Source organism: Acidovorax sp. KPB24-07, from assembly GCF_057543315.1.
This window is the reverse complement of the sequence record NZ_BAAJYS010000005.1, coordinates 1-55,878: the sequence shown is the minus strand read 5'-3', so window position 1 is coordinate 55,878 and position 55,878 is coordinate 1. Positions and strand designations below refer to the sequence as shown.

The window sequence follows — 55,878 nt, the reverse complement described above, 5'->3', positions numbered from 1 at the left end:
TGAAAGGTGGCCGTCACGAAGTCGCCCACCAAGTCCCGCGGGTCCAGGCTGAACGTGCCCGGGGAGCCATTGCTCAGTTGCACCGCCGTGACCCACAGGTCATCGAGCCGCCAGGCCGCCAGGGCCCGCGCCCGCACCGGGACGGTCGGCAAGAGGGTCTCCAGCGCCAGGTGGCGCGGGAGGTTCACGCGCGTGATACCGCTCAAGGGCTCGACGGTGCGCAAGGGGGCATAGAGGTTCTGCGCGGCGTACCGGGTCAGAACGACGGGGATCGGCGTCTCGCGCGGCGTGCGGGGCGATGATCCCGGCCCTTCGGCGGCATCCTCGATGGTTGCCGCAGGTTTTGCATCGCCGTAGCGCACGGCGGCGGCATCGGCCTCGACGATGCGGACCGGCTCCAAGGCCGGCTGGCCAACCCCGGCCGTTTCGGCGGCGACATCCAGCAGTATGAGTGCGCCGGTATCGGCGTCCTGCAATTGCAGCCGGGTGGGCTCGATCGGTTCGCTGGCACGCAGATAGATCGCGCCGCCCGCGCTTTGCACCCGCAACCGTCCTTCCAGCGATGCCGGCACGCCTACGCGGATGTTGCGGTCGATGAAGACGACACGCTCCTGATCGACATGCAGCGGCACCGCCAGGGGAAGCCGCTCCCAGCGCATGATTTCCAGCGCTTGTGCCGGGGCGGCCAGATAGGCCGCGGTCAGCAGCAGGCCGATGGACCAACGGTTGTGTCTCATGGTGTCTCTCCCAAGGCGCCACCGAGCACCCCCGAGGGCCGGCCAGGGGCGGGCGCAGGTTCGGGCGTGGCGATGCGTTGTGGCGGTGTGCTGTAGCAATCCAGCGCCAGCCCGAACGGGTTGCGTTCGGGATCGATGTCCGAGCGCGCGACCTTGAGCGGGTAGCGCACCAGCGCGCGCTTGACCTGTTCCGCTCCGAAATACTCGTCGGCCGTCACATCCAGCGTGACGAGCCAGTCCCGTTCGGACATGGTTTTGACGCGCAGCGCGGGATCGCTGCCATAGCCGCGCCCCGGAATCTCGTAGATGCCGCGCACGCGCTGGCGCAACTCGCCCGCCGCGCGGCGCAGTTCGTAGTCGTGCAAAAGGAAGTCCTGGCAGGCCGGCGTGAGGTAGGGCGACAGCGCACGGATATTGCGCGCATAGTCCTCGTCGCCATTGGTCGGCCAGCGCTGGAGCTGCTGCCAGATGTAGAACGTGAACGCGTACACGCTCTCCGGTGGAACCTCCCACCATTTGCGGGTGCTGCCCGACCGGAGGTCCGGTGGCACATGGATGGTCAGGTTGCGCGGCGAGCTCCACCAGCCCGCGCCCATCACCAAGGCGATGAGCAGCAGCGCGCCAGCGCCCAGGCGCAGGGTCTGGATGTGTGCGCGCAACTGCGTGATTTCGTTCTTGAACCGGCTCACGTCGTGGTCCTCCGGGTGCACCACCAGCCCGAGCGGATCACCAGGCCATCTCCCCCGAACAGCCAGGCCAGCGCCGGCTGGTGGCGTGCGATCCACCACTGCATCTGCCGGTACAGCCAGGTATCGGGCCGACCGCGCTTGTGACGACGCAGGACACCGCCGCCGACGAACACGCCGACCGCGATGCCCAGCACGATGGCGGTGGGCACGACGGCGATCGAGGCGGCGAGGAGGGCCAGCGGCACCCCCATCGCAAACCCCGCCGCGCCCGACAGTCCGGCGCAGACCCATAGCTCGTCCGCCGTGAGGCCCCGGACCACCACGGGATGGCGGTTGAGCCGGTGCGGAAGGAATGCGACCGTGCCATCGGGCCGGACATCGTGCTCGGCCATGCCCATGCCCTCACAGAATCCCGGTGGCCTTGGTGAGCAGCCAGATACCGACGACCAAAAGCACCGCACCGACCGCCACGCTCAATCCGAACTGGCCCCAGGTCTTGCGGCCGTTGTGGATCTCGGCGTAGGTGCCGTAGGCGTGGTAGCAGACACCGATGAACATGGAGGCGACGACGAGCAGCGCCACCAGCATCACGATGTCGTAGGCGTAGTTGCGCAGCGTTTCCATGATGCCGCTGCCCGCGCCGCGGGTGGGGTCCTCCAGCGTGGGCAACCCCTGGGCCTGCGCGAGTGAGGACAGCAGCAACGCGGGAATACTGGCCCGCGCCGAAAGGCGCACGGGCCAGCGGAGGAAGGAACGATGGGAGGGGACCGGATGCATGGTGTCCTGCCTTTGCGTCAAGAGAGAAGGAAGAAAGTCAGCACGAGGTACATCGCGACGAAACGCATCGCGACACCGAGGAACTGACGCTGGGAAATTCGTTGCTCCGACCAGCCGACATAGGCCGTGCGCAATGCCCACACGCCCCACAGCAGCAGGATGGCGAACACGGCCCCGACCAGCAGGCCGAGGGATGCGGAGGCATCGAAGCCCCCATTGGCCTGGAATGCGGACAGTTGCTGGGCCGTCATCGCTCGCGCTCCTGCCCGGCGTCCTGGCGGTAGTCGCCGGAGAGAGCAGCCGGGTCGCGCGGCTGGGCGCGCTGCGGGCTGAGGTAATCGCGGATGCCGGCGCGCACGCGCCGCAGATCGGCATTCAGGCGCGGGTAGTCGAAGTGGTATCGGGCAGGAACGCCGGGCGCGGCGGTGGCGGATTGACCGACGAGGCGATCGATCAGGTCCAACTGGCGAACGATGGCGGCGAGGCGCTCGCGCTCGATCTCCGCGTCATCGGCTGCAGCGGCCTGATGTCCCGTGAACAGCAAGCAGGCGAACAGGGCCGCAGCGAAAGCGGGTCGCCATGCCAGCGTCGATCTGTGGGTTCGATCCATCGTGCCATCCCGTCTGATGCGAATGGCTGGATGCTGCGGACTGGCGCGTGAAAAGTCCGCGATCTATCGGGAATGTGCCGTCACCACTTTCTTGTGCGACGACAGACATACGTTTCTGTCGATACCTGGGCGATACCGCCTGTTCCCCCCCGCAAGCGGTCGGGCTTCGCAAATCCTGATGTGAATTCGCCTGCCTTCGATCAAGATTTCCACAGCTTGGAATATCGTTTGTTTCCCAACACAGTCAGTCCACTTGCCTTCGTGTATTGCGTATTCGCAGCGGACTGACGGCCATCAAACGAACCAAAGGAACCTATTTCTCGCGACATCCCACCCCGTCTCGGCAAGGACTCGACAAACTCAGGAGCAATCTCGGATTGCATTCCGGCGTCATCGAGGTAATCGCCCAAAAAAAAAGACGCAAGCCAATCGGGCCTTCCTTGCGTCTTCCGTACCGCAGATCGGTTAGCAATGCCGCGTAGAAACCGCAGCGCTCATGGCCCGTATCGCAGAGCAAACCGCCAAGGCGGATTTCGTCATCCCCTTCCTGCGGGAAAAGAACCGGCGCTTTAATTTTCAGATTGTCATTGAAACGGAGAATTCTCATTGCCAAAAATCAACACGCCCGCCTTACACCCATCTTTTTCATCGAGCATCACATCTCTTGGCGACAAAAAATCTGACCTACCAGAAAGAAAGGAAATTTCACACCACACCCTTCGAGCAAGAACCGGCCCATCCACCTATGAGCATCAAGGCACTGTCGGAAATTTAACATCGCAAGCTCTAAGAAAAATAACACAGGTTCAAGAAAAGAAAATCCAAGTCCAGCAAATTGCCAAATTATGGGAGCACGCAAGGAAAGCGAAAATACAGGGCAATGACATTCACAAATATATCGAACAATCAGCATTCGCTCCGCGGCAAGATGGGAATATCGCGCAAAGATTTGCAGAGGGTCATCCAGCGCTGATACGTACGCTCAGATTTTATAAAGATAACGAAGCGACTAAAGAGTTTGGAGCCTCTGGCAAAACACCAGCAAAACGTGAAGTGGACACACTGACAAACCGGATCACTGGCCGCGATATAGTCATGACCCCTGCTTCGGCAATCGTATCTGGGGCAAAGGCCAACACGATTTCTCTGATGAAAAAGCCTGATCGGCCAAAGTGGAAAGGGCTTCCGTCCATTGTCTCCATGCCCGAAAACAGAACCCCTCCCTCCCTATTCGGACAGATTTCAAAGAGACCGGGATTTGGTGATGTGCATTCTTTCAAGTCTAACGAAGGTTTCGATGCCGAATATGCGCGAAAAAGCGCTTCGATGAGTCATTCCCAGAAGTTAGAAATGCTGGAGCGAAAAGTCAAAAAATACATTAAAACGGACCCACACCGTCAGAATTCTGATTTTTCGCACTCCATTGAAGAATTGGTGCAAAACATGCAGATTTTTCAGTCAAAGCAACCTGAATCTATTTTAAGACACAATGAATATTGCGCCAAATTAGAGGTTTGGGATGCCCGGGCACTGGAAGTCGGAAATTCTCCAAGCGTGGCAATCGCCACCTTGTTGGAGTTCAATTTAGAAATGGCAGCCCTTGCGAGAGATTTGGAACAAGAAGGGCCAGAAGGGAAAAATCTAATCGATTTCCTGAAGCGTCAAGTGTCATGGACCGAATCCGGGCAGGTGCAAGACTTGGCATCTAGCCTAGAAAGCCTGAAGCTGATCTCCAAGGAAATGCGAGAGGCGGTGTTGGCCGATATTACTTCAAATCTCCGCAAAGGGATATCGCTTTGTACTTATGAATTCCAGGAGGAGGGAAGTGCCATACGTGCCTTGAGTTTGCGAGATTTCAAAGCCAGCGAAATATTAACTGGCTTGGAACTTTTTCTTTCATCTAAAATGCAACATCTACCTACGAGAAGTCATTTTCTTTCAAGGCTTTAATTCTCCAAGCCTTTATCATGAAACCTCCAATACCATTGCTCAGCAGTAATTCGACCTTGCTGAGTAACTTTAGCAAATCTCGATCGAATGAGCAGTCGAGTGATCCGCAATCACCCCAATCCCGCGTGCTGCACAGCTCGCATATCGATGTTGTAGGTCGTTCCAGTTCAAGCAGCACTATGGCACCCAGAATACCAATGCCAGAGGTGAAAATGGGTGTTGCCATAGCTTCGCCTAGCCCCGTTAATGACACGTTCAGCAGCGCCACGATAAACAGATCGCCTTATGTCGTGACTGAACAAACGCCATCTGCCATTCGTCAGTTTCTCTCTCGGTCATTGTCGAACAACCGATATTACTCCATTTCCCACTTGCATCGCAGGGCAGAGGTCTATCTCGCGAACATCGGAGCGGAGAAGGCATTGATTGATACCGCTAGCCTCGCCCTGAAAGACCCCGCAACTCCTGCTGCTCAGCAGTCGGCATGGCTTTGTCATTTGGAACGCGGGCTTTGGGAGTCGGAAGAAGCGCTGGAGAGCAGAGATCGTCAGCGGCTCGGGGACGAAGCCCAAGGTCACATCGCTCCCTCCGACGACTCCCCTTACAAGCGTCCTAAAGCGTGGACGCCCTCGCCTGCGTCCAGTGCGGCATTCGCAATGATGCTCAAGGGTGAATCCGGCCCATTCACATGGGCACAAGCTCAAACAGGATTTGAAACGGCACAGGAGGGCCAACTGTTAGCGGGCCGTTTGAAACTTCAAGACCGCGTAACTTTCCGTGCTGAAAATCGCCACGATGCCACTCGCTCTGGGACTCATCCCACGAAAACATTGAATGGAGCCGATCTATCGCATGACACCGGCACGCACTTGAGAGACGCGCTTGGGGTGCCTGTCATGACCGGGACCTCGGGCTCATCGTCAGATGTGGCCATTGCCATGCGATATGGCGCGCAGAAAGCCGAAAGCTCCTGGGCAGCCCCTGGCTTATCTCAGGAAGAGGCAAAGAAAGCCCTGATCGATTTAGCCCTTCATTTCTTTCGCACCGAAGGCTCGAACCCGCCTGCGGTGCTGGCCAAGGGAATGAATGGGGTGCGAGCCCAACTCGGGTTGCCGGACAAGCAGGTAGACGCTGCCGAGGTTTTCGCCCACAGTTACCCTGAAATCCATGCCGCAGTATCGCTGACAGTTGACGGCATCGACCCGCGCGACCCGGTTGCCGTCGAGCAAGCGCTGAGGGAATACACGCTGCAGGCCAAACGACGGCTGGACGGAGTAAAACTCGTGAGCGGTCTGTCGAGCAAGCTCTGAGGGAATACACACGACAGGCCAAACGACAACTTGATGCGGCAAAACTTGCGAACGATCGGTCTTGACGATGCAGTTCGCCGATCAAAATCTTGAGCCTTGACCGACTTTTATCGCTGGCCCGTGTAAAGAAATTTCTCGCATTGGGTAGATGTAAAAAACTCGTCGATGTAGAGCAGACCACTATCTGCCAACTCGGCAGAGAATAGAAGAGGCGATGGTTTTTCGTCCAAGCCTGGGATGGTCGGTTTCTTCAAAGAAGCGCTGAATGGTCCCATTAACTGATACCGTTGATATGGATTGCCAATGCCAAGTTTCTCAATTGATTTAGCCGCAGAACGTATCGTCGAAAAACGATCTCAGAACAATTTCGAGGAAGTTGTCCGATGCTTTGCCACAGGCTGCTATCGCAGCAGCATCGTGATGCTTTGGACCGTAGTCGTCTGCGATCTTGTCTATAAATTGCAAAACTTGCGTGACATGCATGGTGATGTGCAAGCGGACAAGCTGCTGAAGGACGTTGAAAAAAAAGCAGCTTGATAATCCGTCCAATCCGGAGTGGGAGCTCTATCTCCTGAATGAGGTCGTTTCGCGCACCAAGTTGCTGGAAGCGGCCGAGCATATTCAGTTGCAAGGACTACAGAAACTCCGCCACCTATCGGCGCATCCTGTTCTTACTGGAAGCGACCTTTTGTTTCAGCCGAGCAAGGAGACAGCGCGTGCCAACATTCGCACCGCGCTGGAAGCAGTGCTTCTCAAACCGCCGTTGTTTTCTAAGAAAATAGTACCCGCTTTGGTGGCGGATATTGCCACCAACAAGGCGCTTCTGATTTCAACCGGCAAGCTCAAGTCCTATTTGGAGGCCCGTTACTTCCCGAACATGCCCGGGGCAGTGGAGCTGGAATTGTTTCGGTCACTCTGGAAATTCTGCTTCAAACTCAGAAATATTGAGACTGATACACACCGTGATATCAACGTTGTGGCGCTGGGTGTAATTTACGAGCGTAATCCCACCATGTTCCGCGCGGCGATGGACGGCGATCGGATTTATTTCAGCAATGTTGGACCAGATCCAGAACTGCTCGAAGCGTTGATCCATTTCCTGGCGGAGCATCAGTCGCTCTATGGATCACTTAATTCTGCAGCCCATATTCTCCTGCAAGGGCAGGCTGCGGGAGACATCAACCTCAGAATCAAGTCTTGGTTTCAGCACCCGAGCTTCGCTGCGCATCTTGCCGCATTGCATTCAGAAACCGCCGATGCATTCGATGATGCCAGCGAAAAAAAGCTGGGCACTGCTTCTGGATGAATCGGCAAACGAAGGTGTGCTGCAAACTGCATGCGAAATAGCGATAAAAAACTATGGCGCTTGCGTCAATTATGATGATGCGGACAAACGGTTTGGGCGCTTCATCGCGCCAATTCTTGGCAAGGTTGATGCAGCCAGGATGACAGCGCTTTTGAAAGAAATCGACAAAAATTCGCAGATATATGATCGGCGTCGCGCCAAAATTGATCACAGGGAAGTGGTGGCTGCTGCGTCGAATTTGTCCGTTGATACGAGTCCTTATAAGAACTTCTTGGCGAACGTTTGATTGGCGTGTCGTAAGCCGCCACCGAAAAAATCGATGTCGTTACGCCGCCAGCAGGTTCTATAGATATTTCTTGAAGCTGCCCACCGCGATGTTTACCGCCAACCCCAACAGCATCGCGCTGGGCAGCAGGATCAGCAGCGGGCTGACGCTCACGGGCAAGGCCAGATAGACCACCCAAGGCCATACGGCGAGCGGCATCACAGCAGCCTTCGCCCGGTGATAGACGAAACCGGACTCCCGCCCTGCACCGAAGCGCCGGATATCCCGGCGCACCAATCCATCTACCACCCCGACGAAGGCCGCCATCAGAAAGAGCGGCAGGCTGAGCACCAGGACGAGCAGTCGGACGATGAACACCAGCAGCATGAAACCGCTGGCAATCAAATAGCGCTCCGTCCAGACATACACCTGGCTGATGTAGAAGCGGAAATCCCGATGGTTGCCACGGCTGGGCGCGCTGGCCTGCGCCGACGCATCGCGCATCCAGTCCACCAAACCGCTTCGCACGAAGGTCCACTCGTACCCTTGCTCGACCAGCCATCGGCCCGTGCGCCCCGGTTCCTCTACCAGCGCGCTGCGCGTGAAATGCCCCGACAACTGGGCCAGTTCGTCGTTCAGCATGTTCGATGCGTGCCGCCAGCCTTCTTCCGGCCAGAACAGGTGCATGCCCACGCATTCGATGGCGATGCACAGCAACAGCGAGCCGCAGAGGACCCCGACGAAGCGAAACGGCAGCGTGATGACCTGGGCGACCAACCCTTGCTGCTGGTCCTGCTGGCGCCGGGCGGTCGCGGCCGGATCGCTCATGGTGCCGCCACGCTCTCTTGTGCCTCGTCCGCGGCCATGTGGCGAAAACCGTCCAGCAGATCGGCGGGCAGGGGGGTGTCCTGCAATCCTGCAAATCCCTGGTGTTCCCACCAGTCGCCGGCCTCCACGTAGTGCTGGCGCATGTATCCGGCCAGTTGCTGGAGGTCATTGGGCATCGCTTCGTCGGGATCAGGCTCTGGCAACGGCATCCGGATCTTCCAGAGATTGCCCCCTTCCAGCAACGCAAAAGCCTGGCCCTTGGGGAGACCAACCACATGCGCCGGCTCGATCAGCGGCACGCTGGAGGTGGTGATACGGTCCTGCGTGTTGCTGGTGAACGCCGTCTTGCCATGGATGTCTGAGCTGTCCGTGGCACCGCTCATGACGGACGTGGCGTAAACCTCCACCTTGGGCAACTGCTTCGTGAGCAGTTCGGCGGTGGCCGTCTCGCGCACCCGCAGCATGAACAGGTTGTTGAAGTTGCCCACCACCTGGCCGGCCTTGGCACGGTTGCCGATGCGTGCCTCGATGTCGGAGAGCGTCTGCGTGTAGGCGGTGACCTGGATGCCCGCACCACCACCCTTGTTGACCATCGGGATGAACTCGTCGCCCATGAGTTCGTTGAACTCGTCCGCATGCACGTTGATCGGAATCTTCGCGTTCGCGGATGCACCGGGCAGTCCATCGTCCACGCCGAACTTGTACAGATGCCCTGCGACCGACACCAGGTCGGAGAACATCGAATTGCCGACGGCGGCGGCGACCTCCGCATCGGACAGTGCGTCCAGGCCCACATAGACCACCGCGCGCTTTCGGATGATCTGCATCCAGTCGAAGATCGGCCGCGGGTCCGCCAGGTCCGAATAGTTCGGGGCCAGCAACTGCGCGATCTTGCCGGTGGTGAGTTTTTCCAGCAGCGGCAGCAGGCTTGCCACGATCTTGTCGAAATACGTGCGGTCGTAGCGCACGGCGCTGCGCAGGCCGTCGAGTACCGGGTCGTAGGTCCGCACCTGGGACAGGTACTGCTCCAGCGCTACGACACGTTTTTCCCGACCGATCATGTTGCGGGGAATGTTCTTTTCGTTCAACTTCGCTTCGAGCTGGACGATGATTTCCCAGGCCTTCGGCTCGTTCCGGGCGAAGTAGTGCTGGGCATACTCGATGAACAGCGCATCGATGTTCACGACATGCCGCTGGATCAGCAGGTAGTCGGGGCGCTGGCCCAGTTCCACCAGCGCACGCGCGATGATGTTGACGAACCGCCAGGCGAATTCGCGGAAGGCAGCGCTGTTGCCCTCGCCGGACAACTGCCCGGCGATGCGGGTGGCGACCTCCGAGATCCGCCCGAAGCGGCCCACGGCGTTGTAGCGTGCGCTGATGTCGGGCCAGCCGAGATGGAACACATAGAACTCGCCCTCGCGGCCTGCGCGTTTCGCCTCGACGTACATGCGCTTGAGCAGATCGGCATCGCCCTTGGGATCGAAGACGATGACGACCTCGAAATCTCCGTGGGCATTGCGCCGGCGAATGTCCTGCGTGATGAACAGTTCGGCCAGGCGCGTCTTGCCGACCCGCGTGGTGCCCAGCACCAGCGAATGGCCGACCCGTTCACCCAGGGGCAGGGTCACGTCGGTTTCCTGCGGCTCGATCCCGTGCAAGCGCGGCATGCCGCCCACGGGCGGCAACGGGCGCGCGGGATTGAGCGGGTGATCCCATGCGGTCAGGCGTCCGATGGCCGACAGCGGAAACGGCGCGAATTCCAGGCGCGCCTCCGCACGCCGGCCCAAGCGGTACAGGGCCGTGGGCTCGACGTAGCGGCGAAACTCCGGCCGGTAGGTCTGCATCAGGCGGTGGGTGTGCCGCTGGTCCCAGCGAAACCCCCGGCCGATGAAGAGCCGCTGCGAACTCACCGGAACCGCACGGCTGGTCATGACGTAGCGGGGAAGGCGGCGGATGTTGCGGCGGTAGCGCAGGATCGCCAGAGCGTCGCGCAGGCGGATCGCCCCGAAGGCGAGAAAGGCCATCGCGGAACCAGCGCCCAGCCGCGGGCTCAGCGCCAGCGCCCAGGGGGCCATCGCGCACAGCAGCGCGGCTCCCGCGCAGACCGCGACGGTGTAGAGCTCCACGGCGGGCCGGAGCAGGACTTCCACCGCATGGGGCTGGGCCATGGCGACGGACTCACTGCTCGATGCCGGTCGCGGTGATCAGCACGGGATAGTGGCGCAGGCCGAGACGCCCGGCAAGATCGTCCCCGGACACTGGGGAAAGCGTCAGACCTTGGGCCTCCCGACGCAAAGCGGCCAGGGCCCACGCCGATTCGACGTTGACCACCAGACCCGTCGCATTCATCTCGCGCAGGGTTGCGCCGCGTTCGGCCAGCCAGGCCCGCGAGCGGTCGTCGTCGCCGATCACGAACATCGGCATGAGCCCTGGCGCCTGGATCACACGGCGTGGCTCGGTGCCCGGCGACAGGCGCTGCGAACGCACCGGCAGCATGTCCGCTTCGGAAAACAGCCGGGCCGGTGCGGCGGGCACGGCCGCGCTGGATGGTGATGGCGAAGCCTGCTGTTTGGGCGGCGGGCTCAATGCTTCGTAGTAGGGCAGTGCCGAAGCGCCGCCATGGTCCTCCACCACGGTCAACGGGGACTGGGCCAGAACCGGCCACGCACTGCAACATAGCAGGCAGGCCAATCCTGACCGGGCGGTGTATGAGTGTTTCATCGGAGGCTCCTTGTCGCATTCATGGGTCGCTGCGCTCGCAAAGCGCCAGATCGGATTGGCAACCGCCCCCGCCCTGGTCATCGAAGAACATGTCGTACTGCCGACCGCCACGGCTGGTACGGCTCCACTGCACCACGGTGCGGATGCCGGCGTAGGTGCCCGGCCGCTCCACGTCCATGGGGTCTTTCACGGCGGGAAAAAACGTCGCGGCCCGGCGCTTGTTCGCTGCGGCCACGATGGCCTCCCATCGCTCGATGCGGTCGATGTGAGCTGGAAACCGCTCGGCAATGGATCGAAGCTCGCCCTTGCGGCAGTTGACGCAGGGCATGCAGCCCACACGACCCATGCCGTGGGCGTAGAGCGGGTTGGGCTCCAGCCCGTGTCGGCGGTGCAGCGCCCATACGTCATCGACCGACCAACGGAAAATCGGGCGCCACACCATGCATCCGGTCTCATGGCGGTTCCAGCGCGGTTGCTGGGCCCGGTGGGCGCTCTCCTGTGCGCGGATGCCCAGCCACTGCAGGACCGGGCCGTTGCGCAGCATGGGAAACACCACCTGCACAGTGATGGGCTGCGCTTTCAGCTCGAAGGTGCAGAACTGCGCCATCCGGCTCGGAAACCGTCCTTTGGAGATGCAAAGGTCGAGAAACGGGATGCCGGTGGGCTCATGCAATGCCGCGGCTTCCCGGACGATGTGATCGGCCACGCCCATGCGGGGCCATTCCCGCAGCACGAACGCGCGGTGCCGTGCCATTTGCGCCGTGAAGTCGGCGCGCACGATCTCGATTTCCGGGCCACCCGTGCGCGCGGCGAGTTGCTGGATGAAGGCGTAGGTCCACTCGTGCTCGTTGCCCGTGTCGGCGAACACGGCGCGAAACGCGCGGCCCGATTCGAGCGCCAGCAGGTAGGTGGCAGTGCTGTCCTTGCCACCCGAAACGTTGACCAGATGCTGGATGCGGGAGCCGTGGCGGCGGATCATTGGGGCGTCCTTTCCTGCCATCGCGCGCCGTGGTGCCAGCCCGCCAGGGCCGCTTGGGCTTGGGAGGGACCCAGGACGCGCGCCAGGTGCTGGCCGACGCTTCGGCGGTAGCGGGCGGCTGGCGCACCACCGGCCGGGCGGTGATAGCGGCCCATCGCCATCAGCCAGTCCTCGCCGGGGTCGTATTGCTCGCGCAGGATCTCGGCGGCGATCGCCAGATTGCGGTAGGGGTCGAGCAGATCGCAGGGCCGGTCGTAACGGTGCTTCTGGTAGCCGAGGTTGATCTGCCCCAGGCCCGCGTCCACGCGCGTGGACGGAACCTCACGCAGCGCCCTTTGAAGACCGGCGCAGGCGTCGCCGCGATTGTCGAACCGCCGGGCGTCGCCCGCCACGTTCAGGGTCCAGGGCCAGGGCACCACCCGTCCGCCGCGTTGCCACCCGCTTTCCTGCAGCGCGACCGCGTACAGGACCGCGGAGGGAATGTCGGCGCGCCGGGCGGCGATCTGGTAGGCGGGAGGCGGCATCTCCTGCGCCTGCGCCGCAGCGCTGGCAGCCCCCCAACTGGCGAGCAGGATTGCCATGGCAGCGAGCCGGTTCATTGGCGCTGCCATTGGCCGTCCACCTGCCGCACGACGGCGGGCAGATCGCCCGGCAGTCCCAGCGACAGCCAGCGGCCCGTATCGTGGTTGAGGGTGATCGTGCCGGAGCGGACCTTGCCCGGATCGATGCGGGCCTGGCGGGCCCATTCGCGGATGCGGCCATCCTCGGCCCGGCTTCCGACCATGTAGAGGTCGAAGGGCGTCCCGGCCGATTGCAGTTGCTGCACCAGGGGCAAGCAGGGCGCGCAATCGCCCTTGACGAAAACCGCCAGGCGGGCCGCAGCGCCTGATGTGCCGGGATGGGGGTTGGCACCGGGCAGGCTGACCCGCTGCGCCCCGGGATGCCGGCGCTGCCAGGCGGCATCGTAGGCGCGCTGATAGACCAGCATCTTTTCCACGCGGCGTGCTTCCGCCTCGACCTGCAACTCGGCATAGCGGCGGCGCTCTTCTTCCGAGCGGGCCTCGATGCCGAGCGCCGACAGGGGGTCCAGGTGCGGAGAGTAGGTGCCCAGCGGGCCTTGCATCACCTCCCGAAAACGCGCCCAGTCCTCCACGCCAAGACCCCAGGTGCGGGCCTGCTGCTCCTCGCTGAGCGCGGTGGTGGCAGGTTGCTCCCGGTTGGGCACCACGGGAGAGGACCGCAGGCGGGCATCTTGCGAAAACACCGGCAGCACGCTGCCTGCCGACAGCCCGAGGGCCAACGCGATGCGGGTGGTCCAGTGTTTCATTGCATCCTCCTATGGCATGGCCAGGCGACGGACTTCGCCCTGGTGTTCCCACACCGCCGTGCGGTTTTCGATGGTCTCCAGCCGCCAGCCGGACTCGACGTCACCAGGCCGCAGCACACGGGCCTGCGACGGCGCGGAGGCGTTCTGCGGCAGGATGTTCAGGAAGCGTTCGCCGCCACGCACCTCGCTGCCGATGACCTGGAAAGGTGGCGCGGATGCCTTGGGCCGTGGAGGCGGTGCGCCAGGCGATGGGGGCGGTTGTATCGCCACGCGCGCGCTGGTGTTCAGGCGCTCTTCCAATTGTTCGATGCGGCTTTGCAGCGGTGACAGGTCCGGCGCAGGCGGGCGCTCTGCGATGGCCTGATCGACGTCTGCCAGCCGCTGTGCGATGGCGCTGCGCGCCTCCTCGAAATCGGCCTGCGTCAGTGCAGGTGGCTGCTGTTGGACGCTCTCGATCTGCTGCGCCAGTTCCGCCAGACGGTTTTCCAGGGAGGCGATCTGAGAGGCCCGTGGGCCGGCGCTGGTCCGCTCGGAAAGACGGGACAATGCAACGTGATCGATCACGGCGATCACGCTGGTGAGGACGAGCGCGGTGATGGCGGTGGCGCGCAGGAGCATCGAGCGGCTGGGCGGGCGCAGTGCAGGGAGTTTCATGACCGAGCCCCCTGCCGGGCCGTGGGGACCTTGGCCGACGTGCCGGTGCGGTCGGGTGTTTTCGATGCCTTCTCGCCAGCAGGCGCGGGCGGGGACCCGGCACGGGAAAAGCACACGCTGCGGGCAGCATCGTCCACCCGAAGTTCCCAGGTGGGACCCGCGAGTGTCAGCAGGGCGTCGCGCAGCAGCACAGGTCCCAGCCGGTAGTGCGCGGCCGGCAATGGCAGCGTGTCGAAAGCCGTGACCTCTCCCGCCTGGCACAGTCGATAGCCCGAGTGCAGCAGCACATGGCGCAGGCCATCCCCGACCGTGGCCTGGCGCGCATCGGGCACCGACACCTCGATCACCTGTTGCAGCAAGTCCTTCTGCGCGGATTCCGGGGCAAGCTCGACCAGCGTATAGCGTCCCTGGCGCACCACTGGCACGAAGCCGGGCGGTGGCTTGGGTGCTGGCGTTGCAGCGTGCGATGGGGACCGGGTGTTCAGCGGCGTGGCCGATGTGGCAGATGCAGCGGACGTGTTGGGTGGCGGTGCCTTGGCGCAGCCGCCGATCAGGGCCGCGGCGAGCCACAGGCCGCAGCCTGCGAAGAAACGTGGGGAGGGATGAATGGATCGCATGGTGGCGGTTCTCTGGAACATCGAACCCGCACGATTGCCCAACGGGCCGGGTGGATCAGCAAACAAAAGGCACCGGCCAGCACCCGGTTTGGCAGGGCGAGGGCGCGGTGCCCATAAAAAAAGCCGGCAGCCCCCGGAAGGGCTGCCGGCTTAGGAGCGGATCAAGCGGCAACGAGTTGCCTTGCCAGCGCGACCTCGATCGAGTCGCCGTCCTGGTTCAGCGCATCCAACCCGGATTCCGGCACGTCGCCTGACGTGCTTTGCGAAACCAGGATCTTCCTCGCCATCAATGCCAGGCAAGTCATTTGCGACGTGGCCGCATAGCCCAGGTAAATCACTTTCACCGGCAGGTCCTGGCCGATGCGCCAGGAGCGCCGCGCGGCCTGCTGCAGGGTGTACACGTTCCACCCCGACTGCATGAACACGATCGTGGGGAACTCCAGCAGATCAAGGCCCGTCTTGACCAGCTCGGCGTTGGTGAGAAGCACGTCGATGCCCCGGTCCAACTGCTCGGCGATCCAGTCCTCGCGCCGGGAGGTGTCCACGCTCGCGCGCAGCACCGCGACTTTCAGACCTTCCTGCTCCAGCAGCGACTTGAGCCGGGACGTGGTATCCCGCGTGCCGGTATAGACGGTATAGGCCAGCACCTTGCGATGGGCGGCTTTCTCTGCCTTGCAGATGTCGATCAGTTCGCGCTCTTTCGGCATGACCTGTCGGTCGCTGAACTGCGATGGCGTGCACGCGAGGGTTTCCCGCGTGCGTGGGTGCGTCACGACCTCGGAACGAAAGCATGTGTCCGGCCAGGCCAGCAGCACGTTGAGGACCACCCCCAGCAGCGTCGTGTCGCGTTTTCTCAGCGCCGCCTTCAGTTCGGCCGTCAAGCGGCCCGCGAGTTCGCGGTAAGCGCTTGCCTGGTCGGTCTGCATGGCGACCTCGCGGAACTCCTCCTCGTAGGGCGGCAGGACGTTGCCGCCGATGTCGCGCAACTTGAGGAACACCGTGAACGGCAGGACGCATCGCAGGATGCCCTTGGGTCCGAACCCCGGGGCCTTGACCGTGCGCACCGACACCTTGCTGCCGCGCGCCGTCTTGTGGGACGTGCCCGTGCTCTCGGAATAGATGTCCTTGAGCACGCCATGGTCCCGCATGAAGGCGAGGGCCGCAGATGCCATGCTGCCGGTCTTGGAGGGCCGGTAGCCGTCTTCGATCATGCGTGCGGGCAACGTCCGGAACAGCAGCGCGAACAGGTCGTCCGCGTAGCCGCCCATCAGCGTCCCGGTGAGAAGCAGGGCCTTGCGCGCCTTGGAGGCGAGCACGCCCATGGCCTGACCCTGGGCAGAGCCGGGCGACTTGTACTCATGGCCTTCGTCCACCACCAGAAGGTCGAAGAACCCTTGGGGAAGATAGCGCTTGATGAATTCCGAAGGCTGGTATCCGCCTTCGCCGAAACCGAACTCCATCGAGGCCATCGCGCGTTCCATGCGATGGGCCTGCCGGTCAGAAAACACCAACTGGCCTTTCTCGTCCATCAGGTTGATGAACTCGAACAGGTTGTCACCCAGCAGCGAGACCAGGAACGCCTCGCCGAACGTCTTCATCAGACGCTGCGCCGTGGCTTGCCCGATGGTCGGTATCCGCTTGAGGGCCTTGATGACGGCCGACGACTGGTCGGTGGCGGACAGCGATCGCGGTCGCATCAGCGTCCACAGCGCGGATGCGCAATGGCCGCACTTGCGGCGCGATTCCTCGGCCTGCAGTTCGGCCGTCGAGATGGGTTTGCCATCGAGGTCGGTGATGGCCGTCCCGCAATGGGGGCAGGCCCCCACCGGCCCATTGAGCGTGCGGCGTTGGACGAAGGAGGGCCTCCAGTGAAAGCCCATCCGCATCCTCACCCGCCCCAAGACGAAGAACTCCTGAGCCTGCGCCGGCACGCCGAGCTGCTCGCGCAATTTGAGCAGCTTGACCAGGGTATCGGGGCCGTTGAGCACCCACACCCTGGCACCGGGAACGGTTTCGAGGATTTCGCGGCGCCACTTATAGACCAGGTGGGGCGGCGACAGGACCAGGGTGCGGCGGCAGCCTTCGGCGTTCATGACCGCCGCGGTGGCGATGGCCATGAGCGTCTTGCCGGTGCCCATCTCCGCATTGATGATCGCGGCACGCTCGCCACGGTCCAGCAGCAGCTCGGTCACCGCGTGGACGACCTCGGCCTGTGCGGGAAAGGGAGCGCGTTTGAGGCGCGACAGCGCCATCTGCCGGGCGGGACGGGGTTGCCCCGCATAGACCGGCGGATTCGCGCGATTGAGGGAGTCCAGCAGCTCGTCGCCGAATTCGCCCACGAAGTCGGTGAGGCTGATGGTCAGAGGAGTCGATGGCGTTGCGAACAGGTCGTCCTGCGCGGTGCCATCGGTGAGGGTATCGGTGTCGAGATCGAGGGACATGGTGATGCTCCAAAAGAAAAAGGGCATGCACCGGCCCGCAGGGCGATGGACATGCCCGTTGGGGTGAGAAGGAAATCCGGCGGCTTGTCAGCCACCGAAATGATCAGTATTCGCTGGGCAGCAGCAGCGTGGTGACGCTGCGATCCCATTCGGTGATGATCCAGAGCGTCAGGATCGGTGACAGCTCATAGGATGAAAACAGGCGGTCCTGGCCCGTGCGCAGCGCGGTATCGTTGGATTGCCAGTCGCTGTCGCCGAGATCGCCCCAGTCGGCATTGAGATGCCGGCGAAGGCAAACCAGGGGATCGATGCGGCCCTGCTGGACCAGATCGTTCACGCCTTGGGTCATGACCAGTTGCCCGGCCTGAAACTGCGTGGAAGACAAGAGTGCGAGTGCCATGGTGGCTCCTTTCGAGAGGGCGGGGCCACGGCATCCCCGAAGGGGTGCGTGACCCCTTTGGGTGGTTGGGAAAGATGGAAAGACCGTCAGAGAAGCGGGTTCTCTTCGGGCAGCTGGATGACGGTGAGGCTGCGATCGCCATTGGTGACCACCACCAACGACAGTCGGCGTGTCACCGCATAGCGTGAAGTCAGAAGGCCGCCGGACTGGAATGCGGCGTCGTTGGCACGGCGCCCTTCATCGTCCAGTTCGCCCCAGTCGCCGCGCAGATGGCGGTGCAGGTAGCGATGCGGATCGACAAGTCCCTTGCTGTCGAGCCACTGCACCTTGTCGCTGAGCTTCAGGGTGCCGGTGGAAAACAGAGGGTGGGAAGGCTGCGCTGCGCGCATGCCGGTGAAAAGCCGCAGTGGCATGGTGAACTCCTTTCGGTGGGCAGGGATGAAGGCCGGACGAACGCCCTTTAGCGGGCGGATCGTTCCGGTGAACGAAGGCGGCGATGAGCCGCTTTGGGGAACAGGGAAGAACGTCAGCAGATGGTGAGCACCTCGCCCCTTGTCGGGGAGCCAGGTGTCATGTCCCATGCGCGGATGACGGGGACGAACTTGTCGGTGAGGATGCGTGTCTCGGCGATGGAGCCGTCGTCACGTTCGGTGTATTCCACGGCGGAGGTTTTCTCCTTGTGGGTATCGCCCTTCACCACCATGACCTTGCCGCTGGGTGAGCGCACGACGCCGGAGATGGCGCCTGCGGCCAGGGCCAGGGCCAGATGCCATTGGGACAAGGCGCGTGCTGGAGGCCGCAGCGATTGCTGCGATGCGCCCAGGTGCGTATCCAGAGACGGCCACAGCCCTTGCAGGCGATGGACCTCCCGCGCGAATTGCTCGGGCTCCACGGACACCCTGCAGAAATGTTCCGGCTCGGCTGTCGCCGATGGAACGGTGTATGGCAGGAAAGGCCATTCGAGGGGCAGTTCCTCCGCTGAGACATCGCCCGCGCCGATCTGCAGAAGCCGTTGGCGCGCGGGCCGGGCCGCATCGGCCAACAGATCGCGTTGGCGCACGCGGGTGCCGAAGATCACCACTTGCTTGTACTGCGTCTCCACCGCACGGTAGATGCGCAGCCCGGTGAAATGGCGTGTGAGCCAGCCCACCAGTTCGGCATCGAGCACATGGCTCGGAATGATGAACACCAGCACGCCGCCGTATTGGAGCAGCGGCAGGGACCGTTGATAGAACAGCTTTTCCAGCCGGGCGCGGCCCTGTCCCTGATAGCCGATGTCGCCATCGGCGCTCCTGGACAGATCCCCGTAGGGCGGATTGAGCCACAACAGCCCGAAGCTCTGCCGGCTCACCAGCGTATCCATGAGATCGCTGTGCAGGCAGTGATCGACGAGACCCCTGGCATGGCTGGCGCGCTCGCCATCGAACTCGACGGCATAGGCGGACACCTGGCTCCGGCCCAGGGCATGTGCGGCTTCGGCGATGGCGACGCCTTCGCCCGCACAGGGATCGATGATGCTCATTCGAGCGGGTGCCGGTGCCAGCGCCTTCAGCGCTCGCTCCAGCGTAGGTTCATCCGTCGGGAAATACCCGTTCTTGGCAAAATTCCGGGCGAGCCGGGGGAACATGAGCGCCATGGAAACCTCCTTTGGCAGATGGGGAACAGGCAGAGGGCGAGCGCGGTGCGCGGGCCGGGGAGGATGGGAGATTCAGGCGACACGCCGAAGCGCTTCGCCGCTGGCCAGCTCGTGGCGGGTGGCACCGAGGGTGCCGTTGCGGATCAGATCGCCCAGTCCCTTGGTGAGCGCCGGAACATCGATCGAGAGCCGGTAGCCCTCCAGCGGTCCGAGGGCCATGGGAAGGCGTGAGAGCATGGATTGCGCGAGCAGCATGTCCAGCACGGTGTCGCGCCAGTGGTCGAGCAGCGGCAAGGGGCAGGTGTCCTGCACCAGGGTCCACAGCCGTTGGAATGGCTGATCCGCATCCCGGCGCAGGAGCGCCAGGGCACTGGCGTTGGCCTTGTCGGGCTTCACGCAGCGCTGATCGAACAGCCACAGATTGACCATCGAGCCGAACAGCGTCCGCCGGAACACGCGCGTGGAGCGCTTGTCCAGGCGATCGACGTTGCCGACGAACACGGGAACGGACCCGTTTTCATCGGTCAGGATGTGGAATTGATCCAATCCGTCTTCATCGTGTCCCAGCGTGAGCCGGGCGATGAACTGCTGGATCGCGGTGTCGCGGGCCCACACGGACAGGAAGACGAGGTGGCCGCTTTCGTCCCCGACATAGCCATCGACCATGAGGTCGGGGCATTCGTCGATGCGCAAAAGCGATGAGGAAGAGGGGCGTTCGGGCATGGGTGGCGTCCTTTTGGAAAAGCGGGACAGCCACCGAACCCGTGGGGCAGGTGCTGTCCCAGGGGGTGGATGAATGCGGCGATCCGAAGCGGATGGCCGGGTGTGCGATCAGGTCTTGAGATGCCAGTCCTGCGACATCGGCTGGAACTGGTAGCCCAGGGCATCGAGGCGGTCGCGTTGCTGCCGCATGACACGGCGATCGACGGTCGCATCGAGCTTGACGATCGGGCCCAGAGGCCAGAGCGTTCCGAACAGTGCCGCATCGTCTTCCTCGGCGTTTGCGCCCGAGGACGGTGCATCCGCCGGCTCGCTGCCGAACGGCGTGGTGTCGATCAGCGGGTCCGGACGCTTGCGCGACTTCGGCGTGGCTGTCGCCTTCGGATCGGACTTCGGGGCCTGCGGCTCCTCGTCGATGGGATCGACCTCCTGGGGACCCAGTTGCTGGGCTTCGTCCCGGCTCAGCCGATCGATGTTGGAGACGGTCATCCCGCCCAGATAGGCGCGGATCTCGACGACCAGGCGACCGTTGGCGTAGTAGGTGGCGGGGCGGATCTCCACGAGCGTGAATTCGCCCTCGTACTTGCCTTCGTCGTATTGATCGAGTTCGGCGTTCTTCACGACGAACTCACCGATGGAAGTGGTAAGGCGCCCGACGTTGAAATCGCCGTTGCGCCCGTGGATGGTCTTGATGGCCAGCTGACCGGCAAGAAGGATCATGGAAGGCTCCTGATGAATGGGTCACCCGGCACCACGGCCCCGCAGGGGAACTGCGGTGCCAGAGGGGCGGATGGAATCCAGGCAAGGCCCCGGTGCGAGGGGTCTGGCCGTTCAGAAGGGGCGGTCCTCCTCCGTGGCGGGGGCCTGAGTTCCTGCGGCCTGATCCACCGAAGTGGAGGTTGTCGCAGGCGTTTCGGCTTGCGTCGTTTGAGGGGGCGCTTCTTCCCGAGCCGGCTCCGAGGGCGGTTGCGCGGTGTCCCGTCGGGAATCTTCGGTCTCGGCCTTGTACTTGAGGACCCCGTCGATCTTGATCCAACTGATGAACAGCAGACGGGCCTTGAGGCTGACGCAGGGCTTTCCTGCGTTCTCGCCACTCTTGATGTGGAAGATGTCGCTCCACAGGTCGCCCAGGCGGAATCCGACGAGCACTTTGCGTTTCGCCTTGACGGCGTCATCACAACGGCGAACCAGATGCTGGGCGTCCGATCCGACCACCTTGGTGTCGAAACGCACGTAGGAAATGTCATCGCCGGGGCCGCTGAGCGCCGCGATGTCGCAAGCGAGGAACGCCTCGGCATGCTTGGGTTTGACGTCGCGGATGCGATTGAGGTAGCCCAGGCCCGTGATGTGCAGGTCGAAATACGACTTCGGATTGGAATCGGTCATGGTGAATCTCCAGACTTGAGGACAGGATGGCAGAGACACGCCTGCCCCAAGGGGAGGTGTGATCCCCGTGTGGGTGGTGGGTGGCATCACCGCCGAAACCTTCGGCGGACGTTCGCGCTGGGATGCCGGTGCGAACTGGTGCGATCACACGGCCGAAGCCGTGTCGTAGCCTCAAAGACCATGGCTACCTGGGCATGTCGCTGACCGGGGTCAGCGGGACATGGGGCGATCGTGGCGTTGGCCGGTGCGCTCTGCCACTGGAAAGCGGCACTGGCACGGCTCCCGTTTCTTGGGCGCGTTTTGGCGGCGATGGGGTGGGGCAACTCCAAGCGATGTGCGGGCAACGCTGCATCGGGTTCGCAGCGCAAGAAAAAGCCCTCGGATGAGGGCTTGGGGATCATGGGGTGCAGGGGCGCTCGTCGGCGTCGGCCGTGATGGGCTGCAGCGTGATGTGCGTCGCCGTGGCCGACAAGGCCAGGTCGTCCTGGCTGTTGGCGATGCGCGCGAACACCGTGCTGTCCCTGTCGAAATATTCGGCGAAGTCGTCGCCGCCGAGTTCGGTGCGGGCCCGCTCCCACCACGCATCGAACGGGTCGAGGTCGGGATTGCAGCCGACCGCGAAAGCCAGCAGCTTTCGGTGGCCCTGCGGCGTTTGCTCGCCGTTCTCCGCCAGGAAGTACACACCGTGGTCCTTGACAAGGACGATACGGCATCGATGGGTTGCGGCCTCGGCCAGGATGGGGCGCAGGTCTTCACCTTTGAATCGCAGCATGGGGGTTGTCTCCAGGGGTTGAAAAGAAACCTCCCGCCGCGAGGGCGGGAAGTCGTTTTGGAGGCGGGAATACCGTCCGGTGGATCAATGCCGGGCCCGCTTGCGCGCACCGGGCAGGATGTCCACCTGGATGCGGCGCCAGGCACCGTCGTCGATCAGTCGCTCCAGCGTTTCTCCGAGCGTGTCGAAGAACACCGAGTCCACCCGCTGAACGATTTCTTCATCGCGGTGCAGCTCCACGGCATAGAGGTCATCGGCCCGCTCATAGAGCACCGTGACCCGGCCTTGGAACTTGGCGTTGTCCACGCTGAAACTGATCGCAGGCGGCGTTCGGATAATGTCGGCGGCCAGCGGATCGACCCAGCGGAAATCCCGGGCTCCGGCGTCCACCAGCAAATGCGTGATGCGCCGAAAGCCATCGGGCGCGGGAAGCGCTTCCATTTGATGCACCAGTTCCTGCAGTTGGGGGCAACGGGGTTGCGGGATCGGCAACTTGGCGGGTGCCAATCCGAGGACGTGGGTTTGCACGGTGTAGGGCATGCCGTCGGAAGTGAACTCGGTTCGCTCCTCGGGGGTGTCCGCGCGCAGGCCGTCGAACCGATGGCGTGCATAGGGCCGCACATGCACCTTGATGCCTTCATCCGGCACCTGTGTCACAAGGTGGCGATCCAGTACCGCGAACTCCGCTCGTCCTGTCTTGACGACGATGGCTTTGTCGGTCGTGGCGATCACCGTGCCTTCGAAGGGCTTGGGATCGATGGAAAAGCCCAGTCCAGACGTCTGTGGCTGGTCGTCATGGATGCGGAATTTGAAAGACCGGATGTTGCGAGGGACATGGCCTGCGACCAGGGAGGGCAGTTGAGCACGGATGGCTTGATGATCCATTGGGGAACTCCTTGAGGAAAACCAAGGGTCGCCCTCCCGCAAGGGAGGTGATCCCTTGTGGGTTGAGTGACATGGCGCGGAGCGCCTGGGGACGGTGACAACCCGTGCGGAAACCGCACCGCAGCCTTCAGGGTCTTGGCTGCCTGGGATGCTTGCCGGCAACGCCAGCGAACACGGTGGCAGCTTGGCCGAGGCCACGCGCTTTGGCCCGCCTCAATGCGATCGGAGTTCTGCCCCCAAACACCGCGCCTGGCCTGCCAGCGCGGTGGTCCCGGTCACATCATTGGCGGTCCAGATGCCGGCGTCGGGTTCGCGCCCATGGAAGGGCCAGCGTCGCCCAGGCCCCGTAAAGCGTTGCGGTGGCTCCGATGCACAGCCATTGATCCCATGGCGAGGGCACCGCCAGGCTCAGCAGGTAAGCGGCCAGCAGCAGGGCGCCTGCGGCCCCGATCCAACGCCAGCGGGGCCGGATCATGCCGACGACTGCGAGTTCGCCGAGGCTGGCGTTCGTGAAGTCTTCCCGCGTGGCCTGCGCATGGAGCCGCTGGCGCAGCAGGTCCAGGTCGATCGGTTGATGGTTGTTATCAGGTCGAAGCCGAAGCATCGCCCGTGCGGCGGCGTCCGGTGCGGGCAGATCGGCAGGCCATGCCGCTGGTTGCGCGACCCCGTAGGCGACCAGCAGGCGCTCGGTGAGGTGGGCCAGCGGCAGGGCCTGTGCCCACCGCCGGTCCAGTACGCACCAATGTTCGATCCGATCAACGACCCGCAAGCGGTAGAGCGCCAGCCTGTGGGCATCGGGGTAGTCCAGCGGGGTGATTCTGGCGGGCATGTCGGTGGCACCGCGCGAGCGCAGGAATTGGACCCGGTTCTTGCCTTCATGGGCAAAGAACAATCCCAGCGGCACCACCGCGAAGACGATGGCGAGGTCGGGGTCGCCATCGTGGGAGCGTGCATCGTCCAGCAGATGGCGTGTCAGCTCTTCAGCCGATGGATTGGCTTTATAGGGTTCGCGCCAGCGCCAGGATTCCCCCAGCAGCCGGTCGATCGGAACCCGTGCGCGTTCGCGGTCCTCAGCTTTTGTGTGGTCCAGGAACGGCACGACCGCGTGGACGAACCCCGATACGCTGATGGCCGACGCCGCCGCGTTGGCCAGTTGCGCGGGAAGCAAGGGCGACAGGACCGGCGAGCGGAGGGCGGCATCCAGATCGTCCTTGGCCGAGACCAGCGAGCGAACCGCCTGGTGCAGTGGGGTGTCGTCACGCTGCAAGCGTTGTGCCGGTGGGTAGGGCTGGGACATGGGGCGGGATCGGGCTGTTTTCTTGAAGGGACGGGATGCATCAAGGCGGGGAGCCGGCAGTATGGCGATCCCGATGGCAATCGCAACGCTCCGCCAAAAAAAAAGCCCCGTGAGGGGCTTGGGAAGGTGTCAGGTGTCGTGGACGGCGAGGCCATCGAGGCGGCGCGCATCGGCGTCGAAGACCAGCATGCGCACATCGGCCTGACCGGCAAGATGGAGTACGTCCGCCAGCGAGGGGGGCATGCCTTGTGCGATGTGTTCCTGCCGCAGTTGGTGCGCGCTCAGGCCGAAAATGGAATGCAGGTTGGCATCGGTCCATGGGGTGGCGATCAGTTTGATCCCGATCGCCGGGCTGCCGGGAATGCGAAATGCTGCGATGATCGAATCGCGGGACTCGCGGGAGTCCGCGAGCGCTTCGAGATGCCGGTAGGCCGCCTCGCTGAGGTGCGCGCAGCTGATTTCCCAGCACCGGCTGTACAAGCCGGTCTCGAACGTCAGGCGCCGCATCACCTCGCGCGCCGCTTCCAAAGAGTAGGCATCGCCCACGTGAACGGGTTGGCCGAAGTCGTCGCCGACGACCGAATAGGTCACGAAACGCACGATGCCTTCCAGTGCGGGCCATGCCCGCTCCACGTCGGTCGTGTTGCCCTGCAAGACGATGGCGAAATCGCGGCCCACACGACAGCGGGATTGAATGACCTGCTCATCGGTCAGATGCACCTGGCTGGGATGAAGGGGTCTCCAAAGGGGAGGATGGTCATCGCTGCAAGTAATGCACAGGATGCGGCTGACGCGCAGGTTCTGGTAACCGCGCAGGAAGGGATTGTCTTGGGGGGCCATGGTTGCTCCTTTTGAAGAAAAAAGACGAGGACACGGCCCCATCCGGGACGCGTGTCCCGAAGGGATGAAGATGAAAGGAAGGATGGCGGCGCGGTGGCTCACCAGCCGGAGTAGTTCAGCGCCAGGTCGGTGATGACCTTGCGCCGCTCCAGATCGAGGCCGCCCAGGTCGGCAAAGCCCAGAAAGCCGGAGCGCTTGAGCATCGCACCGCCCTCACGGGCGTTGAAGAAGCTCACCATCGCGGAGAGGAAAATCTTCTCGCCGCCGCTGAGGACGCCAAGGGCGTCGTTGACCACCAACAACCGGGGCTTCAAGTCCCATTTGCTGTGAGCGCGCAACCATCCTTCATGGGTGCCATCGCCGAACCATTCTGTGCCCGCGATCTGTGCGCCACGCTTCCAGGCCCGAAAAAATGCCTCGGGAGCCTGGATGAAGTGGGCATCCTCCAGTGAGATGTAATCGGTGGCATCGGTAGCCAGTGGCAAGGACATCGAAATTCTCCTGTGGTCGGGGAAGGTTCATTGATGGGTGCGCTGTTGCCAGCGGCCCGACTTGAGGGCCGCCGTGGCCGCGTCGTAGGACCGGAAGTACCCGGACGACTCTATGGACACGTTGCCGTCCGCATCGCCCGTGCCGATGTAGTGGCCGGCGGCGCTGTGGCGCACCTCCAGTGGGAGGCGCTTGTTCACATAGGTCAAAGCCAGATACCCGATGGACTGGGCTTTGGCCTGGGCGATGCTCAAGGTCTGGTCGAGCAATGCTTGGGACATGGGTTTCTCCTTGAAAGAGCGGAAAGCGCCACGTCCCTGCGGGCGTGAAACTTCCGCGGGGGGTGGAACAAAGCATCTGCGCCGGGGCGGCGCTCGTCCGCAGGACGATGCGGGGCGGACTGGAGGGTCTGGGTGGCAGAGCCACCGAGCAGCCTTGAAGATTCGAACTGCCTGGGCATGGCACCGACGACGGTCGGCAACGCATGCGGCAATGTGCGGCGGGGCGCATCGAATCGCGACGGGCAATGGGAAACGGCGGCACACCGTTTTCTGGCGTGGTGCCGGGGTGCATCACGCGAGCCCTTCGGTGCCCCCGGTTCATGGGCTGATTTCCCGGTTCGCCAAAAAACCAGGTCGAAAAAAAAGCCCCGCGATGGCGGGGCTAAGGGGGGGAGGGATATTGGGTGTGTCGAGGGCTTAGGCGAACCGCAGGCGCAGGATGGGAGGGTGCTCCCGGTGTTCCGCTTGCCAAAGATCGTAGGCCGCCTGTTCGGCCAGATACTGGCGTGCGCTGCCGAGGCCGGCGAGTTCGAGGCGGTGGGCCAGGTCGGCGGAAATCGCCGCGTGCCCGTTCAGGACCGTGGACAGTTGGCCGCGCGAGTAGCCGATGTGCCGGGCCAGCGCCGAAACGCTCATTTTGATGGCCGGCATCACGTCTTCGCGCAGGGCTTCTCCCGGATGGGGAGGGTTGTGCATGGGCATCAGGGCCTCCTAGTGATAATCAAGATAATCGACGAGCTCCACATCGGAGTCGATGAAACGGAAAACGACGCGCCAGTTGCCCGACACGTTGACCGCCCAGAAGCCGTTGAGCCTCCCTTTCAAGGGATGCAGCCGGTTGCCGGGGCGATCCATATCGTTGGGAGCGCGAGCGACTTCCAGGGAGGCGAGCAGGCGTTGCAGGCGTTGGACGTGATCGGCGCGAACACCGGACGCATCACCACGCTGGTACAAGATCCGCAGTCCCTTGTGCTGGAAACTCCGGATCATGATGCACGGAGTGTAAGGCTTGGCCTTACGGTTTTCAAGTGCGAAAAGATCGAACGCATGGAAATCTCCTGTTCATGAAAACGGGCCCGCAAGGGGCCTGGCAGATGAAAAGCATCGACACCTGAGAGGTGTTCGTCCGCGGAGGCGATGCGAGAGCGGACAGGTTCGGTCGGAGCGTGGAAACCGCGGCGCAGTCTGGGAGACCGGAACTGCTGGCATGGGCTGAAAGCATCAGCGACACATGGGTGCAGCATGGGCATGCGGCGCGTCCCCGTCCCACTGGAATGCGAACAGGGTCCGTACCCGTTTCAGGCAAGAAGAACGCCCCCGAAGGGGCGTTGTGAAAAAAGGCCGGATCAGGCGTCGATCGCCTGCAGCCGTCCATCGGGACCGAACCGCAGATGCACCGTTGCTCCGGCCAAGCCAGGATTGGGTTGGTATCGCAGCGATGGCGGTAGTACGGCGTTGACGATCCGGGCGGGGCCTTGTGTGCTGCCTGCCGCGATGAACGCGAGAATGGTCTGCGCGTCGGTTGCTTCGGCCGCTTCGTCGTGGTGCCCATCGAAAACATAGTCGGACACCAGTCGGGTGACCGGGCCGGCCTGTTCCGTCAGGACCAGCTTGCCGTCCTTGCGCACGGCGTTGACCGCATACGGCTCGGGCTCGCCGTTGAGGCGGACATTCAGCGCACGGACCAGCACCAGCTCGATCTCGTCCTCGTAGAGCGTGGCCTGGATGTCTTCGTGCAGGACCGCGTCCTGATAGACCCGAACCTGCTCGGAGGAGATCGACCTGATCCGCTGGAACAACCAGTGCCCCGCATCGAGGCGGCGTTCTTCCAGCAAAAGACCTCCACGGGCGCAGACATAGACTTCGGCGGCGTGGTCCTCGTCGCCCTCGGGATGAATGCGCCAGACGCCTTCCGTGTCCAGACTGTCCAGGTGCGCAAGACCGCTGAGGTGCTTGCTCTGCCCGAAGCGTTGGTAGCCCGGCGGATGGGCGTCCCAGTCACGAAACCATGCCCGAGGGGCAAAGGGAACGTCATTGAGAAGATCGGCATGGGACGAGGCCAGACACGCCTCCCAATGCAGGACGACGAACTCGCTTTCGGAAAGCCGCTTCTTGGCTTCGATCAGCGCCGCCCGATAGGCCGGGTCGATCGTTGCCTGGATGCACCCATGGTCGTTTCCTTCACCGCAAGGGTGCCACGGATCGGGAGGACGGATGGTCGATCCATCGTGCAAAAGCACGGCCTGGTAGCGAGGGGTGGACGGCGCAGGGCCGATGGGCAAGCCGTTGCGAAAGCACTGCCATTCGTGCGGCGGGGCGTCCAGATCGAGAAGCACACGGCCGATCGGCGTTTCACGCCAGGCCAGCGATGGATGGGCCAGAGGCCGTGGTATCTCCACGCCGTTGAAGATCACGCGAACCGGAAACGCCTGGCACAAATGCCTCAGATGAGACCGCACCCATTGCGGCAGATCCATGTCCGGGCGGGGAGACTCCACCCCATCGAGGCGAAACTCGTTGCCGATCCGGGGAGCGGCGGCATGAACGGCAATCGGTTCGCCCCGGATGATGGCGTCCGTCGGCGTGCTGAACCCTTGCTGGCCGCAATGGACCGACAAATGCGTGGCGAAATACAGCGCGGACAACACGCCCGTGAGGGAAGCATTGCTGCGTTCCCGCACTTCGCGTTCGCCGATGGGATCGGGCAGATCGAGCAGCGCTTGCATGTCTTCGATGCTTTTGCCGTCGTCGCAGAGGGTGATCGAGGCGTTGTCGGCCACGATGCGGATGAGGCCGGCACCCGCGCTCCGCGCGGTCTGGAGCAAAGCGCCGAGGTCCGATGCCTGATGGAGTTGCTGGCGCAGGGCCGCGATGAGGAAATCCTGATGGTTGTGAAGACGAATGGTGCCCATGGGGCCTCCTGATGGTGGGTGCGCAGCGACGGCGCAGGGATGGGTGGGGTTGCGCAGCGCGCGGGGCGGTGACCGAACAGGTCGCGCGCCCGGCATGGCTTTGGTAAGCAGGCGCTGCGCGAGGACGAAATGCATCGACGCCGAAAGGGCGTGCGTCCGCGGTCGTGATGCGGTGCGGACTGGATGGGTTCCGTGGAAAATCCACGTCGCAGCCTTGAGAACCCGGGCTGCTGGCATGTCGCTGAGGTCATCAGCCGACGCGCGCCGGCACCTTGGCCATCGCCGCCCCTGCCGTCATTCGACAAACGGTGCCAGTAGGCAGCCCTTTAGATTGGCAAGGCTTCGTGGAGTCGCTGGCCCAGCCATGCCATGCAGGGCACGGCCATGGAGTTCCCGATGGCCTTGTAGCGCGGTGCATCCGCAGCCGGTTTGCCCCGGTACGGCACCAGCGTGTAGTCGTCGGGCAGCCCCTGCAGCCGCTCGCACTCGATCGGCATGAGGCGGCGCACGCGCCATGACGACCAGTCCAGCCAGCCACCTTCGGGCGGCTCCAGCGTGCACTGGAAATACGCCTCGATGTTCGGCATCACGACGTGGCCGAGGTCGCCTCCACCGCGGCTGGAGCGCAAGGTCGGAAACAGGTCACTCCCCAAGTCGGCGATGGCACCCGCCGTGTGTCCGGCTGGAATCGTGATGCTGGCGATCACGGGCCGGCCCTGGCCCGGAACGCCGCCGCCGGTCGAGAGCGTGCCCGCGATCTGGCCATGTCCCGATTCCAGCCGCACCTCGCTGCGGCTGTTTTGCGCAAACGCCAGGGCTTGCGGCGCACAGGCGACCACGATGGGAACGCCTTTGCCCGTTCCGTCTTCGCCGCAGCCCTTGCCCCGGTTGGCCGTATCGAGCGTGTGGCTGATGCTGCCGGCCACGGATTGCGCCGCGAAGGTTTCCACCTCGAAATCGCATTTGTGGCCGCGGGCGGTCAGGCATGCCGCCTTGTCGATCGTGCCCCGCAGATGTCCGCCACCGAAGCAGACGGTCACCGATACCTTGCCATAGGCGCTGTTCAGTTCGTGGTCGAATCGGCCTGCGCCTTCAGCACCCATTTCAGCAGCGGTGGCAGATTCTTGCCGCGCCGGTCTGCCCGGCGAAGGATGCCCAGGCAGGCCACCGGACTCAAAAAGTACCGCGGCGGGATCGAACCCGGTACGACCACTTGCGACAAGAAACACGCGCTTGCGGCGTTGGGCCACGCCGAAATATTGTGCGTCGAGCACCCGCCACACGATGCGGCGGCGGGGTCCAGACACACAACCTGCGTGCGTCCATCGGCCCCCTGCCGGCTGCAGCGGGCAGCTCTCGCCGGCCAAGGCGCCCAGAAGGCATCCGAAGGCATTGGAACGGTCGGACAGGACGCCGGGGACGTTTTCCCAGACGATGACCGCGGGTTGCCGGCGTTGCGCCTGGCGGGCTTGGTCGATGGCATTGGCGAGCTCCGTGTATTTGAGGGTGAGGGCGCCGCGCGGGTCCGCGAGGCCTTGGCGTGATCCTGCGATGCTGAATGCCTGGCATGGCGTGCCGCCGACGAGGATGTCGGGGGCCGCAACGGTGCCCGCCAGCACCCGGGCGGCGATCTGCGCCATGTCCCCGAGGTTGGGAACGCCAGGGTGCCGGTGCGCCAGAACGGCCATCGGGAACGGATCGATCTCCGAGAACCAGGCGGGGTGCCAGCCGAGCGGTTGCCATGCGAGGCTTGCCGCCTCGATGCCGCTGCACACGCTGCCGTATTCGATGGGGGGATGTGTCATGGGGTGGTCTCCTTGAGTGGGCACAGCGATTGCGCCGCTGGTACGGCGGTCCCGTGCACTGCTTGCGGTCGGGATCGAGGCGACAGAGGTGCCGCGGGCAGGGCGCCCGCGGCGAGAGAACAAGAAGCCACCCGTGGGCTGCTGCAGGGCGTGGCCATCGGTAGAGCCTGCCGTTGCCTCAGCGATCGCACCCGACCCGTTTCGTGGCTGGGGTCGGAACCGTTCGGCGCACATCCGCGCACAAAGGGAGCCCGTTTTTTTTCGCCGGCGGGCACCGGCATCGAACACCGTCGATCCCGAAGGGTCTCCTGGCACCTCATGCGCGAGGTGCCAGGAGACCCTTCGGGTGCAACGTAGAGAAAGCGGAACAGAGGTCCGCGGGGAGCGGGGTCGATAAAGACGCCTTCCTCTCACCCGGCCACACGAACGGCCGGGGAGGCACATGCCATTGCAGAAGGCGAGGGCATGTTTGGTGTGCCCCGCCAGTGATGCGGGGCCACGCCCAACGGCCGCAGGGAACGCGGGCCGGGGCACGACGTGACTGGTTCAGGACGCTTTGGAACGGGGCCCGCGCTGGCGCGGGGCAGAGGGCTTGCCGCCGGGCGAACCCAGCGCTGCCGTGCCTTTGCATTCGGGATACCGGCTGCAGGACCAGAATGCACCGGACTTGCCGTTGCGTTGCCGCGTGGGACTGCCGCAGAGAGGACAGGCGGGACCTTGGGGTACGGGGAGGGACAGGCTCGCGCTGCGGTACTGCTCCACCAGTTGCGCCACCCAGGCCGATTGCCGGTCGATGAAGGCGTCCAGGGTCAGTTGCCCCGTCTCGATCATGTCCAGCGCCTGCTCCCAGACCGCGGTGGTGCCGGGATCGGCGATGGCCGAGGGCACGGCATCGATCAGTGTGAAAGCAGCATCGGATGCGCGGATGGAACGGCCCTTCTTGAGGAGATAGTTTCGGCCGAGCAGGCCGTTGATGATGCTGGCACGGGTTGCTTCGGTGCCGATTCCCGTGGTCTCTTTCAGCTTCTGCCTGAGGCGCGGATCGGTCACCAGCTTGGCAACCCCTTTCATCGCCTTGACCAGTTCGCCCTGCGTGTAGGGCTTGGGAGGCAGCGTCTTGAGCGCCTTCACATCGACCTGTTCGATGCTGCAACGGCTTGCCTGCGCGAGCGGTGGCAAGACCTGGCTGCGCGGTCCCTGTGAATCGTCCGCGTCCTCGGCCCCGTTCGCCGCATGGCCGGGCAGCGCGATCCGCCAGCCGGGAACGACGATCTGTTTGCCGGTCGCCTGCAAGGATTGGCTGCCTGCGGACAACCGGGCGGTCGTCCTGTCGAATTCGTGGTGGGGCAGGAACTGCGCCAGGAAATGGGAGCGGATCAGGCCATAGACCGCGCGTTCCTTGTCCGACATGGCGGCAAGTTTCGCTGGCTCCAACGTGGGAATGATGCCGTGGTGGGCCGTGACCTTGCTGTCGTTCCATGCGCGTGAGCGCTGGGTGCGGTCGAGGCGTTCGATCAATGGCCGCAGGCCGGGATCGGTCGCCAGCACCGCGTCGAGTACCGCCGGAACTTCCGGGAGCATGCTCTCTGGAAGGTAGCCGGAATCGGAGCGGGGATAGGTGGTGGCCTTGTGCGTTTCGTACAGAGCCTGTGCGATGTCCAGCGTGTCCTGCACGTCCAGGCCCAACTGGCGCGAGCAGACCTCCTGAAGTGTTCCCAGGTCGAACGGCAGCGGTGGCGCTTCGCTCACTCGCTCGGTCTCCAGCGAGACCACCAGCGCCCCACGGTCCTGCCGGATGCGGTCGGCGGCTTCCCTGGCCAAGGATGGCCGCAGGCACCGTCCCGCAGCATCGGTACTGCCATCGGGCGGCACCCAGTGCGCGGCGAACGACTGGCCGGCATGCGACAGTTGGACTTCGACGGCCCAGTAGGGCACGGAAACGAAACCCGCGATCTCGCGATCCCGGTCCACCACCAGGCGCAACGTCGGCGTTTGAACGCGGCCGACCGACAGCACGCCCTGGTAGCCGGCTTGTTGGCCGAGCAGGGTGAACAGGCGGCTCAAATTCATTCCGATCAGCCAGTCCGCACGCGATCGCGCCAGGGCCGCATGGTACAGCGGCAGCGTTTCGCCAGAGGGCTTGAGCGCGCCCAGTGCCTTGCGGATGGATGCGTCATTCAGGGCCGACAGCCACAGCCTCTGGATGGGACCCCGGTAGCCGCACAGATCGATGATTTCGCGAGCGATCATCTCGCCCTCCCGGTCGGCGTCCGTGGCAATGACCAGATCGGTGGCCCGAGCGATCAATTGCTGGACCGCCTTGTATTGCTTGGCCGTGGAGGCCTTGACCTCGCTGCGCCAGCGCGTTGGAACGATCGGAAGTTGCTCGATGGACCAGCGTTTGTACTGATCGCCGTAGGCTTCGGGCGGTGCTGCCTCCAGCAGATGGCCGATGCACCAGGTCACGGTGTCGCGGGGACCGATGTAGCAGCCATCGCCGCGCCGGGTGGCACCCAGTACCCGGGCAATGTCCTTGGCCTGCGAGTGCTTTTCGCAAAGATACAAAGCCATGGAGCCTCCCCGGAAATGGCGTGGCGTTCGTTGAATAGGACACCAGCATGTCCACACTGGCTGCCGTTGACAGCAAAGAAGCGGAAGCCGATAGCGCCCCGCTTGTTGGGCGGCTGCGGCAGGGGGAGCGGGTTGGGTTCGCCGATGGTCGGATAGACAAGCTGGCGCATCTGTCTGGACGACCGCCGCTGGCGCAGGCCGCAATCGTTGAGGCATCGCCGACGTCTGGCGCATGGAGGGCGGATAACGGTTGCGGCAGCCGCCCTCGCAGACCCCGTTCAATCGGCCTGCGGTTCCGTCTCGTGTCCCGATGGCCGGGCGCTGAGGGTCACCGACTCGATGCGGTAGGGCAGGATGCCTACCGTTCGGGCGTTGATGCGATAGGTCGTGCGCGGATTGTTGTCCTCATCGGTCCAGTCGTTGCGTTCCTCACGCCCGTTGACGGCGATGCGCATGCCTTTCTGGAACAGGTGGACCCAGTGTTCGGCATCGCGGTGCCACCATTCGACCGGCCTCCAGAATCCGCCACGGTCCTCGTAGCCGTCCTTGCCCGGAATCGGGTTGTCGAAATACACGTTCAGGCGCAGGACCCGACGCGGCTCCTCGTTGCCGTTGGGGTACTCGTCGTACTCGGGCGCAGAGCCGATATTGCCCTCGCCATGGAAATGCGTGCTCATGGGTGTGACTCCTCGGGGTGGGCGATGGCGCGGATTCGCCGCTGGTAGATCGTGTCGGCGTGGGCCACCTTGTTGGCGCAGTCGGTGGCCTGCCGCGCGATGCTGTGGGTGAGGCTGACCTGCATGTTCAGCACGATGCGCTGAACCTCGATGGCGTACAGGTCATCGATCAGCGCGGCAGGCATCGCGGGATCGGCAAGCAGTCCCTCCCACAACGCAACCCCCATGCGGGAGCGATCGACGTTGCGCCAGCGCAGGAACGTCGTGCCGGCCCCGGTGTTCTGCGGGGCCAGATGGGCGGCCAGCCGATCGAACGGAAAGCCTTGCACCTGTGGCAGCAAACGGCGCTCGGCCAGTGCAACGAGGCTGTCGCGCAGACCACCGCAATGGCTGGCCCAGTCCTCCAGCGCCCCCTTACCTTTAAAGGGTCTTAAAAGGCCTTTTAGGTAGGCTGCATGTTCCAGCGCCTGGAAGGCTGGCTGTTCCAGCGGAGCAAAGCGATGCAGCGCGCTCATGTCGGCTCCTCTCTGTCGCTGTCGGAGGGGGCGTCCTCGTCCTGCGGCGTCGCGTCGGTGCCGGTGGGCGCTGCATCGGTATCCATGATGGGTGCCTCTTCCGGTTCACGGGAGCGCGTGGTGGCAGACGCCGGCGCGGACCGGCGCACGGGCGGTGGGGCGAAGCGCGAGCGGCGCGAGCCGTCCAGAATGTCCTGCGGCAGATCGCCGAATTTCTCCCGCGCCACGCGCGCGGCGGCGTTGCCGGTGGAGAAGTCGTTGCGGGTCGTCCCGGAGTATCGGTATTGCTGTGCCAGCGAAAACAGGCTGCGCAAGGCGTGGGCGCCTTCGTTGAGCCAGCGTTCCAATGTCCCGCGATCGATCAGCGCGGTGTGGTGGGCCAGGATCAGGCGGCGTGCCAGATCGTCGTAGTCCGCCAACAAATAGACCGCCATGAAGCCCAACTGCGAGGCGACGAACAGCGGCAGCTTGACGGGCTGGACGTTGAGGTTCTCACCCAGGCTCAGGGCGGGTGGAACGTCGGCCAAGGCACGGTCCACCTGTTCGCGCAGGGTCTGCAACTGTTCCTTGGTGGCGTTGAGCTTGTCCTCGATCCGAAGCATCCACCAGTCGGAATAAGGATCGTCCTGTTCCGATCCACGCTTCAACTTGTTCATGATGCCGACGAAGCCGTTGAGACCGATGATGCCGGGCTTGCCTTCCGCGGCGGCCCTGCCATGCCAGATGCGGGAGGCGTGGTGGGTGTGCAGCGTCAGCGACATCGCACTGCGCAGCGACCCCAGGTTCAACTGCAATGGTTCCGTTTCGTTGGCCATGCTGGCAACCCTCGTTGGTGGAGACGAGGTTTCAGCATCTGCGAGCGCGGGAAGGCCGTCAGTGATCAAACCGCATCCCTCGAACGCCTGTTTGTGCCCGCATGCACAGGGGCGACGGCCTCCCGAGCGTCATTGATCCTCCAGCCAGGAAGGCTGCATGTCGCGCTATACCCAGGGTATAGGCGAGCCTGGCCTTCGGTGGACGCCGGCACAGGCGCGTGGAGCGCTAAAGGTCTCGCGACAGGGTGCGCGCCGCAAAGCGCGCGCCGCTCGATCAGTCCGCCGATGTGGGCGCATGCCCCGCCGTCGATGGAGGGTGGCGCGCCGGGTTATACCCGGGGTATAGCCCAGCATGGAACCCAGTGGACGATCCAGCGTGCGATTGCGAACCTCAAGACTGCACCGCGTCACGGCATCCGCAGCAGGGCCCGGATCTTGGCGATGTGCGCCCGTGCCACCTCCGGGTCTGCCGGGCGGGACGGGGCCGGCTCGGCCGCGGTGGGAGCGGTGGCGGCGGGAGGTGCCTTCGATGCGGCCCAGGCTTTGAAATCCCCGCGCAACGCGCGCTGGATGAGGGCAAAGAGATAGCCTGCGGGATTGCGCACCGTGCTTTCGCGGCAGCGTGCATCCCACTCATCCAGCACGGCCTGGTGCAACGCGGGATCGACCGACTGCAGGGCGGCGAGCGCCCCGTTCTGCTGTTCCGACTTCAGGGCCTTGAAGCGCTCGGGCAGGAGCAGGGCGCCTCGCGTGCGGGGTACTGTACGTATTTCTTTTTCTATCTCTTCTTTACGTACAGTACGGTCCTCGTTCGGATTCCGAAGCGTGCCGGTTTGGCGGGCTTTTTGACCCACTTCGGAATCCGAACCCGGTGGTTTCCGATTCCGAAGAAGGCCGCTCGACCCGTCTTCGGAATCGTGACTGTCCCCAGCCTGTGGATAACCGATCGTCTCCCCCCACCCCTGGGCGGCGAGGCGTTGGGTCAGCACCTGCAGACGGCTCGGCAGTATCCGCCCGTTGAGCATCGGGTCCTCGGCCATCTCCTTGAGCGTGTGCACGCCGACCCGCTGGATGGACTTGCTGGCGTGATCGAGCGCATGGCTGACCAGCCCCAGGTAGTCGGGGTCGAGCTGGATGCCTTCATAGGGCGTGAGCGGTTCGTCGTGAAGGACGTAGAGATTGCCCAGCATTCGCCCGGTCCTGGCATCGCGCCGCCGCCGGACCAGGCTGACCCAGCGGGTCAGGCGCAAGAGGGTCAGCGCGCGTGCAACGGTCTCATGCGATGCCTTGGCAGCGCAGGGCATGGAGGCCAGATAAGGGCACAGTTGGTCATAGGTCGGAAAGGCCGTGATGCCATCGTCGTTGAGCAGCAGGCGAAACACCTGCCAGGCATTGCGCTCCAGGGGCGTGAGACGCCGGTCCAGCAGCAGCGCCCTCGGCACGCTGTCATGGCGATTGCCGCTGAAAATGAAGCCATCGGATGGGGGCAGGGCTGGCGCGGCTTTTTCCGGCGGGGTTGCGGGTTCGACTTGCATCCGCTGCAGCGCCTGGTCGAGCAGTTCTCCCAGCAGGACCGGCCCGCCTGGTCTGCGCGGTGCTGTCATGTTCAAACCAGCCCTTCATCGATCCATCCGCGAATGGCGCTCCAGATCACCGAGACCGGCACCCCCGTGGATTCCGAAAAATCCGCCGCGATGGCGAGCATGGCCGTGTCGTTGTTCAGCGCGATGCCCCGCTCCTTGATGAGGTCCGACCAGGATTCCCACAGCTGTGCGTCCTGCTGTTCCGTCAGGACCGGATACCGACCCTTGCGCTTGGGCAAGCCGATCACCGATCTGCGCAGCGCGACCTCTTGATGCGTCAATCCGTAGAACTTGCTGATCATCTCGGTACTGGCACCCAGGCGCAGCATCCGGTCCACCGCCTCGATCTCCTTGGCCACGTCGTTCACCTGATGCAGCAGGCGGCGCAGCACATCGCGGTTGACCTCGACCGAACACCAAGACACCGTTGCATTCGCCAGCACGCTCGCCATGGCCGGGTGCTTCAGGGCATCGAGGTCCTGGTCATCGAAGCCCATGGATTTGGCTTTGCGCAGCTGGCCGTTGCGAAGGTCGTGCAGGGCCTGTGCAATCACGGCCTGGTTCAGCGGATGCGGACCGGACATCGCGGCCCGTCCTACGGGGACGGCATGGCGCTGTCGCCATGCAGGGAGGCTTCGATGTCCAGCAGCCGCCGCGCTAGGCGCACCAGCCGAAACAGTTTCACCAGGCCGTTGTCGCTCAATCGCGGAAACTGTACCTTGAGGCTCGGCCCTTGCAGCAGGGGGCCGAGATGGTTTGCCAGATGCACCGTGTCGATGTGCGGGGCAACGAACCGTGCGTGCTCAAACGGTGCGCTCAGGGCATGCAGGAGCGAGAGGATCGTGCGCGGGAAGGGCGCACTGGCGCGCTCGCCGATCGATTCGCTGTCCTGGGCGCAATGGAAGCCGATACCGTCTTCGCTGGGAAGGATTTCAGCGGACAGTTCCGCCTCGTCGGCGATTTCCAGCGCCAGTTGCGCGATGAGGGTTCTCAGCCGTTCCGGCGTGTCCAGGCCCGGATCGATGTACCAGATGTCGCTCACCGGATAGAGGCCACCCGCCTGCACCGGAATGGCTTGCAGCACATTGCTCTCGAAGTCCGGCGGTGCCTCGCCAAGGTGGTCGGCCACCAGGCGCTGGATGGACTGCAATCGATCGGACGTCGGTGCCGGGGAAACCACATGCCCACGCACCCGCGCTGCATGATCGTCCGCCTCGTCGAAAGCGCCGGTGCGCGCTTGAACTGTGAGCGGTTCGGGTGGCGAGACCGCCTCGGAAGGTTCGGTCGATGGTTCCGTGCGGGGCGCAGGCAGCGCTGCGATGGGAGATGTCGCAGGCGATGGGCGTGGGGGAGGGGGCAGCTCGGGCGGGGCCGGCATCGCGGGGATGGCCGGCACGCTGCCCGGTTCACTGCTGAGCAACTGCCAGCGCTTGTCCGAGGCCGTGATATCGAAGGCGAGCGTATCGTACTTCTCGCCCAGCAGATCGGCCATCTGTCCCACCAGTTCGTCCTGCACGCGCTGCACGTTGAACTGGCCTGGGCTCGCGTCGAAGACCGACAGCACATCCTGGAACAGCGTCGGAAAATCCAGGTCGAGCCGGCTCGATGCTGCACGCGCCTCCCAAATCTTCGTTCCCGTCCTGCGCAGGGCCGTGAGTTGTTCGACCTGGTGCCGACCGAGACCGCCGTAGAGGACATTCGGAATGGCAGGCAGCAGGTATTGAATCGCCTCCTGCATGCGGCTGATGTGGGGTTGGGGAACCGGATAGCCATCTGATTTCAGCCGCCGCGCCAGTTCCGATTGCGACAGCGGCTTGCCATCCTCTTCTTCATAGAGCTCCCGAACCTTCTCGATGCCGAGCGCCCGCTCGATGAAAGACAGGCCGCCATGGAGTTCGTTTTCCGCGAGGTGGCCGGTCAGCGCGACGATCTCGCCGCGCTGGGGCCAGGGGCGAAAGAGGCAACCGATGCGAAAGAACCGCTCGTCCTTGGTCTGCGCCCACAACTCCCGCAGGACTGCCAAGCGGGTATTGCCACCATTGCGGATGATGTAGTGGGTCGCGCCAGGTCGGCGGGTGATCGGCGGCGGTGTGTCCAGACCACGCTCGCGGATCGACGCCAGGATGTCGTCGTACAGCGGATTGCGCGTGATCCGGGGATCGAGCTCGTAGGGGCGCAACTCGTCCAGTGTCACGATCATCGGCGTATCGGCGATCGGGTCCGTCAGCGCGTCTGCCACAGGCCCGGTGCGGGTGAAACGGTCCTGCAGCAACCGCGATGCCATGTCCTGTGGGGAAATCTCAGCCATGGGGTGCCTCGTGTCTGCCGGTATCGCGCGATGTGTCTGCCTGGCGCTGCGCGCGGCGCAGCCGGGCGTGTGCATTGCTAGCGGAGCGGTGATCGCTCGGGGTCGAGCTGGTGAAGATGGGAGCCAGCCCGGCTTTGAAAAACCGGAGGTGCCCCCCGGCGGTGCGTGTGACTTCCCACCCCTCCTTCAGCGCAAACTCGATGAGAGGCAGCAATCGTTTGTGGCCGCGGGCAAGCTCATGGGCGTTTGGCATGGGCAAATCTCCCGCCGGGCTTGCCGTTCACCGCGACAAAACGTTCGTTCCACTGGGGGCACAACTCCGAAGCCAGGGCGCGGACGATCTCGAATGCCGCTGGGGTGAGGCGTCCCTGGGGGCGGCGATATTCCACCCGATGGGCGGGCAATCCGCGTGTGGCGGCGCGCGGAAACGCCTCGATGGCAGGCACCTCTGTTTCGAGGACATGGACGCCGGGATGTTCTCCGAACACCAGGCGCAGCGTCTGCTGGATCAGTCGGGCATTGGCCGAAACCGCAGGCACCCGATTGATCAGCAGGTGCAGCGGTGGCACGGGGATGCCAAGATGCCGGTATGGGGCGATATCTTCGATGAGCTGCAGCGTCCCGCGCCGCAACTCTCGGGCTGCGAGCACTTCCGGCGTCACGGGTGAGACCACGCATTCCGACGCGAGCACCGCCATCTCCAGGAGGACGCTTCGGGCCCCCTGGGTGTCTATCAGCACCACGTCGTAGTGGGGTCGAAATACCGGGAGCAGATGGCGTAACCGCAGCCGTCCATCCGGAGCATTCAAAAGCAGCGTATTCAGTTGCCGATGCTCGTCGTTGGACAAAACCACATGCAGGCGTTCGATCGCGGTGTGCGAGACCAGCCGCGTGAGGTCGCGCTCGTTGAAAGCCAGTAACTCGTAAATGCCGGACGGGGCACGGCTGGTGAGCTCGTAGTACGACGAGAGGGTGGGTTGCATGTCCAGGTCCAGCAACAGCACGCGCAAACCCGCGTCCGCGATGAACCCGCCGAGATTGGCCGCGACGGTAGTTTTCCCGACGCCGCCCTTGGTCGAAATCACCGAAATCACCTGCATGGCGGTTCGCTCCGCTTCACAACGAATGGGAGCCGGGTCATGCGCGGTCATTGAGACGGTCGATGATCCACTGGTCGATCTCCGTGGAATCCCAGCCCACGGCACGCACCCCTAGCCGGACGGCTTTCGGAAACTTGCCATCCTTCATCAGGTTGTACAGGTGCGCGCGTTTGAAACCCGTTTTGGCTTCCACCTCCGCACGGCGAAGGATTTTGCGCCCGGTATCTGGCGGGCTGCTCTGTTCGGACATTGCGATCACTCCTTGATGCTCAGTGGCACTTCTTGGGCGTGATCCGCATTAAATGGATGCCATTGCCGAAAATCAGTAAACAATGCGGTTGCAATGGATACCGCATTCATTCCGTCGCAATCAGAAACGTGATTACCAGCCAGTTCGCTCGTCATTCAACTCTCACGGTTTGGGTCAGGGCGCTACATATTAAGTAGCGATCGCGCGCGAATGAAGAGCTTGGTATTGCCTGTCAGGATGCCAGGCGCTTGAGCACCATGTTCTGCCGCAATACGTCGCCAGAACGACTTAAAATGTCGGTGCTTTACACAAAAAGGTGATCTCAAGGTGGCTTGCCGCTATTGGCAGAAAAACTGAACGAACCTTCAATCGTTTTGAAAACAATGGAAAACGGCACCTGCCATACAAGCAGGTGACTTTTTTTGTCATCAGGCCGATGGAAAATGCAGGGGATATGTCATGAAAATTTCATGTTGACCATTAATCGCTCGGCGTGGCCATTCCGATTTCTCTTGCACGTTGGATAAATCGAGTCGTGTCCGGTGAGGTGTTTTCTTCGGAGATAACGATGAAGGTAGGGACATCCGGGATTTCGTCCACCATGGGCCGGACGATGACGGTCGGGTGGTCATACAGGGCGGCTTGGGACTGCATGCCGATGCCCAACCCGTATCCTGCCGCGACGAGCATCATCATGGCCTCATGGCAAGCGGCATGTTCTGCGACGGTCGGTGATGCGAGATCGTGATCGGTGATCCAGCGCTGTATGACTTTGTAGCCACCCGCCCATCGTTCCGGGTGGCACATGATCAGTGGGTAACGGACCACTTCCCGCATGGAAACTTTGTCCTGTGACAGGATCGGGTGATGTTTGGGGATCGCTATTGCTGGGCGCTCCGTCCACACTGTGTGTTTGAGGTAGCCATCAATGGGTTCCTCATCCATGGTGAAGCCGATGTCGATCTGGTCGTATCGAAGCGCGATCTGCATTTCGTTGACGGTCATTTCGGTAATGCGAACTTCCGTACTGGGTTCTTCCTCCCGGTTTTGTGAAAGAAGTCGTGTCAGACGCGGCTGGGCGAGACTGTCGGTAATGCCTACCCGCAAGCGGCCTTTGAATCCGAGGGATGCCGCTGCAACGCGGGTTTTAGCGCTCTCTATGTATTCGATTATGCGGCGGGCCTCGTCCCGAAATACCTCTCCGCACCAGGTGAGGGTGATCCGGCCCTTCGTTCTGTTCAGCAGTTGCACGCCCAATTGCTCTTCCAGATCCTTGATTGCCCGCGATAACGGTGACGGCTCGATATTCGCTCTTGCAGCGGCGCGAACGAAACTCTGTTCCTGCGCAACGATCAGGAAATATTTCAAGTGGCGTATTCTCATGATGAAACCTCCTTTGGTTGTTCGAGTAGTGCCCCTTTAGGGGGCGCGAAATTATTCGCGCTCGAATCAGCCTTGCGGATGCTGCATCTGAAATGGGCGATTGAAGGACAACCGCCGCGCGTAAACGGCGCATAGATCTAAGCACCAAAATTTCAAGCAGCAGATTAGGGAGAGGCTGCAGAATTGGCGTGGAATGAGATGCTCATTTCACCCAGTCATTTCAGGCGAATATTTATGTGAGCCCATTGTGCTAACGTGGTCTCTCGTGCCCTCGTTTCTGCTGTGCTACTCTCCGTGAAGTTCAGTTTCGTAGGGTAAGCTCTTTCGGTAATAAGGCCTCAAGCTAACTTATATTTTTGTATGAACGTTGGTTGTATCCACTTTGAATTTCAATAAGCTATCTTTTATGAATAATTTTTTGCAAAGGATTTGCAATTATGAAGCCGCGCGACCTGCATACAATTCATAATCTTATTGTGACGAACTACACGATCGTTCAGCAACCGAGCGGAAGCTACCTGCACAAATTTACACCTGCAACAACGGCGACTGTGTACCAATTTGAAGGAGCATCAACGCCAAGGGTCGTGGATGGGAAACATTACAATATCGGTTTCAGGCCGGATCGGAATGGACTGAATATTGTTGATACGGCGTTTATTTCGGAGATTTCCGAGGTGGACCCAGCGATTAGCCATGCGGTGGCGCAGAAAGTATCTGCTGAAAATTACGCGATTGAAAAAGCCAATAATGACCGGCGAGTAACGCCCAAGGGTAAAGTGACTGGCTACTATTGGGGGAAGAAGTACGCTTGGCGTGTTTTCGGCTTGGCCATAAGTCAGAATGCCTTTGATGAGTATCTCAAAGAGATAGGCCATCCAACAGTGCCTTGCACGACTTATGAGCCAGACAAGCCATTCGGAAACACCCAATCTATCGCATATGCCGAAGAAGGCCTTGAGGGCGCGATGAAAAATCTGATAACTCTCGCGACGAAAAAAGGCTCTTACTACACGTCTCCGCTCTATTCCAAAAAATTTGCAATTAAAGGAATCAATGCAATTACGGACAAGAAGGCCTGAGCAGTCGCTTGCTCACGCATGACGCTCGCGTGAAAACACGACAGTTGCCGAAAAGATGATCCCGCGCAAGGCAGCTTTTGATTTCAGAATTTCTTCTGCGGTGCCATTGCCGCGTCATTGAAGATCGATATGAAATCAACTCCTAAAGCGATTGCGCAGAAGCCCCGAGATCCTGCAATTCGTACAGACGCTCCCCGTCCCGGACTCGGAAAAGGCTTGGGTCCCGGAAACGCGGGCGGTTGGCCAGCAGGCCCCGACAAGGGACCGTCCGGGAAAAAGAGAAGCGTCAATCGGCCGCGTCAAAAGTGACGCTCAAGCGCCGCGCTCTGCGCGCGGCGTGCCGCGATGGTGATCGCACCACTCATCGAAGGATCTTTGCACGTGCGTCGCAGGTTCTTGCCAGAGAAGCGATGCGAAAAAGCCCACATGGTTGAGACGGTGGGCTGTGACATACATCCTTACCAGTGCATCACAGATTTTGTTTGCCGCCAACACTGGCCTGTAGATGTGTCCTCTTGCTGCCACCCTCTCGATGAATGTCCGTAGTTGATCGGTCCGTTGGGGAAATATGATGCCCCGATTCCATCGCTTGAACGTCGCTTCGCTGGGCAGCGAAGCCGGATCGGTACTATTCAGCAGCAATTGTTCGCGCAACTGCGCGAGACTTGCTGCGCCTGCGAGTCTTTTAGCCATCCTGAGCCAGGAGACGCCGGGTTGAATTTGATGGCCTGTGAGTAGATCGCTGTACTTTCCACACAGTTCCTGCGCTTGTATCGCACCTGGGTGACGAACTGCTTGTCTTGCTACGACACTGAGTTGGAGTTGCAGCCAAGCATGCAGTCGAGGTCGAAGTGTCTCTCTCTCGGTTTGGGCTGTGGCAAGAACGTCCAAATCATGGTTGCGCCAGAAGAGGTTCAGCATTGGGTCGGCACGAACAAGCGCGGCGGCGTTGCGAAAGTCGCCCACCACCAACGCGGCATCAGCCCTTTTGGAGGCGAGTTCGATCTCGACATAGGCCCTCATGAAAGCAGTAGGGTAGGTCGGCTCTTCACGGATGCCAGCGATGAAGCATCCCCACAAGCCGGGAAGCTCGCCCGAAATGCGATCAGCAATTTCGTTCGACTCAAGCGCGCCGGCATGTAAGCCGGCTTCCAGTGCGTTTGCGAATGTGATCGCCCTTTCGTTGTCCTGCCCCAGTGCCTTCAAGGCCTCAATGGCCTGCTTCATGAGCCGTTGCGGTGAGACGTCCCTTCGACGCAGATTTCGTGCGAGGGTGCCGAAATCACCGGGCTCGGACTCCATCTCGTGCCATGGAAATCCTTCTGCCTTCATTTCCCATTCCACCGATGGCAGGAAGAGGCCACTGAACACCATGGGAGTGGGGCGTCCACGACCGAGCGTCAATGTCATTTTTTGGCTTTCGGTAGTTGTCGCTGGGCTAGATCTGGTCGTCCGTGTCGAGCAGATGTCGGTGGCCTCATGATCCGTCCACCATCCTGAAGGCTACGACCTTTCGGCTCTTTCGAGCAATACGTTTGCCTATGGGTAAAAACAAGTCTATAATCGTGTCCATCCCAAAGCCTGGGATATGAGAAAGTTGTTAGAAATCAAGCGGTTAAAGGCTAGGTTCTAGTCCCTTTTCCCGCTCCAATTTCCAAAAAAGGGGAAGCACAGCTTCCCCTTTTTGCCAAGGGAAGCAGGTTTGGCGCGGTAGCAAAGCGGTTATGCACCGGATTGCAAATCCGTGTAGGTCGGTTCGACTCCGGCCCGCGCCTCCAGCACTGATCGCGAAAGCGGTTTTGATGCACGGAACAAGAACATTCGGTTGTTCTGGTTGAGTGGTTAAAATTGGTGCTATAATTTGAGTCTTGCTAGGTTGGTGTAAATCAATCCAGTGACATGCGGGAATAGCTCAGTTGGTAGAGCGCAACCTTGCCAAGGTTGAGGTCGAGAGTTCGAGACTCTTTTCCCGCTCCAATTTTCATGCTATGGACTTCCAGTGAAGTCCATAGCTTCTTGATCCCACAGTGGTTTCTGTCTGTGGAGCATCCAGCGAAGTCTGCTGAAATTCACCCCCATCCACGCATTTTTAGTACATAAATTAGTACTGAAAATTCGGGCGCTGGGTTGTCCGGTTTTTGGCTGTGCTGCTTCCATCGACGTCGGTACACCTCTCCTCATCCTGAAGGAGAGTTCGATGGCTTTGATAGATACTGCCGTGCGGCAGGCCAGGACCACTGGCAAGGACTACACCCTCAACGACGCGCACGGCTTGCTGCTCTTCGTGAGTGCCAAAGGCAAGAAGAAGTGGCACTTCCGTTTCTCATGGCCGGGCCAGCAGCCTCGCATCGCCATCGGTCCGTACCCGGAGATCAGCCTCAAGGAGGCGAGAGCCCGCCGGGATGAATTTCGGGCGCAGCTTGCCAATGGGGTCGATCCGCGTGTCCATTCTTCGCCAAGCCGAACAAAAGGCGTTGGCGGCGCCGACCCATGCTTTCCAAGCCGTGTTCCAGTCGTGGCGGGATTTCAAGGCATTGAGCCTGAAAACCGGCCGCCAGAGCACACTGTCGCAGATCAATCGCATCTTCGACAAGGACGTGCTCCCTTGGCTTGGCACGGTGTCCATCTTTGACGTGACGCCGGCGCATCTGTTGGAAGTGTTGCGCAAGATCGAGCGCCGCCATGCGCTGACCACTGCGGAGAAGGTGCGCACCTGGTTCAACCAGATGTTCCGCTCCGCGATGGTGGAGAAGGGTCTGCCTGCGAAACCTGCCAGCGATCTGGACATCGTGGCAGTGCCCAATCCGCCGGTGAGCCATAACCCGTTCCTGCGCAAGGAGGAACTGCCCGCGTTTCTGCGGACGTTGCGCAAGTACCGTGGCTTAAAGACCACTCGCCAGGGCATTCAATTGTTGTTCCTGACCGGCGTTCGAACGGGCGATTTGCGCTCGGCGGTGCCGGAGCAGTTCGATCTGGAACGAGGCCTTTGGACTATCTCCGCTGTGATCGTCAAGCAATTGCATTTAAAGATGCGCAAGGAAGGCAAGACTGTGCCGCCCTACGTGATGCCGCTGTCGACCCAGGCCATTGCCATCGTCCGCGACCTGCTCGATGCCCAGGCAAGGCGGCCGGCGCAGCGCTATCTGCTGCCCAATCGGGACGACCTCAAAAAGCCCATCAGCGAGAACACGCTCAATGGCGCGCTGCGTTGCATGGGCTACGAAGAGCAGCTGACTGGCCACGGCATCCGGGGCACGATCTCCACTGTTCTCAATGAGCTAGGCTACCGTGTGGAATGGATCGATGCGCAGCTGTCGCACGCCGATCCCAACCAGATCCGGGCCGCCTACAACCAACCATGCGGCCTACGTGGAGCAACGGCGCCTGATGATGCAGGACTGGGCCAATCGCCTGGATCGCTGGGAGGCGGGAGAGCAGGTTGAGGAAGCGGGCGCATCGCCGGTAGCACCAGAAAGCCTGGAAGTGATCGAGGCCTTCTGAAGGCGCTTGCCTCGGGGCAACTGCGGCCTAAAGACGATGCATTGCAAATGCTGGGACAACTTTTTGCGCAAACAGGTGATGTTGGGAATGTGGCCGTGCGTGCGCGCTCATAAACAAACGAATGCGATGCAGTGGGCCGGTTCTCTGTCCGTTGTTTTCGCGTCGCCGCGATGGTTGCGTTGAGCCTGCTGGCGAACTCCGGAAAACGTGAATTTTCGGCTGGCCCACGTGGAAACGGAGTCACCCTGCAGTTTACCTATCACTGGGAAGGCCTATTGCTGCTTCACCAGTTCGACCCTGCGGTTTTGCGACCTGCCATCTTCGGTAGCGTTGTTGGCCAACGGATCGGCATCACCAAAACCGGCAGACGACAATCTCGCCGCATCAATTCCCTGTGCAGTAAGGGCGACGACGACAGCCTTGGCGCGGCCCTCTGACAGCGTTTTGTTGTGCGCTGGATCGCCCGTGTTGTCGGTGTAGCCATTAACGGCCAACTTCAGTGATGCATCCTGCTTGAGCAACTGCACGACCTGCTCGATCTGTGGCCGCGAGTCGGGGAGGATTTCGGTCTTGTCCGTGGCAAAGTTGACGTGCAACGCCACCTTGCCAGTCTTGTCGATCTGGGACTTCAGTTCGCTGGCCGGCAATAAGCCAGCGGTAACTTTCAGCGGCTTGGTTTCGGCGATGAGAAGTCCGCCGCCGAACTGGTAGCTGCACAGGTGAATCCAGATATTGCGATCAGCCCGTCGCACAACAAATACTTGCGTAGCGTTGTTCCAGATATCGCCCAAGCCACTGTTGTACTTGAGTGCTAAGTCGCGTGGCCATTCTTTGATTTTCTGTGCAGCCTCTTCCGGAATCTTGCCGTCAAAGATCTTCTTGCCTCCCAGCGAAGAAACGACCGATTCGATGTTGCGCTGGAGTTCCAAGTCCGAGAATGTCTGGCCCTCGGCGGCGCTGATGTGCGCCGACCATACCTGGCCTTCTACAGGCTCCAAGTGATCGCCTGTCCAGAAGGGCACCTGATCGAAGCCGGTGACGTCCGGCGTGCTGCCAGTGACATATCCGCTGGGAAGTGCGATGTAGGGAAAGGCCCCCAGCGGTGCGCTCGACACAGGCAGGCTGGAGGGCTCGAACGCTTTACTGGCAGATGCTTTCGCAGGGTTCGAGTCTTGCGTGCTGGCGGCGGCAGCCGCGGGTGGAGTTGCGTGAATGTTTGGCGCCGTTTGGTCTTGCTTTTTGCATGCGCCAAGACCTAAGGAAATGGCTATAAGCAACGTCGTTGCTACTGTTTTGTGCACAGAGATATTCCTTGCCAAGGGACAAAAAAATAGTGTAGCTGCCAGCCTCGCTGGTCATGTTGCGAAACGATGCAGAAAACGACTGGTGTGACGAGTGGTGCACGGCGAAGCACGCTTTAGCGCTGGGCGACTCTGACATGGCGTATCTGATCTATGCGATCGCCGCAGCTGTGCATTAAGCCGTGCTCACCACCCGGCGAGACTCGGTGCGTAGTGCAGGCTTGGAGAGGTTGTTCGTGGCCTTCGACGACTATCTCATTGCGGCTGCGGCACTCTCACGGCCACCGAGCAGGCGGTGCCAGGCGCGGTCAGCGTCAAATCGGCCGGCAGTGTCTCGGGCGTTGCCTTCAGATAGGCGGTAAAGGTCAGGTAACGCGCGGGCGCGCGGACGCCACCTGGCGCGCTCAGCTTGCGCCAGCGGTGGGGCACACCCATGCCCACCACGGTGCCGTCGGGCGCGACGAGGCGCATCGATTGGGGCGAGGGACCTTCGCCCTCGGGCAGCAGCGCGCCGCTCAGCAATACGAAGCGCGGGTCCCCGGGCACGCGCTGCACCGAGTCCACGAAGGCCGTGCAGCGAGCGGGCGGCATCTCCAGTTGCGAGCCGAGAGCCGTTGCGGCGTCGGAGAGCGGGGGCTGGCCAAAGACCGAGAAACCATGGGGCCTTGTCTTGGCCATGATGCGCTCGGCCAGGGCCCGGTCCCAGATCAGCATGCCGATACGCTGCTCATCATGCACGCCCATCGCCAGCGCGAGAGCTCCGGTCATGCGAAGGTGGGGACCATCGCTGCGTTTGGTTTGGCGGGCTTGCACCGACAACATCTGCGCCAGTACCGCCACCAGCAGCAGCGTAACGCCGGCCCGGGCGAGGCCGCGCAGGGCCATGACGCGTGGCGCGTAGAGTATGCCAAGGGCCGCCCAGGCCATCATCGAGGGCGTGGTGTAGCGGCTCGTCAGCGATCCATCCATGCCGATCTGCAGGCGGCCACTGGCGGTGACGAACGCGGTGCCCGCCACGAAACCGACGAAGGTGAGCAGCGACAGGTCCACCGCGTGGGCCCGCGGGGCCCTTAGCGCAGGCACCAGCCGCGCCAGCGCCAACACAGCAAACAGCACGCCGAAGGCCTGGCTGATCCACAGCGGCTCCATCCGCCGCGCCAAGTGCTGAAACGGGCTGCCCAGATATTGCAGTGTGTACTGCAACACCCCCAAGGGCCGGGTCTGAAGCATGGTCAGCAAGCCGGGGCGGTCTGCCGGCGCGACGAAGTCTGCCATGTAGACACCGATGCCCAGCGCAGCGAGCACCGCCAGTACCGTCACGCGGCGCCAGCCCATGCGCGCTACGGTGGCATAGAGCACCATCATCGGCAGGGCCATGATGCCGTTGGCCATGGTCCCGATGCTCAGCACGCCGAGCGTGCAGCCACCGATGAACCAGCGCAGGCCGTTCGGGGCCTGCGTGGCGCGGTACAGGCAGTACAGCCCGGCCAGCGGCAGCCACTGGGCCAGGAAGAACTGGCTCTGGAATGCCCAGGTGAGGTTCTCGTACTGCACCCACGACATCAACCAGACGGATAGCAGCACCACGGCCGACACCGACGTGGTGCGGGGCATCGGCCCCATGTGCGCTTTCAGGAAAGCCCAAAACGTGGCGATGCTGCCTACCACCAGTAGGTAGTTGGTCCCGATCAGGAAAGCCTGCGTACCGCCGAACCAGCGGTACTCCATCCAGAACAGCGCCTTGGCCAGCACGATGCGGTGTTCATTGAAAAGCTTCCACCAGGCTTGCCAGCCGGCGCCGTCGCGTACGTCGGCGTAAAAATCCAGCGCACCCCACATGTCCCAGTTCGGTACGGGCGTAAAGGTGCGCCAGGCTGCTACGGCCGTCACCAGCGCGAAAAGCGTTGCATAGAGCGAAAGAGCCACCGCCGCCCAGAGGCGGCGGCGTTCAGGAGTCAATGGAATGGTTCAGATGTCAATCTTGTGCAAAAGAGCGCATGGCAGGTTGCGGATCACGGCTGTGATAAGCACCTGTTTCGCCGGCTGTCGCTCGTTTCGAGCCAGTTGTGGTCGCGTGCAGTTGCGATCGCTGGCGGTCAGTTGCGCGATGCCACCGGCGTCGGCGGTCACCGCGGCGGTCCACATGCCGCCGGGCGCCAGCAGCACATGCACGCTCAACAAGCTGTCGCCGTTGTTGGCCCCGCGAAAGCGGACCTTCAGGACCTTACCGTTCTCGACGTCAGTGTTGGCGGGTCGGATGCCGGAGATCACTCCGCGGGTGCTACGCCGGACATGGACAGTGCGCAGAGCAGGACCGATATGGCGTTGAAGATGGGATGGCGTTTCATGGTTTTTTTGGAATTTCTGAAGGCTAGGACGTGCCGTCACAGCGCCATTTCGAGACATGAAAGGCAATTCGCGACACGTCACCACGACAGCTTGCACGTTTGGCGTACGAGACACCACGCGTCAAAAGATGGTGGCGAGAAAGGTTCGCCCCCATAAAGGAAGACTCCATGGACCCTGTGCACTGCACTGCAGTGCATTGCATTGCAGTGCACTGCATTGCCTTCGTAACGCGTGGGAGCACAGGTTATAAGGGCCGCAAGGCTTCGTTGCATACCCAACGGTGGTAGGAGGTTCGTAACCCGATGTATTGAGCTGGTGGTTGTCGGGCTCGCCGCCTGCCTGGCGAAGCACGTCGCTTTGGTGAACGAATGACGTTCGTTGACTTCGTCTGTTGAGCGTGCAAGCAGGGCAAAGCGCCCAGGGGAGTGGCGACTTCCCGTCAATGATCTCACTTCGCCTCGTGACGACCTGCGTCAAAAACCCAATGTCGGAGAAGAGCCGTTTTGCTGTCTCGATTCTTGGACGGATGGCGTCTGCCGCACCGGCGTGACCGCCTCCAGATCCAGATCACGCCGGCTGTTTTAGCCGATCTGAGGAATGGCCTGATGACATCCGTCGCGCTTGTAAAAAAGTCCCGCATTGCGCCGCAGCCAGCAGGGCTGAACTGCGGCAAGACGGTCGGGCGTCACAAGCTGGCCGAGCTTCCTAACGGGTCGCAGCACCGCTCGATGTACTCGAAGACATCAGTCCTGATTGGTTCCATTCTCCGGCAGAATGATGGTGTCTTTCTCATTCCATACCGGTGGCGGAGAGCACGATGCTGAGCGAGGTGGCCATGGCCTTGACCATCGGGCCCTTCTCGACGTCTTCCCATTCGTCCAGCGAATGGGTCCGGCCGTTCCTGCCGATGCCGCCACGGCCGATGGTCAGCGCTGGAATACCCAGGTTCATCGGCATATTGGAATCCGTCGAACTCCAGTTCAAGTCCGGCGTGTATCCACCGGCCTCGATGGCTGCCTTGGCAATCTGCACGATGTCGGCCTTCATGTCGGTATTGCCGGCAGGGCGGTCGCCGATGAGCTTGGCCTCCACCGTGATCTTGGCGTTTTTAGTGGACCGGGCAAAGTTCTCGCCATCGGCGGCTTCTTGCACGATCTTCAGCATGCGGTCTTCCACACGCTTGAGTTCGTCTACCGATTCCGAGCGCATGTCGATTTCCATCCAACTGCTCACCGGAATCGAGTTGACGGAGGTACCGCCACCGATCAAGCCGATGCTGTAAGTGGTCTTGGGCTTGGCCGGTACCTGGATGCGAGCGAACTCCACTGCTGCTTGAGCCTGGGCGAACATCGGATTGACAGTGCCGAAGGCACCGAAACTGTGGCCGCCGGGACCGCTGAAGGTGATGCGGTAGCGCTTGGAACCCACGCCGCCGTGGGTCACCCGGTTGACGTCGCCCGACTCCACCGAGAAGAAGGACTTGATCTTGTCCTTGTAGCTGCCCTTGGTAAACAGATATCGCACACCGCGCAGGTCTCCAGGACCTTCCTCGCCGACGGTGCCCACGAACAGGATGTCGTCGCGGGTGCTGATGCCGGCCGTCTTCATGGCGCGTACGAAGCCCAGCAGCACCGACAGGCTCATGGTGTCGTCTCCGATTCCGGGGGCATACAGCTTGGTGCCTTGGCGCTTTACCTTGACGTCGGTGCCGGCGGGGAAGACGGTATCCAGGTGGGCGGACACGACCACCACTTTGCCGTCGCTTCGGGTGCCCTTGCGCAAGCCCAGCACGTTGCCTTCTGGGTCGATCTGTACATCGCTCAGACCGGAAGCCTTGAGCATCTTGGCGAACTCTTCTGCACGGGCTTTTTCACCGAACGGCGGCGCGGGGATTTCGGTCAGTTTGATGCCGTCTTCGACAATACGCCCGTGCTCCTTGTCGAGCGCGGCAGTGGCGCCTTGGTAGATCGGGCTGGCTAGCACGCGCCGTACCTCCGCGGCGGGATCCACAGTCTGGGCATGAGCCGCACCCACCACCAAGGTGGCATAGGACAAGGCGATGGAGAGAGCAGGAAGCAGGAATGTCGAGGAGGTCGGTTTCATCGAGTTTCAATCACAACGTTGATAAATTTAAAAATGAGCCGCCGCATGGAGCACTCTTCGCGTGGCGCCTTCTAGATTGGCCGGACAGCACCAACAGTCCAGCCAGACTCAATCACCCCATGCATGGGCCGCGTGCTTTGCATGCGCCAGGGCGGCGGTGCTCTGGAACTGCGGTCTGCCTCGCTCTCACGCCGCAGCGCCCTGCCGCATGATCTTCATCGCCGGAGGTGCCATGCCGTGGTCGGAATGAGCGACGCCAGGGACTGTCTGCACGCGCCAGCGCAGCGGCACACCCAGTTTGGCCGCCGCCGCACGCGCCTGTTCGTAGAAGTAATGGCCGCGCGCAAAACGGTTCAGGCCCTGGGCTCTCGCCTCGGGATCGGTCGGCAGATTCGGATGGTTCGGGTCGATGTCTTTGTCGCCCAATAGGAGAACCACCTGCCGTGCAAATGCACGCTTCAAATCTTCATCCGTCGCCGCGACGTTGGCCAAGCCCCAGGGGAAATTGGCGTCGCGGTTGGGTAGCGTGTACGAACCGGCATTGGCACTGATGATCAGTTCGGCCCGTGATGCCTTTGCCAAAAGCATGTAGCGGTGCACGAACTGCGCACCGGCCGAGTGGCCGTACAGCGCAAATCGTTCACGGCGAGCTCCAAAGGCTTTACGCCCGATGGCGAAAGCATCGTCGACCACGCGAAATACCCACTGCTCGCTAGGCCGTATGTTCATCTTCTCGTCCACGACGTTTCCGAAGTTATAAAAGTTGCGCCCGGGAAACTTGGCCTGCGTGAACTCCGGCACCAGAACCAGGATGCCCGCATCCTCGGCGGGTTCCACCCATTCGCGGAGATAGCGGTCTGCGTCGCGGCGGACGCCATGCATGACGATGGCGACAGGGTCGTTCGGCTGCCAGCGCGCGGGGCGGTGGGCATGCAAGCGAATGTCGTCGGAGGTCGCGCCAAGGCCAGCTGCGGGAAAGTGCAGGACGTGCGATCCGGCAAGCAGCGTCCCGCCGGCAGGCGGCGAGGAAACGCAGCCTATCAGCGGGAGGCCGGCGGCCAGAGCCAGCAGATGACGGCGTTGGGTCAGGGCCGTGATGGAAGCTTTCATTGCATACCTCGGGTTTTGCCACGGGTCTTGGGTGCGGGTGTTTTGCTGCGTGACGTCTGTTGACTTGGCTCAGCCGCAGCCGCCAAGGACGGCAGCGCCTCGAACAGATGCACGGCGCAGCGGTGATTCAGGTCGAACCGGCGCCATGCGCACACTTCGACTGGCACATGAAAGCACTCCGCTCCGACGATGCGCAGAACACCGGTCACCAACTCATCGGCCACGCTGCTGCGCGGCAGCCAGGCCACGCCCAATCCTTGCAGGCAAAGCGCCTTGAGCGTCTCCGCCAAAGGCGATTCAGCGCGCGGCAGTAAGCGCGCGCCGATCTGCGTGAGCACACGGTCAAGCAGTGCCGCCGAAAAAGTGAAAGGCGAATACCGGAGCAGGGGCACCTCGCGTGAGCGCTGCAGATCGCAGCGACCGTCTTCATCGACAAAAGCGCGCGATGCGACTGGAACCAATGCATCGTGAGCGACGATACGGCGTTCGTAATCCTTGGTGCGCGTTTCGGGCCTGAGCTGCGAATAGCCCACCAGCAACTGTGCGCCGCCCCCGTCGAGCTCGTCAAAGTGTGACTCAACACCTTGAACACTGGGCACGATCTCGACTGTCAGCGAGGGCTCATTGCGCATCAACGGTGCGATCAGCTCCGGCACGGTGCGCGATGCCAGCGTGTGCAGGGCCAGCACTCGCACACGCTGGCCGTTCTCGCCCGATGCTTGGCGAAGGTCGGCGCGCATCGCTTGCATCGATGCCACTGTCTGGCGTGCCAACCCCATGAACTCCTGCCCATATGGCGTGAGCTGCACCGGGTAGACGGCTCTGTTGACAAGTGGAACTCCAACCCATTGTTCGAGTGCGCGAATGCGGCGGCTGAGCGCAGGCTGTGTGACGTGCCGATCCGCGGCCGCCGCCGAAAAGCTGCCGTTGTGCACCAACGCAAGAAGATCTTCCAGCCACTTCATTTCCATCTTGTTGTCTCCTGGTGCGATGGGCCTTGCGGTCGACGGCGTGTTGCAATGAATCGGCTGCGTCCGCAGTGTTCAACTTGCCCCCGTCATGGCAGCTCACGCCTGGGCGCCATGTGATGATCGCGCGCGGATGCCCGTCCCATGGCATTTCCACCCAGGCCAGCGGCTGAACGACGCCACGGTCCAGCGCAGCGGGCAGAGCTTGCAAAAGGCAGCATCGGGCAGTCGTCCCAGTTTTATCAAGTGTCAGACACTGTAGAGACCGGCGGCATACAGACTATGCCTATTTGGTATATATCTGATTAAACGTAACCTTTCGTGCCTGGATGTTGGCGCGAATCATCGGTGGTATGCGCGGCGGGTGATCCACCAACTTCAGGTCAGCGCATTGAAGGGCCTCGTAACGCTTGAATGTGACGTCAGCACTCAGAGGTATGTCTTGAAGCTGCCAGCTGTGATGTCCATCGCCCCCAATGACGGGTGAACCGTGCTGCAGGGCATCAACCGGAGGCCGTGAACCAGCGGGCCAGGACCGCATGCAACTGCGCGGGTGAGAGGGGCTTACGGAAAACGAGGTAGCCTTCTTCCTCTGCCTGTGCCAGCGCGGCCGATTGGTGCTCGCCGCTCACGAGCGCGCCACGCGCTGCAGGGCACCGCCGCAGCAACTCCTGCAGCAGCTCGAAGCCACTCTGGCCACCGGCAAGGCGCTGATCACACAGAACGGCCCCTGGCGGCAAGGGGCCCGCGTCCACGATCTGCAGTGCTTGCTGTGCCGTGGCTGCCAGGTCAACCTCCAGCCCCCAGGAGCGCAAAAGGGCGGCCACCGCCGTCGCCACCTGCGGATCGTCTTCGACCAGCAGGCAGCGTCCCGACAAGGAACCCATCCGCTCCTGCCATGACACATCGCCCGGCGACTTGCCATCCTGCGGCAGGGCCTCCGGCGCCGCGTCGAGCGAGAGCCAGAAGCACGACCCCCGGCCCGGCGTCGACTGAAAGCCATAGGTGGCACCGATCAGTCGGGCCGAGCGCGCCACCACCGAGAGGCCCAGGCCATGGCCGGCCACCTCCTGCGTCCAGCGGGCGCCGCCGCGATAGAACGGGGCATAGAGGCGATGCTGGTCCTCCAGCGGCACGCCAGGGCCTGTGTCGCGAACTTCGATCCGCCATTGCGTACCGCGCGCGCGAATCCCGACCAGCATGCCGCCGCTCGAGGTGTAGCGCAGCGCGTTCTGAACGAGGTTGAAAATCATCTGCCGCAGTAGCGTGCCATCGGTGTGCACGGTGGGCAGTCGGCGGCGTGGCAGGCCGAACCGCAGTCGCAGCCCCCGCCGCTGCGCATCCGGACCGAACACCGTCGCCACGTCGCCGAATACGGTGGTCAGCGCCACGGGCTCGCGCCGAACTTCGTAGGTACCCGATTCCAGGCGCGACAGGTCGAGCAACGCATCGAACATGAAGGAGAGGGACCGGGCGCAATCTTGGATGCCGTCGAGCACCGGCACGAGCTGCGCATCGGTATTGCGCTGAATCGCCGTCTCCATCAGCAGGCCCAATGCGTGCAGTGGCTGGCGCAGGTCATGGCTGGCCGTGGCATAGAACCGGTTCTTTTCCTCCAGCGCGCGCTC

At 62.5% G+C, this 55,878-nt stretch carries 59 protein-coding genes, 2 tRNA genes and 1 pseudogene (1 of these 62 only partly in view); 10 read left to right on the top strand and 52 right to left on the bottom strand.

Features of this window, described 5'->3' with window-relative positions; all coding sequences use genetic code 11:
• The 6 genes in view from AC27IQ_RS01755 to AC27IQ_RS01730 are tightly spaced (at most 17 nt apart) and all read right to left on the bottom strand, a layout consistent with a single transcriptional unit that may run on beyond the window.
• A protein-coding gene (locus AC27IQ_RS01755) for a TIGR03749 family integrating conjugative element protein (RefSeq protein WP_487087754.1) crosses the window boundary here: on the bottom strand, positions 1-737 show its 5' portion. The gene continues 172 nt to the left of window position 1, outside the view; 737 of the gene's 909 nt are visible here — the first part of the coding sequence; the start codon lies at positions 735-737; its stop codon lies beyond the left edge, outside the window.
• Positions 734-1,426, bottom strand: coding sequence for a PFL_4703 family integrating conjugative element protein (locus tag AC27IQ_RS01750; RefSeq protein WP_487087752.1), 693 nt, complete (start codon positions 1,424-1,426; stop codon positions 734-736). The genes AC27IQ_RS01755 and AC27IQ_RS01750 overlap by 4 nt, the downstream gene beginning before the upstream one ends.
• Positions 1,423-1,818 (bottom strand): TIGR03750 family conjugal transfer protein, encoded by a 396-nt coding sequence (locus tag AC27IQ_RS01745; protein WP_487087750.1) that lies wholly within the window; start codon positions 1,816-1,818, stop codon positions 1,423-1,425. Before AC27IQ_RS01745 ends, AC27IQ_RS01750 begins: the two co-directional genes overlap by 4 nt.
• 10 nt (positions 1,819-1,828) lie before the next feature.
• Positions 1,829-2,203, bottom strand: a complete 375-nt coding sequence (locus tag AC27IQ_RS01740; protein WP_487087748.1) for a TIGR03745 family integrating conjugative element membrane protein — start codon at positions 2,201-2,203, stop codon at positions 1,829-1,831.
• 17 nt (positions 2,204-2,220) lie between these two features.
• Positions 2,221-2,454 carry a TIGR03758 family integrating conjugative element protein gene (locus AC27IQ_RS01735; protein WP_272548406.1) on the bottom strand — a complete coding sequence of 78 codons (234 nt, stop codon included), beginning with the start codon at positions 2,452-2,454 and terminating at the stop codon, positions 2,221-2,223.
• The gene (locus tag AC27IQ_RS01730; RefSeq protein WP_487087746.1) at positions 2,451-2,813 is read right to left on the bottom strand and encodes an integrative conjugative element protein, RAQPRD family; all 363 of its coding nucleotides are present in this window, start codon (positions 2,811-2,813) and stop codon (positions 2,451-2,453) included. Before AC27IQ_RS01730 ends, AC27IQ_RS01735 begins: the two co-directional genes overlap by 4 nt.
• 606 nt (positions 2,814-3,419) lie before the next feature.
• On the opposite strand from AC27IQ_RS01730, the gene avrBs1 reads away from it, so the two are divergent.
• Entirely contained in the window at positions 3,420-4,763 is a 1,344-nt protein-coding gene (avrBs1, locus tag AC27IQ_RS01725) for an AvrBs1/Avra family type III secretion system effector (protein WP_487087744.1), read from the top strand.
• On the opposite strand, the gene AC27IQ_RS01720 is transcribed toward avrBs1, so the two are convergent.
• Positions 4,732-5,031: a hypothetical protein gene (locus AC27IQ_RS01720; RefSeq protein WP_487087742.1), complete on the bottom strand. Its 300-nt coding sequence runs from the start codon at positions 5,029-5,031 to the stop codon at positions 4,732-4,734. The genes avrBs1 and AC27IQ_RS01720 overlap by 32 nt on opposite strands.
• A gap of 22 nt (positions 5,032-5,053) precedes the next feature.
• Here AC27IQ_RS01720 and AC27IQ_RS01715 point away from each other — a divergent pair, with 22 nt between their 5' ends.
• From AC27IQ_RS01715 to AC27IQ_RS01700, 4 genes are all read left to right on the top strand, one after another.
• Complete coding sequence (locus AC27IQ_RS01715) at positions 5,054-6,073, top strand: secretion protein EspV (RefSeq protein ID WP_487087740.1); 1,020 nt, start codon at positions 5,054-5,056, stop codon at positions 6,071-6,073.
• A gap of 303 nt (positions 6,074-6,376) precedes the next feature.
• The gene (locus tag AC27IQ_RS01710) at positions 6,377-6,610 is read left to right on the top strand and encodes a hypothetical protein (RefSeq protein WP_487087738.1); all 234 of its coding nucleotides are present in this window, start codon (positions 6,377-6,379) and stop codon (positions 6,608-6,610) included.
• On the top strand, positions 6,591-7,379 hold the full coding sequence (locus AC27IQ_RS01705) for a hypothetical protein (RefSeq protein WP_487087736.1): 789 nt from the start codon (positions 6,591-6,593) through the stop codon (positions 7,377-7,379). Before AC27IQ_RS01710 ends, AC27IQ_RS01705 begins: the two co-directional genes overlap by 20 nt.
• Positions 7,342-7,665: a hypothetical protein gene (locus tag AC27IQ_RS01700; RefSeq protein ID WP_487087734.1), complete on the top strand. Its 324-nt coding sequence runs from the start codon at positions 7,342-7,344 to the stop codon at positions 7,663-7,665. The genes AC27IQ_RS01705 and AC27IQ_RS01700 overlap by 38 nt, the downstream gene beginning before the upstream one ends.
• A 57-nt stretch (positions 7,666-7,722) precedes the next feature.
• Here the strand turns inward: AC27IQ_RS01700 and AC27IQ_RS01695 are convergent, their stop codons facing one another.
• From AC27IQ_RS01695 to AC27IQ_RS01515, 37 genes are all read right to left on the bottom strand, one after another.
• Entirely contained in the window at positions 7,723-8,472 is a 750-nt protein-coding gene (locus tag AC27IQ_RS01695) for a TIGR03747 family integrating conjugative element membrane protein (protein WP_487087732.1), read from the bottom strand.
• Positions 8,469-10,640, bottom strand: coding sequence for a type IV conjugative transfer system coupling protein TraD (gene traD / locus AC27IQ_RS01690; protein ID WP_487087730.1), 2,172 nt, complete (start codon positions 10,638-10,640; stop codon positions 8,469-8,471). The genes AC27IQ_RS01695 and traD overlap by 4 nt, the downstream gene beginning before the upstream one ends.
• A 10-nt stretch (positions 10,641-10,650) precedes the next feature.
• Complete coding sequence (locus AC27IQ_RS01685) at positions 10,651-11,193, bottom strand: integrating conjugative element protein (protein ID WP_487087728.1); 543 nt, start codon at positions 11,191-11,193, stop codon at positions 10,651-10,653.
• A 19-nt stretch (positions 11,194-11,212) separates the two neighbouring features.
• Positions 11,213-12,172: a phosphoadenosine phosphosulfate reductase domain-containing protein gene (locus AC27IQ_RS01680; RefSeq protein ID WP_487087726.1), complete on the bottom strand. Its 960-nt coding sequence runs from the start codon at positions 12,170-12,172 to the stop codon at positions 11,213-11,215.
• The gene (locus AC27IQ_RS01675) at positions 12,169-12,783 is read right to left on the bottom strand and encodes a transglycosylase SLT domain-containing protein (RefSeq protein ID WP_487087724.1); all 615 of its coding nucleotides are present in this window, start codon (positions 12,781-12,783) and stop codon (positions 12,169-12,171) included. Before AC27IQ_RS01675 ends, AC27IQ_RS01680 begins: the two co-directional genes overlap by 4 nt.
• On the bottom strand, positions 12,768-13,499 hold the full coding sequence (locus tag AC27IQ_RS01670) for a TIGR03759 family integrating conjugative element protein (protein WP_487087722.1): 732 nt from the start codon (positions 13,497-13,499) through the stop codon (positions 12,768-12,770). Before AC27IQ_RS01670 ends, AC27IQ_RS01675 begins: the two co-directional genes overlap by 16 nt.
• A gap of 9 nt (positions 13,500-13,508) precedes the next feature.
• Entirely contained in the window at positions 13,509-14,153 is a 645-nt protein-coding gene (locus tag AC27IQ_RS01665) for a hypothetical protein (RefSeq protein WP_487087720.1), read from the bottom strand.
• Positions 14,150-14,770, bottom strand: a complete 621-nt coding sequence (pilL2, locus tag AC27IQ_RS01660; RefSeq protein WP_487087718.1) for a PFGI-1 class ICE element type IV pilus protein PilL2 — start codon at positions 14,768-14,770, stop codon at positions 14,150-14,152. Before pilL2 ends, AC27IQ_RS01665 begins: the two co-directional genes overlap by 4 nt.
• 161 nt (positions 14,771-14,931) lie before the next feature.
• Complete coding sequence (locus AC27IQ_RS01655; RefSeq protein WP_487087716.1) at positions 14,932-17,211, bottom strand: DEAD/DEAH box helicase family protein; 2,280 nt, start codon at positions 17,209-17,211, stop codon at positions 14,932-14,934.
• Between the two features lie 103 nt (positions 17,212-17,314).
• A complete protein-coding gene (locus tag AC27IQ_RS01650; RefSeq protein WP_487087714.1) occupies positions 17,315-17,611 on the bottom strand; it encodes a hypothetical protein in 297 nt (98 codons plus the stop codon).
• A gap of 86 nt (positions 17,612-17,697) precedes the next feature.
• Positions 17,698-18,024, bottom strand: a complete 327-nt coding sequence (locus AC27IQ_RS01645) for a methyltransferase (protein ID WP_487087712.1) — start codon at positions 18,022-18,024, stop codon at positions 17,698-17,700.
• 113 nt (positions 18,025-18,137) lie between these two features.
• Positions 18,138-19,265, bottom strand: coding sequence for a DUF6094 domain-containing protein (locus AC27IQ_RS01640; protein WP_487087780.1), 1,128 nt, complete (start codon positions 19,263-19,265; stop codon positions 18,138-18,140).
• A 54-nt stretch (positions 19,266-19,319) separates the two neighbouring features.
• Positions 19,320-19,970: a hypothetical protein gene (locus tag AC27IQ_RS01635; protein ID WP_487087710.1), complete on the bottom strand. Its 651-nt coding sequence runs from the start codon at positions 19,968-19,970 to the stop codon at positions 19,320-19,322.
• Between the two features lie 108 nt (positions 19,971-20,078).
• Entirely contained in the window at positions 20,079-20,687 is a 609-nt protein-coding gene (locus tag AC27IQ_RS01630) for a DUF3275 family protein (protein ID WP_487087708.1), read from the bottom strand.
• A 111-nt stretch (positions 20,688-20,798) separates the two neighbouring features.
• Positions 20,799-21,353, bottom strand: coding sequence for an STY4534 family ICE replication protein (locus tag AC27IQ_RS01625; protein WP_487087706.1), 555 nt, complete (start codon positions 21,351-21,353; stop codon positions 20,799-20,801).
• Positions 21,354-21,750: 397 nt separating this feature from the next.
• Positions 21,751-22,125, bottom strand: coding sequence for a DUF3085 domain-containing protein (locus tag AC27IQ_RS01620; RefSeq protein ID WP_487087704.1), 375 nt, complete (start codon positions 22,123-22,125; stop codon positions 21,751-21,753).
• A gap of 84 nt (positions 22,126-22,209) precedes the next feature.
• The gene (locus tag AC27IQ_RS01615; RefSeq protein ID WP_487087702.1) at positions 22,210-23,010 is read right to left on the bottom strand and encodes a GTPase; all 801 of its coding nucleotides are present in this window, start codon (positions 23,008-23,010) and stop codon (positions 22,210-22,212) included.
• 280 nt (positions 23,011-23,290) lie between these two features.
• Entirely contained in the window at positions 23,291-24,307 is a 1,017-nt protein-coding gene (locus AC27IQ_RS01610; protein WP_487087700.1) for a hypothetical protein, read from the bottom strand.
• A 129-nt stretch (positions 24,308-24,436) separates the two neighbouring features.
• Positions 24,437-25,147 (bottom strand): DUF5983 family protein, encoded by a 711-nt coding sequence (locus AC27IQ_RS01605; RefSeq protein WP_487087698.1) that lies wholly within the window; start codon positions 25,145-25,147, stop codon positions 24,437-24,439.
• A 98-nt stretch (positions 25,148-25,245) separates the two neighbouring features.
• The gene (locus AC27IQ_RS01600; protein WP_487087696.1) at positions 25,246-25,638 is read right to left on the bottom strand and encodes a hypothetical protein; all 393 of its coding nucleotides are present in this window, start codon (positions 25,636-25,638) and stop codon (positions 25,246-25,248) included.
• Between the two features lie 27 nt (positions 25,639-25,665).
• Positions 25,666-25,917, bottom strand: coding sequence for a hypothetical protein (locus AC27IQ_RS01595; protein WP_487087694.1), 252 nt, complete (start codon positions 25,915-25,917; stop codon positions 25,666-25,668).
• 417 nt (positions 25,918-26,334) lie between these two features.
• Positions 26,335-26,619, bottom strand: coding sequence for a HigA family addiction module antitoxin (locus tag AC27IQ_RS01590; protein WP_272548379.1), 285 nt, complete (start codon positions 26,617-26,619; stop codon positions 26,335-26,337).
• Positions 26,620-26,628: 9 nt separating this feature from the next.
• Positions 26,629-26,907 (bottom strand): type II toxin-antitoxin system RelE/ParE family toxin, encoded by a 279-nt coding sequence (locus AC27IQ_RS01585; protein ID WP_272548378.1) that lies wholly within the window; start codon positions 26,905-26,907, stop codon positions 26,629-26,631.
• A gap of 356 nt (positions 26,908-27,263) precedes the next feature.
• A complete protein-coding gene (locus AC27IQ_RS01580; protein WP_487087691.1) occupies positions 27,264-28,829 on the bottom strand; it encodes an ATP-binding protein in 1,566 nt (521 codons plus the stop codon).
• Between the two features lie 326 nt (positions 28,830-29,155).
• Positions 29,156-30,634 carry a DNA cytosine methyltransferase gene (locus AC27IQ_RS01575; RefSeq protein WP_487087689.1) on the bottom strand — a complete coding sequence of 493 codons (1,479 nt, stop codon included), beginning with the start codon at positions 30,632-30,634 and terminating at the stop codon, positions 29,156-29,158.
• A gap of 546 nt (positions 30,635-31,180) precedes the next feature.
• Positions 31,181-33,205, bottom strand: a complete 2,025-nt coding sequence (locus tag AC27IQ_RS01570; protein WP_487087687.1) for a DNA topoisomerase III — start codon at positions 33,203-33,205, stop codon at positions 31,181-31,183.
• A 278-nt stretch (positions 33,206-33,483) separates the two neighbouring features.
• Complete coding sequence (locus AC27IQ_RS01565) at positions 33,484-33,882, bottom strand: single-stranded DNA-binding protein (RefSeq protein WP_272548374.1); 399 nt, start codon at positions 33,880-33,882, stop codon at positions 33,484-33,486.
• Complete coding sequence (locus AC27IQ_RS01560; RefSeq protein ID WP_487087685.1) at positions 33,879-34,397, bottom strand: DUF3158 family protein; 519 nt, start codon at positions 34,395-34,397, stop codon at positions 33,879-33,881. The genes AC27IQ_RS01565 and AC27IQ_RS01560 overlap by 4 nt, the downstream gene beginning before the upstream one ends.
• Positions 34,394-35,212: a PFL_4669 family integrating conjugative element protein gene (locus AC27IQ_RS01555; RefSeq protein WP_487087778.1), complete on the bottom strand. Its 819-nt coding sequence runs from the start codon at positions 35,210-35,212 to the stop codon at positions 34,394-34,396. Before AC27IQ_RS01555 ends, AC27IQ_RS01560 begins: the two co-directional genes overlap by 4 nt.
• Before the next feature lie 407 nt (positions 35,213-35,619).
• Positions 35,620-36,816 (bottom strand): STY4528 family pathogenicity island replication protein, encoded by a 1,197-nt coding sequence (locus AC27IQ_RS01550; RefSeq protein WP_487087776.1) that lies wholly within the window; start codon positions 36,814-36,816, stop codon positions 35,620-35,622.
• A gap of 2 nt (positions 36,817-36,818) precedes the next feature.
• Entirely contained in the window at positions 36,819-37,379 is a 561-nt protein-coding gene (locus tag AC27IQ_RS01545; RefSeq protein ID WP_272548370.1) for a DUF2857 domain-containing protein, read from the bottom strand.
• 11 nt (positions 37,380-37,390) lie between these two features.
• Positions 37,391-39,103, bottom strand: coding sequence for a ParB family protein (locus AC27IQ_RS01540; protein ID WP_487087683.1), 1,713 nt, complete (start codon positions 39,101-39,103; stop codon positions 37,391-37,393).
• On the bottom strand, positions 39,096-39,356 hold the full coding sequence (locus tag AC27IQ_RS01535; protein ID WP_284424974.1) for a type II toxin-antitoxin system HicA family toxin: 261 nt from the start codon (positions 39,354-39,356) through the stop codon (positions 39,096-39,098). Before AC27IQ_RS01535 ends, AC27IQ_RS01540 begins: the two co-directional genes overlap by 8 nt.
• On the bottom strand, positions 39,340-40,203 hold the full coding sequence (locus AC27IQ_RS01530) for a ParA family protein (protein ID WP_487087774.1): 864 nt from the start codon (positions 40,201-40,203) through the stop codon (positions 39,340-39,342). Before AC27IQ_RS01530 ends, AC27IQ_RS01535 begins: the two co-directional genes overlap by 17 nt.
• Before the next feature lie 37 nt (positions 40,204-40,240).
• On the bottom strand, positions 40,241-40,453 hold the full coding sequence (locus AC27IQ_RS01525; protein WP_272548366.1) for an AlpA family transcriptional regulator: 213 nt from the start codon (positions 40,451-40,453) through the stop codon (positions 40,241-40,243).
• Between the two features lie 5 nt (positions 40,454-40,458).
• Positions 40,459-40,608 (bottom strand): hypothetical protein, encoded by a 150-nt coding sequence (locus tag AC27IQ_RS01520; protein ID WP_272548365.1) that lies wholly within the window; start codon positions 40,606-40,608, stop codon positions 40,459-40,461.
• 325 nt (positions 40,609-40,933) lie between these two features.
• Positions 40,934-41,836: a LysR family transcriptional regulator gene (locus AC27IQ_RS01515; protein ID WP_487087680.1), complete on the bottom strand. Its 903-nt coding sequence runs from the start codon at positions 41,834-41,836 to the stop codon at positions 40,934-40,936.
• A gap of 437 nt (positions 41,837-42,273) precedes the next feature.
• Here AC27IQ_RS01515 and AC27IQ_RS01510 point away from each other — a divergent pair, with 437 nt between their 5' ends.
• Positions 42,274-42,918 (top strand): hypothetical protein, encoded by a 645-nt coding sequence (locus AC27IQ_RS01510; RefSeq protein WP_284424970.1) that lies wholly within the window; start codon positions 42,274-42,276, stop codon positions 42,916-42,918.
• Between the two features lie 312 nt (positions 42,919-43,230).
• Here AC27IQ_RS01510 and AC27IQ_RS01505 read toward each other — a convergent pair whose 3' ends face one another.
• Complete coding sequence (locus AC27IQ_RS01505; protein ID WP_487087678.1) at positions 43,231-44,328, bottom strand: hypothetical protein; 1,098 nt, start codon at positions 44,326-44,328, stop codon at positions 43,231-43,233.
• A gap of 294 nt (positions 44,329-44,622) precedes the next feature.
• On the opposite strand from AC27IQ_RS01505, the gene AC27IQ_RS01500 reads away from it, so the two are divergent.
• The 4 genes and pseudogenes from AC27IQ_RS01500 (at position 44,623) to AC27IQ_RS01485 (ending at position 46,361) form a co-directional block, all read left to right on the top strand.
• A tRNA-Cys gene (locus AC27IQ_RS01500) sits at positions 44,623-44,696 on the top strand.
• Between the two features lie 123 nt (positions 44,697-44,819).
• Positions 44,820-44,895: transfer RNA gene (locus tag AC27IQ_RS01495), tRNA-Gly, on the top strand.
• A gap of 220 nt (positions 44,896-45,115) precedes the next feature.
• Positions 45,116-45,307: pseudogene (locus AC27IQ_RS01490) on the top strand (Arm DNA-binding domain-containing protein); the annotation flags it as partial.
• Positions 45,308-45,320: 13 nt separating this feature from the next.
• Complete coding sequence (locus tag AC27IQ_RS01485; protein ID WP_487087676.1) at positions 45,321-46,361, top strand: tyrosine-type recombinase/integrase; 1,041 nt, start codon at positions 45,321-45,323, stop codon at positions 46,359-46,361.
• Positions 46,362-46,691: 330 nt separating this feature from the next.
• On the opposite strand, the gene AC27IQ_RS01480 is transcribed toward AC27IQ_RS01485, so the two are convergent.
• The 7 genes from AC27IQ_RS01480 to AC27IQ_RS01450 all read right to left on the bottom strand — a co-directional run.
• Entirely contained in the window at positions 46,692-47,720 is a 1,029-nt protein-coding gene (locus tag AC27IQ_RS01480) for an OmpA family protein (RefSeq protein WP_487087674.1), read from the bottom strand.
• Positions 47,721-47,975: 255 nt separating this feature from the next.
• The gene (locus AC27IQ_RS01475) at positions 47,976-49,679 is read right to left on the bottom strand and encodes a hypothetical protein (protein ID WP_487087672.1); all 1,704 of its coding nucleotides are present in this window, start codon (positions 49,677-49,679) and stop codon (positions 47,976-47,978) included.
• A 9-nt stretch (positions 49,680-49,688) separates the two neighbouring features.
• A complete protein-coding gene (locus AC27IQ_RS01470; RefSeq protein ID WP_487087670.1) occupies positions 49,689-49,991 on the bottom strand; it encodes a hypothetical protein in 303 nt (100 codons plus the stop codon).
• Positions 49,992-50,858: 867 nt separating this feature from the next.
• Positions 50,859-52,172 carry a M20/M25/M40 family metallo-hydrolase gene (locus tag AC27IQ_RS01465; protein WP_487087668.1) on the bottom strand — a complete coding sequence of 438 codons (1,314 nt, stop codon included), beginning with the start codon at positions 52,170-52,172 and terminating at the stop codon, positions 50,859-50,861.
• 186 nt (positions 52,173-52,358) lie between these two features.
• The gene (locus AC27IQ_RS01460) at positions 52,359-53,282 is read right to left on the bottom strand and encodes an alpha/beta hydrolase family protein (RefSeq protein WP_487087666.1); all 924 of its coding nucleotides are present in this window, start codon (positions 53,280-53,282) and stop codon (positions 52,359-52,361) included.
• A complete protein-coding gene (locus AC27IQ_RS01455) occupies positions 53,279-54,253 on the bottom strand; it encodes a LysR family transcriptional regulator (RefSeq protein WP_487087664.1) in 975 nt (324 codons plus the stop codon). The genes AC27IQ_RS01460 and AC27IQ_RS01455 overlap by 4 nt, the downstream gene beginning before the upstream one ends.
• Positions 54,254-54,753: 500 nt before the next feature.
• Positions 54,754-55,878, bottom strand: a 1,125-nt coding sequence (locus AC27IQ_RS01450; protein ID WP_487087662.1) for an ATP-binding response regulator, incomplete at its 5' end; no start/stop codon positions are given.

Coding starts and splice junctions, on each gene's coding strand:
- AC27IQ_RS01745 (WP_487087750.1), bottom strand. CDS start 1,818: ATGGCCGAGCACGATGTCCGGCCCGATGGCACGGTCGCATTCCTTCCG.
- AC27IQ_RS01740 (WP_487087748.1), bottom strand. CDS start 2,203: ATGCATCCGGTCCCCTCCCATCGTTCCTTCCTCCGCTGGCCCGTGCGC.
- AC27IQ_RS01735 (WP_272548406.1), bottom strand. CDS start 2,454: ATGACGGCCCAGCAACTGTCCGCATTCCAGGCCAATGGGGGCTTCGAT.
- AC27IQ_RS01730 (WP_487087746.1), bottom strand. CDS start 2,813: ATGGATCGAACCCACAGATCGACGCTGGCATGGCGACCCGCTTTCGCT.
- AC27IQ_RS01710 (WP_487087738.1), top strand. CDS start 6,377: ATGCCAAGTTTCTCAATTGATTTAGCCGCAGAACGTATCGTCGAAAAA.
- AC27IQ_RS01700 (WP_487087734.1), top strand. CDS start 7,342: ATGCCAGCGAAAAAAAGCTGGGCACTGCTTCTGGATGAATCGGCAAAC.
- AC27IQ_RS01695 (WP_487087732.1), bottom strand. CDS start 8,472: ATGAGCGATCCGGCCGCGACCGCCCGGCGCCAGCAGGACCAGCAGCAA.
- traD (WP_487087730.1), bottom strand. CDS start 10,640: ATGGCCCAGCCCCATGCGGTGGAAGTCCTGCTCCGGCCCGCCGTGGAG.
- AC27IQ_RS01685 (WP_487087728.1), bottom strand. CDS start 11,193: ATGAAACACTCATACACCGCCCGGTCAGGATTGGCCTGCCTGCTATGT.
- AC27IQ_RS01680 (WP_487087726.1), bottom strand. CDS start 12,172: ATGATCCGCCGCCACGGCTCCCGCATCCAGCATCTGGTCAACGTTTCG.
- AC27IQ_RS01675 (WP_487087724.1), bottom strand. CDS start 12,783: ATGGCAGCGCCAATGAACCGGCTCGCTGCCATGGCAATCCTGCTCGCC.
- AC27IQ_RS01670 (WP_487087722.1), bottom strand. CDS start 13,499: ATGAAACACTGGACCACCCGCATCGCGTTGGCCCTCGGGCTGTCGGCA.
- AC27IQ_RS01665 (WP_487087720.1), bottom strand. CDS start 14,153: ATGAAACTCCCTGCACTGCGCCCGCCCAGCCGCTCGATGCTCCTGCGC.
- pilL2 (WP_487087718.1), bottom strand. CDS start 14,770: ATGCGATCCATTCATCCCTCCCCACGTTTCTTCGCAGGCTGCGGCCTG.
- AC27IQ_RS01655 (WP_487087716.1), bottom strand. CDS start 17,211: ATGTCCCTCGATCTCGACACCGATACCCTCACCGATGGCACCGCGCAG.
- AC27IQ_RS01650 (WP_487087714.1), bottom strand. CDS start 17,611: ATGGCACTCGCACTCTTGTCTTCCACGCAGTTTCAGGCCGGGCAACTG.
- AC27IQ_RS01645 (WP_487087712.1), bottom strand. CDS start 18,024: ATGCCACTGCGGCTTTTCACCGGCATGCGCGCAGCGCAGCCTTCCCAC.
- AC27IQ_RS01635 (WP_487087710.1), bottom strand. CDS start 19,970: ATGCCCGAACGCCCCTCTTCCTCATCGCTTTTGCGCATCGACGAATGC.
- AC27IQ_RS01630 (WP_487087708.1), bottom strand. CDS start 20,687: ATGATCCTTCTTGCCGGTCAGCTGGCCATCAAGACCATCCACGGGCGC.
- AC27IQ_RS01625 (WP_487087706.1), bottom strand. CDS start 21,353: ATGACCGATTCCAATCCGAAGTCGTATTTCGACCTGCACATCACGGGC.
- AC27IQ_RS01620 (WP_487087704.1), bottom strand. CDS start 22,125: ATGCTGCGATTCAAAGGTGAAGACCTGCGCCCCATCCTGGCCGAGGCC.
- AC27IQ_RS01615 (WP_487087702.1), bottom strand. CDS start 23,010: ATGGATCATCAAGCCATCCGTGCTCAACTGCCCTCCCTGGTCGCAGGC.
- AC27IQ_RS01610 (WP_487087700.1), bottom strand. CDS start 24,307: ATGTCCCAGCCCTACCCACCGGCACAACGCTTGCAGCGTGACGACACC.
- AC27IQ_RS01605 (WP_487087698.1), bottom strand. CDS start 25,147: ATGGCCCCCCAAGACAATCCCTTCCTGCGCGGTTACCAGAACCTGCGC.
- AC27IQ_RS01600 (WP_487087696.1), bottom strand. CDS start 25,638: ATGTCCTTGCCACTGGCTACCGATGCCACCGATTACATCTCACTGGAG.
- AC27IQ_RS01595 (WP_487087694.1), bottom strand. CDS start 25,917: ATGTCCCAAGCATTGCTCGACCAGACCTTGAGCATCGCCCAGGCCAAA.
- AC27IQ_RS01590 (WP_272548379.1), bottom strand. CDS start 26,619: ATGCCCATGCACAACCCTCCCCATCCGGGAGAAGCCCTGCGCGAAGAC.
- AC27IQ_RS01585 (WP_272548378.1), bottom strand. CDS start 26,907: ATGATCCGGAGTTTCCAGCACAAGGGACTGCGGATCTTGTACCAGCGT.
- AC27IQ_RS01580 (WP_487087691.1), bottom strand. CDS start 28,829: ATGGGCACCATTCGTCTTCACAACCATCAGGATTTCCTCATCGCGGCC.
- AC27IQ_RS01575 (WP_487087689.1), bottom strand. CDS start 30,634: ATGACACATCCCCCCATCGAATACGGCAGCGTGTGCAGCGGCATCGAG.
- AC27IQ_RS01570 (WP_487087687.1), bottom strand. CDS start 33,205: ATGGCTTTGTATCTTTGCGAAAAGCACTCGCAGGCCAAGGACATTGCC.
- AC27IQ_RS01565 (WP_272548374.1), bottom strand. CDS start 33,882: ATGAGCACGCATTTCCATGGCGAGGGCAATATCGGCTCTGCGCCCGAG.
- AC27IQ_RS01560 (WP_487087685.1), bottom strand. CDS start 34,397: ATGAGCGCGCTGCATCGCTTTGCTCCGCTGGAACAGCCAGCCTTCCAG.
- AC27IQ_RS01555 (WP_487087778.1), bottom strand. CDS start 35,212: ATGGCCAACGAAACGGAACCATTGCAGTTGAACCTGGGGTCGCTGCGC.
- AC27IQ_RS01550 (WP_487087776.1), bottom strand. CDS start 36,816: ATGACAGCACCGCGCAGACCAGGCGGGCCGGTCCTGCTGGGAGAACTG.
- AC27IQ_RS01545 (WP_272548370.1), bottom strand. CDS start 37,379: ATGTCCGGTCCGCATCCGCTGAACCAGGCCGTGATTGCACAGGCCCTG.
- AC27IQ_RS01540 (WP_487087683.1), bottom strand. CDS start 39,103: ATGGCTGAGATTTCCCCACAGGACATGGCATCGCGGTTGCTGCAGGAC.
- AC27IQ_RS01535 (WP_284424974.1), bottom strand. CDS start 39,356: ATGCCAAACGCCCATGAGCTTGCCCGCGGCCACAAACGATTGCTGCCT.
- AC27IQ_RS01530 (WP_487087774.1), bottom strand. CDS start 40,203: ATGCAGGTGATTTCGGTGATTTCGACCAAGGGCGGCGTCGGGAAAACT.
- AC27IQ_RS01525 (WP_272548366.1), bottom strand. CDS start 40,453: ATGTCCGAACAGAGCAGCCCGCCAGATACCGGGCGCAAAATCCTTCGC.
- AC27IQ_RS01520 (WP_272548365.1), bottom strand. CDS start 40,608: ATGACGAGCGAACTGGCTGGTAATCACGTTTCTGATTGCGACGGAATG.
- AC27IQ_RS01515 (WP_487087680.1), bottom strand. CDS start 41,836: ATGAGAATACGCCACTTGAAATATTTCCTGATCGTTGCGCAGGAACAG.
- AC27IQ_RS01510 (WP_284424970.1), top strand. CDS start 42,274: ATGAAGCCGCGCGACCTGCATACAATTCATAATCTTATTGTGACGAAC.
- AC27IQ_RS01505 (WP_487087678.1), bottom strand. CDS start 44,328: ATGACATTGACGCTCGGTCGTGGACGCCCCACTCCCATGGTGTTCAGT.
- AC27IQ_RS01485 (WP_487087676.1), top strand. CDS start 45,321: ATGAATTTCGGGCGCAGCTTGCCAATGGGGTCGATCCGCGTGTCCATT.
- AC27IQ_RS01465 (WP_487087668.1), bottom strand. CDS start 52,172: ATGAAACCGACCTCCTCGACATTCCTGCTTCCTGCTCTCTCCATCGCC.
- AC27IQ_RS01460 (WP_487087666.1), bottom strand. CDS start 53,282: ATGAAAGCTTCCATCACGGCCCTGACCCAACGCCGTCATCTGCTGGCT.
- AC27IQ_RS01455 (WP_487087664.1), bottom strand. CDS start 54,253: ATGGAAATGAAGTGGCTGGAAGATCTTCTTGCGTTGGTGCACAACGGC.